Here is a 57671-nt window from a genome sequence, read left to right on the forward strand (position 1 = left end):
ACTCGAGCATGCCTACTGGAAGGAAAAGGCTCAACAACTCTAAAGGACTAACGGGGATTTTCTCTTTTTGCTTCATGACGCAAAATTAAGGTTTTTAACCTAACCCCCCAAATTTTCAAACTGAGCCCAGCCACTTCTGACTTTCTGCGGCGGGTACAAATAAAAAAAAGACATTTAAGAAGATTTCTTAAATGTCTTTTTCAACATGTAGCGGGACCCGGGATTGAACCGGGGACCTCATGATTATGAATCATGCGCTCTAACCAGCTGAGCTATCCCGCCATCTTAAAAAACCGCCAGGCGTGGAAGCCACCTAACGGCCAAATCTTTAAATCAGTAGCGGGACCCGGGATTGAACCGGGGACCTCATGATTATGAATCATGCGCTCTAACCAGCTGAGCTATCCCGCCATCATTCTCGATTGCGGGTGCAAAGGTAAAACATGTTTTTTAATTATGCAAGCATTCGGGCAAAAAATATTTTTATTTTGATGTTTCAAGCGTCAGATTACGGGGTTTTCGCCCATCTGCCACAGAAGGTTCTTATATTCTTTTTATTTTACATCACAACCTTCTCCGGGCTCTTCATCTGTCATAATACACTGTACCACAAGAACTAAAGCCACCCTTTGCATTACCGGACATGCCGCAGCAGAGAAATTCCCGGAAAATCTTGAAAAATTAAGCCATTATTTTTTGCATCTAATTCAAAAAAACTTTCTATCTTGCCGCCCGTTATCTTAATATCAATCAATATGAAAAGAAAAATACGCATAGAATATCCGTTAAATTCGGCTTCAGGCAACGTAGTCTGGAATGCCGTCAGTACCCCTTCCGGTCTGCAGCGATGGTTTGCCGATGACGTCTCCAAAAACGCAAAGACCTACATATTCAAATGGGGAAAAACCGAAACCCGGAATGCTGCCATCATCAACTACCGGTCGGAATACTTCATCCGTTTCCACTGGGAAGACGAAGAACCCAAGACTTATTTCGAGTTCAAAATCAATTATAACGAACTTACCAACGAACACCTGCTGGAAATAACCGATTTTGCCGACCCGGAAGAAGAGACTGACGTCATCAATCTCTGGAATTCACAAATCGAAGTTTTACGAAGAGTCTGCGGAGTATAAAACATTAAAAATATACAAAACATCATGTTTCACTTCATTTTTTATGCTACTTTTGCATATTGAAAATGATTACATGATTTTAAGGAATGCTACGCATAAAAAAACTTGATATATTCGTACTGAAGAGTTTCTTACTGCTCTTTGCCGGAACATTTTTCATCTGCCTGTTTATCTTCATGATGCAGTTTTTGTGGAGATATGTAGATGAGCTGGTTGGAAAAGGTCTGGAAATCAATGTGCTTGCACAGTTTTTCTTTTATTCGGGACTGACCCTGATTCCGCTGTCACTGCCGCTGGCCATCCTGCTGGCAGCCCTGATGACCTTCGGAAACTTCGGAGAGCGGTATGAGCTTCTGTCCATGAAGGCGGCGGGAATTCCCCTGCTGCGTATCATCCGCCCCATTGTACTCTTCTGCATCTTCCTGGGAGGAATGTCCTTCTTCTTCCAGAACGTAATCGGTCCGAAGGCGCAAAAGCAGCTTTGGACCTTGCTGGTTTCCATGAAACAGAAATCGCCGGAAGTGGATATTCCGGAAGGGGTGTTCTACAGTGACATCGACGGATACAACATCTATGTCAAGCAGAAGGACCGGAAGACCGGTATCCTGAAGGATGTACTGATTTACAATTTTTCCGACGGATTTGAAAATGCCCATATCATTTGGGCAGAGGAAGGCAAGCTGGAACTGACGGCCGACAAGCAGCATCTTTACCTGCACCTGTACAACGGAGAGCAGTTTGAGAACCTGAAATCGCAGTCGGTCATTTCAAAAAATGTCCCTTACCGCCGGGAGTCCTTCAAGGAAAAGCATACCCTGATTCAGTTCAGTTCGGAATTCAACATGGTGGACGGAAGTTTCCTCGACCGCCGTTCCGACATCAAGAACATGAACGAGATAGCAGTGGCCATAGACTCACTGGTGCACCATGCCGACAGTGTGGGCCGCGCCATGCACACCGAAATCATGAATACCACTTACAAGTCTCCGATTACCAACCGGGCCGATTCGCTGAAGCTGGTGGAACAGCATCTGACGGTCATCAACACCGACAGTATCTATAATGCCATGGCCTCGGACGAAAGACTGAAAACGGTTTCAACGACCGGGAACCGGGTGTCTTCTCTGGCTTCCGACTGGAGCATGAAGAGCTTCATGACACAGACCACCGACGACGACATCCGCTCGCACCGTTCCGACTGGCACAAGAAAATCACGCTTTCACTGGCCTGCATCTGTTTCTTCTTCATCGGAGCACCGCTGGGAGCCATCATCCGCAAGGGTGGACTGGGTATGCCGGTTGTCCTTTCGGTACTGATTTTCGTGGTATACTATATCATCGACTCGGGAGCGACCCGTGTGGCGAAAAGTGGGGAAATGAACATCGTACTGGGAACCTGGATGAGTACCATCGTACTGGCACCGCTGGGAGCCTTCTTTACCTATAAGTCGAACAAGGACTCGGTAGTATTCAACATCGACGTCTATGTGGCCTTCTTCCGCAAGATACTGGGCATACGCCAGTCGCGCCACATCTTCAAGAAAGAGGTAATTATCCACAGTCCCAACTATGCCAAGAACCGTGAAGTCCTGGCACAGATCAGTCTGGCCTGCCAGAACTACCTCGACACACACCGTCTGAGGAGTGTGCCCAACTATATTCAGATCTTTACCAACAACAAGCACGACGATGCCGTGGCCGACATCAGTCAGCAGCTGGAAACCGCCATCGAAGAGTTGTCCAACTCGAAAGACGCGATTCTGCTCAACGCCATGAACAGCTATCCGTTCCTTTCCACCAAGGCCCACAAGAGCCTGTTCGACAACCGCTGGCTGAACCTGCTTTTCGGAATCATCCTGCCGGTGGGACTGGTGGTGTATTTCAATATCTGGAGATACCGTCTCCGCCTTGAAAAAGACCTGAAGGTAATCATTAAGACCAATGAGACAATTATTGCACAAATAAATAAAGAACAATTATATTTACAATAAATCACGTTATGGACAAGATCAAATTAAACACTATTGAAGAGGCGATTGAGGATTTCCGCAAGGGAGAGTTTGTAGTGGTTGTAGATGATGAAGACCGCGAAAACGAAGGCGACCTGATAATCGCAGCAGAATTGATTACTCCAGAAAAGGTTAACTTCATGCTGAAGCATGCCAGAGGGGTACTTTGTGCTCCGATTACTATATCACGCTGTAAGGAACTCGACCTTCCGCATCAGGTTACAACCAATACTTCTATCCTGGGTACTCCGTTTACCATTACCATCGATAAGCTGGAAGGCTGTACCACAGGTGTTTCGGCTGCCGACCGTGCGGCTACCATCCGTGCCTTGGCCGATCCGAACTCTCGTCCGGAAACTTTCGGACGTCCGGGACACATCAACCCGCTGTATGCCCAGGACAAGGGGGTTCTGCGCCGTGCCGGCCATACTGAAGCAAGTATCGACCTCGCCAGACTGGCAGGACTGTATCCGGCTGCCGCACTGATGGAAATCATGAACGAAGACGGAACCATGGCCCGCCTGCCGGAACTGCGCAGAATGGCCGATGAGTTCGGACTGAAACTGATTTCTATCGCCGACCTGATTGCTTACCGCCTGAAACACGAGACACTGGTAGAGAAAGGTGTGGAAGTGGACATGCCTACCGAACACGGACATTTCCGTCTGATTCCGTTCCGCCAGAAGAGCAACGGTCTGGAACACATCGCACTGATCAAGGGCGAATTCAAGGAAGATGAGCCGGTGCTGGTACGCGTGCACTCATCGTGTGCTACCGGAGATATCTTCGGATCCATGCGTTGCGACTGCGGAGAACAGTTGCATAAGGCAATGGAAATCATTGAAAAAGAAGGAAAGGGAGCCATCATCTACCTGAACCAGGAAGGAAGAGGCATCGGACTGATGGAAAAGATGAAGGCTTACAAGCTTCAGGAAGAAGGTATGGATACGGTAGATGCCAACATCTGCCTGGGTCACGAGGCCGACGAACGGGATTACGGTGTAGGAGCGCAGATTCTGCGTGAAATCGGTATCCACAAAATGCGCCTGCTGACCAACAATCCGGTGAAACGCGTGGGTCTGGAAGCTTACGGACTGGAAATTACGGAGAATGTACCTATTGAAACGACTCCGAATCCGTACAACGAAAGATACCTCCACACGAAGAAAGACCGCATGGGTCATACCTTGCATTTCAATAAATAAAACAGAAACAGCTCTCCTGTCCGTTCCGATATTCTCTGTCCGGACAGGAGATTTTTATAAAATCAACTTATGGAAACGAACAATCTTACAAGAAATCTGGCGGAAAAAACGGCTCAGTCGGTACTTTTCCGCAACGTATACACCTGGATGACACTTGCCCTGGTCATCACCGGAGCAGTAGCCATGTACATGGCCAAGTCGATGACACTGCTTTCCATGATCATGCAGAACTCCCTGCTGTTCTGGGGAATCCTGATTGCCGAACTGGGAGTGGTATGGTACCTGTCGGCACGCATCCACAGAATCTCATTTACTTCGGCGACCCTGCTGTTCATCCTTTACTCCATACTGAACGGAGCTACCCTGTCAATGATCTTCCTGATCTATACCATGAGTTCCATTGCCACTACTTTCTTTGTAACGGCAGGTACTTTCGGAGTCATGGCTCTCTTCGGATATGTCACTAAGAAAGACCTGACACGGCTCGGCAGCCTGTGCTTCATGGGAATCATCGGTATCATCATTGCCTCACTGGTCAACATCTTCCTCCAGAACTCGATGATGGAAATGATTATCTCGTACATCGGTGTCCTGCTCTTCGTGGGCCTCACGGCATACGATTCACAGAAAATCAAACGCCTTCTGATGCAGGACGGAGTGGAAATCAATGAAACCACACAGAAAATCGCCCTGCTGGGTGCCATGACTTTGTACCTGGATTTCATCAATCTCTTCCTTTATCTGCTGAGAATCCTTGGTGACAGAAAGTAAGGAAAACGCTTTTATATCTAAAAGAAAATAACTTATTTTGCAAAAAATTTCAAACTAAAATAAGACAACAACCATGAATCAACTTTCAGATCGTTTGAATAGCCTGTCCCCGTCGGCAACATTGGCTATGTCTCAGAAAAGTAGTGAACTTAAAGCACAAGGTGTGGATGTGATCAACCTGAGTGTAGGAGAACCAGATTTTAATACTCCTGACCACATTAAGGAAGCTGCCAAGAAAGCTATCGATGACAACTTCTCACGCTATTCACCTGTTGCCGGATATCCGGCTTTGCGCAACGCGATTGTAGCAAAACTTAAAAACGAAAACGGTCTGGAATATACCGCCGCACAGATCAGCTGCGCAAACGGTGCGAAGCAGTCTGTATGTAATACCATCATGGCCCTCGTCAACAAAGGCGATGAAGTAATTGTTCCGGCTCCTTACTGGGTGAGCTATCCGGAAATGGTGAAACTGGCCGAAGGTACTCCGGTAATCGTACGTGCAGGTATCGAACAGGATTTCAAGATCACTCCGGCACAGTTGGAAGCTGCCATCACTCCGAACACACGTGCCCTGATTCTCTGCTCTCCGTCTAACCCTACCGGTTCTGTATACAGCAAGGAAGAACTGGCCGGACTGGCTGAGGTACTGGCTAAGCACGAACGTGTGATTGTCATTGCAGACGAAATCTACGAACACATCAACTACATCGGCAAGCACCAAAGCATCGCACAGTTTGCTGAAATCAAAGACCGTGTAGTGATTGTAAACGGTGTGTCAAAGGCATATGCCATGACCGGATGGCGTATCGGTTTCATCGCCGGACCGGAATGGATTGTAAAAGGAGTAAACAAACTGCAGGGACAGTATACTTCTGGTCCATGCTCTGTTTCTCAGAAAGCTGCTGAAGCCGCTTATACCGGCACTCAGGCTCCGGTAGAGGAAATGCGTCAGGCATTCGAACGCCGCCGCAACCTGATTGTCAAGCTGGCAAAGGAAATCCCTGGATTCGAAGTCAACTTCCCTCAGGGTGCTTTCTACCTGTTCCCGAAATGTGATTCTTTCTTCGGCAAGAAAGACGGCGACCGCGTAATCAACAACGCAGACGACCTGGCTATGTACTTGCTGGAAGTCGGACACGTGGCTTGCGTAGGCGGTACTTCATTCGGTGCGCCTGAATGCATCCGTATGAGCTACGCTACTTCTGACGAAAACATCGTAGAAGCAATGCGCCGCATCAAGGAAACACTGGCACGCTTGAAATAATCAAGACTGATATATTACGGAAACCTGTACCGGTACAAGGATGTCCTGCGACAGACTTGCCGGTACAGGTTTTCTGTTTTCATGTACCCGCTTCCGACTGAAAGAGCCGGTCCGCAGACTACAGGAAACGGTCAGCCTTGCGTATTATATCTCCTTTCAGATAACATCTCTCCGGCATTTCTCCCAACTTACAAAAAAGCATTTATCTACGAGAATTCCTGATAAAGTATTCCATTTCTCCCCAAAAACAGCTACACTCTTCTTTAAAAACAGGGAATCATTCAGGTTATTTTCTTATCTTTACACTCGATTAACCAAATCCTGATTTTTCAACAATGAAAAAGATACTATCCTTTATCCTGCTTATCCTTTCTGTCTTTCTGATGGGATGTTCCTCTTCGAAGTCTGAAGATCAAAAACTGCTGGAGGAACTGGACAACGTAATTAAGGAACACAGCAAATACGATCAGGCAATAGAAGAAAAGATCGATAAGCTGAATAAAGTGCTCAGCTATACTCCGAGGTCGGAGGTAAAGACACGCTTTGAGGTACTGGGAGAACTGTTCGACATCTATCGCTCGTATCGGGTGAACAAGGCACGGGAGATTGCCCAGCTCCGGCTGGAACTGTCCCGACAGCTGGATGAGGAATGTCAGGAAGAGGCGCTGATGAACAATGCCGACGCACTGTATAAATCGGGCAATTATCATGCGGCGTTTGAGGAACTGAAAAAAATATCTTTCGACTCTACGGTATACCGGACCAGCTATTTTCATTACCTGAGACAGGCCATTTCGCTGTCCATATCGAACGATGTATACGGCAAGGACAACCATCACATGCTGAAAAACCAACAGCTGGTCTACCAGAAGGATGCAATGGAGGTGAATCCTCCGGGAACCTACGGCTATATTTCCAATTTATATAAACACAATCTTTCACAGGGGGATACGGTGGGCGCCATACAACTGCTGGAGAAGTTTTACAAGGAAACACAACCCGACAGTCTGGAACCCGACAAAGCGAGTCTGGAATTCGACATTGCCAACCTCTATCTGATGCAGAAAGACACGGCCAGCGCCAAGCATTACCTGATTCTTTCGTCGCTGACCGACCTGAAAAATGCCAAGAAAGTATACATGTCCTTGCAGAACCTGGCCATCCTGCTCTTCTATGAGGGAGATGTGGAACGGGCTTACAGTTACATTTTATGTGCCCTCGAAGACATCAACGCAGGACATGCCAAGTACCGGTTCACAGATATTCTGACCTATCTTCCTATTATCAGCACCGCCAATGAAGTCCGGGTGAAAAAGAATGTGCGGCAGTTCCGGGCATTCATCTCCATCTTGTCGGTACTGATCATTCTGCTGGTCACTGCGTTCGTGCTGCTGAAGAAGCGGACCAACAAACTGGAGGAGGCACAAAATGCCTTAAAGAGCCAGAACCAGCACCTGAGGGAACTGTCGGACAATCTGATGGCCATGAATGAGCAGATAAAGGAGAAGGAACACATCCAGGAAGAATATATCGGCCTGCTGTTTAATGTATGCTCGGAATACATCAAGAAACAGAATACGCTGTATAAGGGACTGAACCGGATTGCCAGCAACGGACGCATAGCCGATCTGTCGAAGTTCATCAGCGAGCAGCAGAATTCGTCCGACGACTTCAAGGATTTCATCCATAAGTTTGATACGATTTTCCTGAACATCTTCCCTGATTTCGTGGAAAACTTCAATGCCCTGCTCCGGCCGGAAGAGCGCATCCAGCCCAAGGAAGGTGACTTGCTGACTCCCGAACTCCGTATCTATGCACTGATGCGGCTGGGCATCCAGGACAATGCCAAAATCGCCAGTTTCCTGCATTATTCCCTTCAGACCGTATATAATTATAGAATGAAAATGCGCAACAAGGCGCTTCCGGAAAAAAAGGACCTGATTGCGCAGCTCCAATACTTGTAAAAAGACTTACTCAAATATTACTCTCGTCTTACAATCAGGCGGGTTATTCTATTGAATTTCAATAGAATAACCCGCCTGCCTCATCATTTATACTTACTCTCCCCCTTCTTTACATCAAAAACCGATGTACTCTGTGTAAATTCGCATCAGTTCGATAAGGAACACACAATACCGGTTGCGCCTAAATACTAAAAACAGATATAAAATGAAAACACAAATCATCTTCCATTCACCCCTTCATGCAGGGCATTGCCTTTCTTCGGCATAAATCGGATAATTTGAACAAGTACCGAACACCTTTTATCGGAAACACGCATGAAACCGTAACGGATATTGCCCGTTTGTCTTTATAATACAGTTACTCAAAAACGCAGAAATTTCATATTAAACATTTATTTTTCAATAGGTTACATTTATAATAATTTACTCTGATATTGTAAGGCCGTATTTGTAAAACAAATGAAATATCCCAACTATACCTTTGTATCAACAAACTCAAAAAATCAATTATGAAACAAAAAAAGACACACAGAAGTTTAGTAAGGCTGATGGGAGTCCTGCTGTCTGCCTTATTGTTTTGCGTTCATGTACACGCACAAGACTTGATTGTAAAAGGTCACGTAGCTGACCCGACCGGTGAACCGATTATCGGAGCCAACATTATTGTGATAGGAACCACTACCGGAACCATCACGGATTATGATGGAAACTTCACATTGAAGGTGGCCGACAAAAAAGCCGTGCTCCGCATCGGATACATCGGTTATAAGGAAGTGGAATTACCGGTATCTGCCAACTTGCTCCAGATTGTGTTGAAAGAAGATACCGAACTGCTGGATGAAGTAGTGGTTATCGGATACGGTACCGTAAAAAAATCGGATGCAACCGGTTCGGTAACTGCCATCAAACCCGATGAATTCAACAAAGGAATGCAGACCACTGCTCAGGATGCGCTGGTCGGAAAAATGTCCGGTGTGAACGTAGTGGCCGGTTCGGGAGCTCCCGGTTCCAGCGCTACTATCCGTATCCGTAGCGGTGCCTCACTCTCTGCTTCAAACGACCCGCTGATTGTCATCGACGGAGTACCGGTAGATAACTCAACCATCGAAGGTGGAGGTAATGTCATCGGTGCCATCAACCCTAACGATATCGAAACATTCACCATCCTTAAGGATGCTTCGGCCACTGCCATCTATGGTTCCCGTGCATCCAATGGTGTCATTGTCATCACTACCAAGAAAGGAACCAGCAGCAAACCGCAGGTAAATTACTCGCTCAACCTGGCCATGAGTACGACAGCGAAACGACTGGAAGTACTCGATGCCGAAGAGTTCAAGGAATTTGTACCGACAGTAACAGGAGTTCCTTCCAACCCTTCTTTCGGTACGGCTTCTACCGACTGGCAGGATGAAATCTACCGAAATGCATTCTCACAGGAACACAACCTGTCGGTATCAGGAAAAATCAAGGAAACAACTCCGTTCCGTGCTTCTATCGGATATACCAACCAGGCCGGTATCATCCGCAACAATGATTATCAGCGTGTGACATTCAACGGAGGTATCTCTCCTAAGTTCTTCGACAAGCATTTGAGTATCGACCTGAACCTGAAGATGTCGTACGAAAGCAATGACAAAGTAGACGACAGTGTAGTAGGCAATGCCCTCAGATACGATCCGACCCGTCCGGTAAAGACCGGAAGCAGCACAGCCTCAACCGATCCGGGACTGGGATATTTCATCTGGATGAACGGAAACTCACCGATGGCTATCCAGACCGATAATCCGGTCGCTCAGCTGGAACTGCAGAAAGACAATACAGCCATCCTGCGTTCCATCGGAAATGCGAACATCAATTATCAGGTGCATGGATTCGAAGACCTTCAGTTTACCCTGAACATGGGATATGATATTCTTTCCAGCAAAGAAGACAAGGATGTGCCTAACCTGGCAGGTATGATGTATACGTCTAACATGAAAGACGGTACGGGACTGGCATACGACGGAAAGCAGGAAAAGAAGAATACGCTGCTTGATTTCTACGGTACTTATACTCCCGACTTGGGCGAAAAGCACAGTTTCAATTTCATGGGAGGATACGGATGGCAGCATTTCTGGAGAAAATACAATACGACTACCCTTTCTCCGGAAGGAGAAGAACTGTTCTCTCCGACACACTATGAGACTGAATATTACCTGTTGTCACTGTATGGCCGTCTGAACTATACGTTCAACAACCGGTATATGATTACTGCTACCCTGCGTGCAGATGCTTCTTCCCGTTTTGCGGCCAACAACCGTTGGGGATACTTCCCTTCTGTAGCTCTGGGATGGAAGATCAGTGAAGAGGATTTCTTCAAGGAACAGGATGTAATGACCGACCTCAAACTCCGTCTGAGCTATGGACAGACCGGACAGCAGGATATCCTGAACGACTATCCGTATATGACTACCTTCAATGTGTCTTATCCGGAATCTTCTTATCTTTTCGGAGATACCTGGTACCGTACTTACCGTCCTAACGGATACGACCCGGATATCAAATGGGAAACTACGACAACTTACAATGCCGGTATCGACTTCGGCTTCCTCAATAACCGTATCTATGGTTCGTTCGATTATTACCAGCGTCATACAAAAGACTTGCTGAATACCATCAATGTGATTGCCGGAACCAACTATGCTCCGGTGCTGACAACCAACATCGGTGCGATGGACAACAAAGGTGCTGAATTCTCTATCAACTTTGTTCCTGTAAGTACCAAGGACTGGAACTGGACCGTAGGTTTCAACTACACCTGGAACGACTCGGAAATTACCAAGCTGAACATGATTGATTCTGAAAACAATTTTGTCCAGACTGGTTCCATCTCCAACACCGGAAAGACCGTACAGGTATTCATGGTGGGCAAGCGTCCGTATACATTCTATCTGGCCAAACAGGCCTATGACGAAGCCGGCAAACCGATTGAAGGCAAATACGTTCAGCCCGACGGAAGCGTTTCTTCTACTGAAACCCGATATGCAACCGACAAGAGTGCCCTGCCGACTTCTTACCTCGGATTCAATACGCAGGTAAGCTACAAGAACTGGGATTTTGCAATCAGCGGACACGGTTCTTTCGGCAACTATATCTATAACTATGTGGCCGCCGACCAGTATCTGCAGTCGGTATACAGCGACCAGGGAAGCTACTCCAACATTCTGAAGGTGACACGTGATACCGGTTTCCAGACACAGCAGCTTTATTCAGACTACTACCTGGAAAATGCTTCTTTCTTCCGTATCGACAATATCTCACTGGGATATACCTTCGAAAAACTCTGGAAGACAAGCAGTTCATTGCGGTTGACCTTCGGTGTGCAGAACGTGGCTGTCATTACTGGATATTCCGGACTTGACCCTGAAATCTACAGCGGTATCGACCGGGAAGTATATCCGCGACCCAGAACTTATTCATTTAGTGCAAACCTGACTTTCTAACTCAAAAACGATTAAGATCATGAAAAAATTACTATACAGTTTATCGTTATTTTTAGGATTGACATTATCCTCTTGTTTCGGTGATCTGAATACAATGCCGCTGGATGAAAATCAGCTGGTGACCGAAAAAGTATACAGTACCCCAGAAGGCTATACCGGTGTATTGGCCAAGTGTTATGCCTCACTGATCCAGACCGGACAGCAGGGTGGAGACGGAGGTGACGGTGACCTTGAAGGTGCCAATGAAGGATATTCCGGATACGTACGTCTGCTGTTCTATCTGGAAGAACAGAATACCGACAACTTCCTGATGCCTTCTACTTCCAACGGATTGAGACAATGTCTGAACCTGCAATGGGATGCGGCAAACGCTTCTGTCATTACCTGGACCTACCAGCGTCTGTACATGACCATTGCCTATACCAACGAAATCCTGCGTGAATGCACCGAAAGCAAACTGCAGGAAAGAGGTGTCTGGGATGCTCTGAAAGACGATTACCTGCATTACCGTGCAGAAGCCCGCTTCATCCGTGCTTACTGTTATTCCATGCTGTGCGACCTGTTCGGCTCGGTTCCTTACATCGATGAATATACCGGTGTAAAGGATATTCCGGCACAGTGGAGCAGAAAAGACATCTTCAATTTCGCACTTACTGAACTCCAGGAGATTGAAAACGACATGGTGGCTCCGGGAGAAAATGAATACGGAAGAGTAGACCGTGTAGCCAACTGGTTCCTCCGGGCACGTATGTACCTGAACGCAGAGGTTTGGACCGGTGAAAGCAAGTATCAGGAAGCTTATGAGTATGCCAAGAAGGTCATCGACGACGGACATTATCCGCTTGCTCGCGACTACCGCCAGATTTTCCTTGCCGACAACGAAACCTGCAGCGAAATCATATGGCCGCTGGTACAGGACGGACAGTATGCACAGAGTTCAGCAGGTACCAACTTCTTCGTAAAAGCCTTTGTCAACGGTCCGATGGATGAACTTTACCAGACCGGTGTCGGTTCAAGAGGATGGGGCAACGTCCGTGCAAAGACCACTCTGGTAGATGCCTTCGATGCCGACGATGTCATGTTTGACACAGAAGATACATGGGGCAACCAGAAAAAAGACAAACGGGCACAGTTCATGACAGCACTTCCGGGACAGGTAAAAGAAACCTGGGATGAAAACATGGCAATGACCAGTACCTTTACCCGCGGATACGGATACATCAAATGGAGAAACGTCACCAAGGACGACCAGCTCTGTGCAGCCGGAGATACCTATACTTCCATCGATTTCCCGCTGTTCCGTACCGGAGACGCTTACCTGATGGCTGCTGAAGCCATTCTCCGCGGAGCCAATGCCCCACAGGGTGCAGCCCTGGGTTATGTCAACGAAATCCGTGAACGTGCCTATATGTCGGACAACTATGCACAGGCAGGCATACGCTCGGATGTATCCGGAAGAATTCAGGAATCTGAACTCAACCTGGACTTCATCCTTGCTGAACGCCAGCGCGAACTGGCCAGTGAGCTTGTCAGAAGAACCGACCTGATCCGCTTTGGAAAATATACCAAGAACCACAACTGGGACTGGAAGGACGGAATACGTACCGGAGGAGATGTAGACGATAAATACGTCCTTTTCCCGATTCCGGAAAGTGAAATGGTCAACAATCCTACCCTCATCCAAAATAAAGGATATTAACTGCTATGAAATCTAGAAATTATTTTATCACAGCCCTCATGCTGCTGGCCGGTCTGCCCCTCTCCGGACAGACTACCCGGCAGGAAATGTTTGATGATATCCGTAAGACTGCGGGAGTATATTATGCGTATCCTGTATCCGAGATACAGGCTCAGACAAAGGCCCCTAAAGGGTATAAGCCTTTTTACATCAGTCATTACGGACGTCACGGTTCGAGATACCTGATTGCGGATGCCGACTACAAATGGATCATCGATTTGTTTGAGAAAGGAAAGGAACAACAGGCACTGACTGCTTTGGGCGAAGACGTACTGAAGAGACTGCAGCTGTTGTGGAAAGAAGTGGAAGGACGCGGAAGCGACCTGACTCCGTTAGGCGTACGCCAGCATCAAGGCATTGCCGAAAGAATGTTCCTCTCTTATCCGGAAGTATTTACCGATAACCGGAAGATTTCGGCACGGTCTACCATTGTATTGCGCTGTGCAATGAGCATGGCGGCATTTGGCGACAAGCTGAAAGAGCTGAATCCCAAACTGTCCATCTCGTACGAGGCAAGTCCCAAATACATGGACTACCTGAACTTCCATACCGATGAATCGAACAGATTTACTTCCGACCAGACCGGTCCCTGGGCCGAAGAATACCGGAAGTTTGAAAAAGAACATACCAAGCCCGAACGTCTGACTCACAGCCTGTTCAGCAGTGCCGAGTTCATCCGCAAGCAGGTCAACCCGCACAACCTGATGTGGGGCCTGTACTGGATTACCAGCGGTATGCAGGACGTGGAGACACAGGTATCCTTCTATGATTTGTTCGAAAAGGAAGAACTGTTCGACCTGTGGCAGTGCATCAACTACCGTTTTTACGTGGGTAATGCCAACCATGCAGACGGCAAAGGCATCGTGGTAGCCAATGCAAAATCCTTGTTGAAAAACATCCTCGACAGTGCAGACGAAGCCATCAAGGATCCGTCCATCGCTTCTACGCTCCGTTTCGGACACGACGGCAACGTGATTCCACTGGCAGCCATACTCCGCCTGAACGACTGCAACGTAGCGGTCAGCCAGCCGGAAGAAGTCTACAAAGTCTGGTCCGACTATAAGATTGTTCCCATGGCAGGAAACATCCAGATAATCTTCTACAAAAAGAAAGATTCCGACAAAGACATTCTGGTGAAATTCCTGCTGAACGAAAAAGAAGCCCGCATTCCGGTCGAAACGGATACCTATCCGTATTATTCCTGGGAAAAGGTCAGAAAATACTACGAACAAATCTTAACCGAATAGACCTCTCTATCTATCATGAGATTTCCCGGATGGTCTCCATCCGGAGGAATCTCGTTCATGTCTTATATACATATTATCAACAAACAGACAGCCTGCCGCTGAAGCGTATCGCTCCAATGACAGGCTGTCGCCATTATTGACAAGAATGAAACGGAAGCTTTTCCCCTTCCGTTTCTCTTATATCCCATATTTGTCAGTATTCTGCTTAATAATTCAGCAGATACTCCTTGAAGTCTGCAAACTCCTTCGACATCGGTACACTCTGCTTCTCCCCTCTCATGAAGGCCTGAAGTTTCTCCGGTATCTTCACCTCCTTACCGATGATGCTTTCCACGGTCTGCAGGAATTTCGCCGGATGAGCCGTTTCCAGGAATACACCCGTTTCTCCCGGCTGCAGGTTCTCTGCCAATGCCCGATATCCGCACGCACCATGAGGATCCAGCAGATATCCCGTTTCCTCATACGTCTGCTGCACCGTCTGGCGGATTTCCTCATCCGTATAGGTTTCCCCACTGATTTCCGCCGCAATCGCCTCATGACTGCCGGCATACAGGTCAAGAATGCGTGCAAAATTACTCGGATCGCCTACATCCATCGCATTCGCAATGGTAGCCACCGAAGGACGCGGACTGTATTTGCCGGTCTTCAGGTACTGATAGAAAATATCATTCCGGTTGTTGGCAGCAATGAAGCGCTCCACGGGCAATCCCATCCGTTTGCCGAACAAGCCAGCCGTGATATTTCCGAAATTGCCGCTGGGCACACAGATGACCAGACGGTCAGCCTTACCCAGTTTTTTCATCTGCGCATAGGCATAAAAATAATAAAACGCCTGCGGCAGGAAACGGGCTACATTAATGGAATTGGCCGAAGTCAGCAACATGTGTTCGTTCAGTTCCTTATCCATAAAAGCACTCTTCACCAGCGCCTGGCAGTCATCAAAGGTGCCGTCCACCTCGATGGCCGTGATATTCTTGCCCAGGGTAGTAAACTGCTTTTCCTGGATCTCACTCACCTTTCCCTTTGGATAAAGCACAAATACATGAATGCCCTCTACCCCGAGAAAACCGTTGGCTACGGCACTTCCCGTATCTCCGGAAGTAGCCACCAGCACATTCACCTGTTTCTTTCCTTCCTTACGGATAAAGTATCCGAGCAGGCGGGCCATGAACCGTCCTCCCACATCCTTAAAGGCAAGCGTCGGTCCGTGGAACAGTTCCAGGGAATAAATGTGATCTTTCACCTGCACCGCAGGCACATCAAAACTCAATGTATCATACACAATCTGCTTCAGGGTCTCGGCCGGTACATCCTCACCGAAGAAAGCCTCAGCTACCTGATAAGCAATTTCCTGAAAAGACAGTTGCTCTATATGCTCGTAAAAAGAAGCAGGAAGCGGCTTGATTGACCGGGGCATATAAAGTCCCTTGTCACCCGCCAGTCCGCGCACCACTGCCTCTTCCAGCGTGGCATCGGGTGCTTGTCGATTGGTACTGTAATATTTCATAATCCCTCTTGCTTGATACAGGCCGGAACCGGCCTGCGGTTATTTCATAAACTCATTCATAAACTCATCCCGTTCCATCAGTCCGTAACTGCCTTGGCAGCAGGCCACTTCATCGTAGGTCTGTACACTGTCGGGCTCAATTCCCGGATAATAAATCAGGAACGGTACCGGCTCGGCAGTATGCGTACGCAGTTCACACGGAGTAGGATGGTCGGGCAATACAGCAATTGCCACCGGTTCCTCCCAGTCTTTCACCGCCTCGTAAACCGGCTTGACAATGCGGCTGTCCAGATATTCGATGGTCTTCAGTTTCAGTTCCACATCTCCCTCATGACCGGCCTCATCGCTGGCCTCCACGTGCAGATACACAAAATCATTGGTGCGGAGCGCCTCAATCGCCGCCTCTGCCTTACCTTCGTAATTGGTATTGTACAGTCCGGTAGCCCCTTCCACATCAATACACTCCAGTCCCGCATATTTTCCGATTCCACGGATCAGGTCGACAGCCGTAATGACCGCCCCCTTCCGGATGGCCGGATATTTCTGCGAGAGCCACTCCATATGCGGACGATAGCCGGGACTCCACGGCCAGATACTGTTGGCCATATCCTTACCCTTCGCCTTACGCTCCAGGTTCAGCGGATGCGTCGACAGTAACTCCTGCGATTTCAGGATCAGTGCATTCAGCAGGTCGGCCGTACACTGAGCTTCCGCACATTCCGCCTTCACCAGATGAGGGGCAAAAGGCTGCAAGGGCACATCATGCGGAGGCACACAGGCCACCCGTTTGTCTCCCCCCTTGATGACCAGCAGATGCCGGTACTGCACTCCGGTATAGAAACGGATGCGGTCCGTAGCCAGTTTTTCATTCAGAAAACGAATCAGCACATCTGCTTCCCCGGTCGAGATATGTCCGGCAGAGTGATTCTTCAGCAAATTCCCCTCTACACAAATCAGGTTACAACGCATTGCCATATCCCCCGGTTCCAGGTCTACGCCGATACTGGCAGCCTCCAGCACGCCGCGCCCCTCATACACCTTCGGCAAATCGTATCCCATGACCGACATATTGGCCACCTCACTTCCCGGATGGAACCCGTCGGCTACCGTACACAATCTTCCCGTCCGTCCTTTCCGGGCCAGCAAGTCCATATACGGAGTATCTGCCTGCTGCAACAAAGTCTTGTTGCCCAGTGCCGGAACAGCCCAGTCCGCCATTCCGTCACCCAAAATGATGATGTGCTTCATAAGCTTAAATATTGGCGATGCTCATAATGTCCGCAAAGACACCGGCAGCCGTTACCCCGGCACCGGCACCATAGCCCTGTATGAGCATCGGGTATTCATTATATCGTTCAGTTGTCAGCAAAATAATGTTGTTGCTACCCTCCAGGTTATAGAACGGATGACGGCTGTCCACCTCTTCCAGTGACACCGTACCCTTTCCGTTTTCCAGTCGGGCCACAAATCTCCAGCGCATATGATGCTGTTCGAGCACCTTCCGTCTGGATTCAAATCCGGCATCCAGCATCGGCACTTTCTTCCAGAAGTCCTCCAGCGTCCCCTCAAACAGCTCTTCCGGGATAAACAGATGCTTTTCCACCTCTTCCTGCTCCAGGCGATAACCGGCCTCACGTGCCAGAATCACCAGTTTGCGGATGACATCCTTTCCACTCAGGTCGATACGCGGATCCGGTTCCGAATATCCTTCCTCCTTCGCCTTCCGGATAGTCTCGCTCAAAGGCACTTCCGCACTCAGCGTATTGAATATATAATTCAGTGTACCGCTCACCACAGCCTCTATCTTCAGGATATGGTCACCACTGTTAATCAAGTCATTAATGGTATTGATGACCGGCAGTCCGGCTCCCACATTCGTTTCGAACAGGAATTTCACTCCCCGGTGACGGGCAATCCGCTTCAGTTCCGCATATTTCTCATATTCCGAAGAAGCTGCAATCTTATTGGCAGCCACCACCGAAGTGTTGTGCGCCAGGAACTCCTTGTAGAGTCCGGCAATATCCGCACTGGCCGTACAGTCCACAAACACCGAGTTGAAGATATTCATACCGATGATCTCATCGTGCAGCACCTGTGGCGAAGAAGGAATTCCCTTTTCATCCAGTTCCCGGCGATAATTATCCAGGCAGATGCCCTTTCTGTCGAACAGTGCCTGATGTCCGTTGGCGATACCCACCACTCTCAGCATCAGACCCCTTTCCTGCTTCAGACGTTCCTGCTGTCCGCTCAACTGCTCTATCAGACTGTGACCTACCGTACCGATACCGCAAATAAACAGGTTCAATACCTGATATTCCGAAAGGAAGAACGAGTCATGGATGACATTCAGCGTCTTGCGCAGCGAACCCCTTTCCACCACGAAAGAAATATTGGTTTCCGAAGCCCCCTGGGCACAGGCAATCACATTGATCCCATTCCGTCCCAGCGTACCGAACAACTTCCCTGCAATCCCGGGAGTATGCTTCATGTTCTCCCCTACGATTGCCACGGTAGCCAGTCCGCACTCAGCCATCATCGGACTGATTTCTCCCATTTCAATCTCCTTGGCAAATTCCTGGTTCAACACCTCGCATGCCAGCGCCGCATCCTCGTTGCGCACCCCGATGGAAGTCGAATTCTCCGAAGAAGCCTGAGACACCAGGAACACACTGATGCCGTTCTCTGCCAGGGTCTTGAATATCCGGTGGTTCACCCCGATTACTCCTACCATTCCCAGTCCCGTCATGGTAATCAGGCTGGTGTCATTGATTGAAGAAATTCCCTTGATGGCCTTCGAAGAATGATCCGCATCCTGCTTGATGATGGTTCCCGGAGCCTCCGGATTGAACGTATTCTTGATCAGAATCGGAATGTTCTTGTGGCAAACCGGATAAATGGTAGGCGGATACACCACCTTTGCACCGAAGTTGCACAGTTCCATTGCCTCCACATAACTCAGTTCCTTGATCGGATAAGCCGTACTGATGACTTTCGGGTCGGCCGTCATGAAACCATCGACATCCGTCCATATCTCCAGCACATCCGCATCCAGAGCGGCCGCAATGACAGAAGCCGTATAATCCGATCCGCCCCGTCCCAGGTTCGTCACCTCTCCGGTATTCTTGTCGGTAGAAATGAATCCCGGCACCAGAGCCACCTTAGGCAAGTCACGGAAGGTCTCCAACACCAGTCGTGTGGTCAGTTCCGAGTCCAGAATATGTTTGTTATGCTTTTTCTCCGTCTTGATAAACGTACGCGAATCGTACCACTGTGCTCCCTCTATCAGTGTCGCCACGATAATGGATGAAAGTCTCTCCCCATAGCTGACAATGGCGGCAGACGTCTTGGGCGAAAGATCACGTATCAGGAAAATACCCTGAAAGATATCCCTCAGTTCACTGAGGAGCTCATTGACGCAATCCAGCAGCAATTCACGTTTCTGCCCGGCCGGAATCACAGTATACACCATTTCTATATGACGATTCACAATCGATTTCATTTCCTTTTCATATTCCGAATCGCCTGCAGCAGCCATGCACGAAGTTCTGATCAACTTATCCGTGATTCCCCCCAAAGCTGACACCACTACAATGACATTATCGTCAACAGACTCGATAATTTTTTTCACACTCAACATACTGTTGACAGATCCTACTGATGTTCCACCGAATTTTAAGACTTTCATGTAATAAATATAGGATATACTGACCTCTACCGGGAATACCCTTCCACCGGCAAAAGCCCAGATTAATTGAAAAAAATAGATTATTCTCAGAAGAAAAAAAATACTTGCATACGCAAGCGTGTATCACATAGAAACACCGATATATATCATGCCCACCCCAGAGGGGTCATCCCGGCCAACAGGAAACACGCCATCATGCGCCCCAATCCCGTCATAATGATATGGATATACAATCGGTTCATTTAATATTGATTTAGTGATGGCAAATATAATAACATTTTTCTATAAAACAACCGACTTTCCTGTTTTTTTTAGAGGTTGAATTCGATTTTTACCGCCCGCAGATTGTCAGCATGCTGTAGAAATAATCCACACAGCAAGAGGAATAATTCCACACCCTTCTCACCGATTTCCGGCCGAAACAGTACTATTTCACATTGAATCACTGTTTTTTACAGCCGAACCGGACAAAAATCCCTTCTGGCTTACTTTTTGAGTATCAGAGTGCGTTGATTATAGCGTTTATTAGATTTTTTAAAAGTAATGAAAAAGATTGGTTTTGTAGTTTTATTAGTCTCACTCATCCTCTCCACCCCCGCCTTCGCACAACAGCGGACTATCAGTGGAGTCATCCTTTCGTCCGAGAATCAGGAACCGCTCATCGGAGCCACCGTCTCGGTCAAGGGAAATGAAGCACACGGAGTAGTCACCGACATCGACGGAAAATACACCCTCGAAGTAGGTCCCGACGACCGCATTCTGGTAATTGCCTATCTGGGCATGAAAACCCAGTTTATCAAAGTCCCCCACAAAAGCCAGCTGAACATCGTACTGGAACCGGAAAGCCTGAACCTCGACGAAGTAGTGGTCACCGGATACGGAAACTTTACCAAGTCATCGTTTACCGGTTCGGCCAACACGCTGAAGGGCGACATGATGAAAAACATCCCGGTAGTCAGCGTAGAACAGAAATTGCAGGGACTCACCACCGGTGTCAACATTACCAGCAGTTCCGGACAGCCCGGAGCCAACCAGAATATCCGTATCCGCGGTATGGGATCTTTCAATGCCTCACAGGAGCCATTGTTTGTCATCGACGACGTACCGGTCAGTTCGGGAAGCCTGGGTTCGGGAAGCAACACGGACGCTGCCTACATGAACAACTCGAAGACCAACATCATGAGTACCCTCAACCCTTCTGATATCGAAAACATTACAGTCATAAAAGATGCGGCAGCCGCTTCCCTCTACGGTTCGCGTGCCGCCAACGGCGTCATCCTGATTACCACCAAGAAAGGTAAGGCCGGCAAAGCAAGGGTGACCGTAGATGTATCGGGAGGTTTCTCCGATGCCGCTGTCAACTTCCGTCCTACTCTGAACGGCGACCAGCGGTACGAACTTCTGTACGAAGGACTCGTCAACGGGGCCATCGACGAGGGAGAGGCCAATCCGACAGCCTATGCCGACACCCACATCGGAAAATATGCCTACATGCCCGAAATGGGATATACCGACTGGCGTAAGGAACTGCTCCGTACGGCCCGTCAGCAGAACTACGAGGCATCTGTCTCCGGAGGAAGCGAAAAAACGACATTCTATGCCTCACTGGGTTACAACCGCCAGGAAGGTCTGGCCCTCAACTCCTCCCTCGACCGTTATTCTGCCCGTCTGAACATGACACAGAAAATCGGCAAGATGGGTGAAGTAGGTGCCAACATGATGTTTACCCAGATGAATCAGGAAATGAACGAAGAGCGTGGTTCGGCCATCAACCCTTATTTGTGTATCGCGTCTACCATGAATCCGTCGATGACGGTGAGAGACCAGGACGGAAATTATGTCGGAGCCTACGCAGGCAGTTCGCTGAATCCGCTCCGTGACATGCTGACCGACTATAACCGTACCCGGATGACCCGCATGTTCTCTACCGGTTATGCATCGGTTGAACCGCTGAAGGGGCTGATTCTGAAAGAAACGCTGAGTTACGATTATACTATCCAGAAAGATTCCCGTTACCTGAATCCCCTCAGTGCTTCGGGAATCAAGACTGGAACCAATGCCCAGACGTCAAAAGGTTTTATTGAATACGGGAAACTGATTTCATCGACCTCCTTGAACTGGGTACATACGTTTGCGCAGAAACATCATCTAGACGTGCTGGGGGCTTATGAAGCCGAGAGTTACCAGACCGACAAGGCGGTAGGTGAAAAGTCGAAATTGCCTTCCGGACAACTGACGGAACCGGACAATGCCGCCATCCTGAATTCGTTTGTCTCTTCTCCTCAGGCTTACCGGATGCTGTCGTATATCTCGCGACTGAACTATAATTACGACGACCGGTATTACCTTGCCGGCAGTTTCCGCCGTGACGGCAGTTCACGCCTGTCTCCCGACAACCGCTGGGGCAACTTCTGGTCGGTATCGGGTATGTGGCACATCACCAACGAAGCGTTCATGCAACCCGCCAAGCATGTCCTGAGCGATTTGAAAGTGCGGGCATCGTACGGTGTCAACGGTAACCAGCCGGGATCTCTGTACGGATATATGGGACTGTACAGCTTCGGACAGAACTATATGGGAAATTCCGGTTCCTATGAGTCATCCCAGCCTAATCCGAACCTGGGATGGGAGAAGAACTACAACCTGAACATCGGGGTTGACCTGTCTTTCATCAACCGGATTTTCCTGACCGTAGAGTATTACAACCGGGATACGAAGGATTTGCTGTATAACCTGCCCATCAGTGCCACTACCGGATTTACGAATTACCTGGCCAATGTGGGACAGCTGAACAACAAGGGAGTGGAAGTGGAACTGCGCACCCTGAATTTTGCTTCCAATGACTTCAACTGGACAACGGTGTTCAATTTAAGCCACAATGCCAACAAAATCGTCTCGCTGAACGGTCAGCTGGAACAAAGCATTGAAGGTACCTGGTTCATTCATAAGGTGGGACTGCCTTATCATACGTTCTATGTGAAAGAGTTTGCAGGTGTCAATCCGCAGACCGGACTGGCTGAGTATTACATGAATACTCCACAGGAAGACGGATCGACCGACCGTTCACTGACCACCGACCCCGACAAGGCTACCAGTGTGGCTTATAAATCGGCTACTCCGACGGTTTCGGGAGGACTTACCAACCTGTTGAGTTACAAGTGGATTGACCTGAGTTTTACCCTGACTTACTCACTTGGAGGATATTCCTTCGACAAACTGGGTACGACGCTGGAAAATGGCGGAGAAAATATTTATACCAACCGGCTGAACCTGCCGATTTACATGATAGACCGATGGCAGGAGCCTGGCGACCAGACCGATATTCCCCGTTTCAGCTATGCCGACAAGGCAAAGGCGGTGAACAGTTCGCGCTACGTACACAGTACCGACCACCTTCGTCTGAAAAACCTGACGCTCGGATTTACCCTGCCGCAGCAGTGGGTCAACAAGGCGATGATTGAGAATGCCCGGATTTATTTTTCGGGAAGCAACCTGCTCACCTGGGCCAAATGGAAACAGTACGATCCGGAGACTCCGGTCAATGGCGAAGTATGGTGTGAATCTCCTGCCATGCGGACATTCAGTTTTGGTGTACAACTTACCTTTTAACTAAAAAAAACGAATCAAATGAAACTCAGATATTTACTTATATCCTTATTTTCAGGGGCCTGCATCACTTTCGGCTCCTGTTCGGCCGACTGGCTGAATCTCTCCCCTGCTACCTCTGTACCCAGTGACGAAATCAAGACCCTGGAAGATGCCCAGTTCGCCTTGAACGGCATTTACCGGGAAACCTCACAGCACAGTTATTACGGAGACAATTACTGGTATTATGGCGACTGCCGCGGAACGGACGTACAGGCCCGTATTACGGGAAAAACCCGGGTGGTACCTTATTATATGTTTTATGTGCAGGCTACCGACAATTTCAATGTCACCCTTCCCTGGAACCGCCCGTATCTGGTTATCCGTCAGGCCAACAACCTGATTCAGCGGATTGACAACCACGAGATTGAGTCGGGAGATACGCAGGCACTCAACCAGATGAAAGCGGAGGCCCTGTCACTGAGGGCACTGGCCTTGTTCAGCCTGACCCGCATGTTCGGCATGCCTTATACCAACGACAACGGAACCTCACTCGGGGTACCCATCGTACTGAAGCCGGAACAGCCCGACTATCAGCCCGAAAGAAATACAGTGGCCGAATGCTACGACCAGGTCATCTCTGATTTGACAACTGCCCTCTCGCTGGGTATCGGGAAAGAGAAAAAAGACGGCCATTTCAACTATTGGGGCGTGCAGGCATTGCTGTCACGAATCTACCTGAACAAAGGTGATTACAAGAATGCCTACCTGTGTGCCACCGATGTGATAGAAAACAACGGAGGACTGTACCACCTGTATACCCGGGAGGAATATCCGGAGGTATGGGGAAAGGATTTTCAGGCTGAATCGATTTTCGAGTTGTACATTGATACCAGTGAACCTTCGGAATGGGGAGGAGGTACCGGTGGCGAAGGAGCTCCTTCAGTCTATGAAAACCGGACGGATAAGGACGGATGGAACAACCTGATACTGACCCAGGATTACGTGCAGCTGATGAACGAAGACAGCGAGGATGTCCGGCGCTGTCTGCTGGAGAAATCCAAGACCAACCCCGACGAAGGACTACCCGAAAGTGCCCAGAACCAGCCGGTCTTCCTGACCAAGTTCCCCGGCAAGAACGGAGATGTAAAGAACAATGACATCTGCATCATCCGCCTGGCAGAAGTCTACCTGAATGCCGCTGAAGCCGGACTGAAGGAAGGAGGAGCCGCCAAGGACAAAGGACTGCAATACCTGAACCAGCTGATTGCCTTGCGTACGACCAATGCCGGACAACAAGTAACCCCAGGAGATTTCAGCGTAGCACGCATCCTGAAGGAGAGACGCAAGGAACTGGTCGGGGAGGGACTGATCTATTTCGATTATTTAAGGACACAGACACCTATCGAACGCAAGGGCGGATGGCATCATGACCTCAGCCAGCACAAATCCAATGTCATTGTACATACCGATCCGCGTGTGGCACTGCCCATTCCGCAATCGGAAATCGATGCCAACCCCGGTATCCAGTAAAACACCGACAATTCTCTGCCAACTATTGCAGAAAAGTAAAAAATAATATATTTTTGTTCGCATAAACATTTGTCAGCACATTGATAAACTTAAAAACAATAAAAATATATGGCAGATTCAAAGACTATTCTCAGCGAAGCTGAAGAAAAAATGGATATGGCAATCATGTACCTGGATGATGCACTGGCACACATCCGTGCCGGAAAGGCTGACGTACGCTTGCTGGATGGTATTCGTGTAGACTCTTACGGAAGCATGGTACCCATCAACAACGTAGCGGCTGTCACTACTCCCGACGCGCGCAGCATCGCCATCAAGCCTTGGGACAAAAGCATGTTCCGCCCTATCGAAAAGGCAATCATCGACTCTGAACTGGGTATCATGCCCGAAAACAACGGCGAAATCATCCGCATCGGTATTCCACCGTTGACAGAGGAACGCCGTAAGCAGCTGGCCAAGCAGTGCAAGAGCGAAGGTGAAACCGCAAAGGTCAGCGTACGTAACGCACGCCGCGACGCCATCGATGCCCTGAAAAAGGCAGTGAAGGACGGTATGCCGGAAGACGAACAGAAGAACTCGGAAGCCAAGTTGCAGAAAGTGCATGACAAGTATATCAAGCAGATTGACGATATGCTGGCTGCCAAGGACAAGGAAATCATGACTGTGTAATTTCAATAAACAGACGAATGAGGAGCAAGCAAGGAGTCTGTCCTTGCTTTACTCCTCATTTTTTATTATTATCAACTTTATCGTTTATATCAGATCTTGGAAAAAGGGCTAGTAATTAAGAATACAGGAAGTTGGTATCTGGTAAAGACCAACGACGGCAAGCAGATAGAATGCAAAATCAAGGGCAATTTCCGCCTGAAGGGAATACGGAGTACCAATCCCATTGCGGTGGGAGACTGGGTTCAGATTGCAGTCAACACAGAGGGTACTGCGTTTATCACAGAGATTGAAGACCGCAAGAACTACATCATCCGGCGTTCTTCGAACCTGTCGAAACAGTCGCACATCATTGCGGCAAACCTGGACCAGTGCATGCTGGTGGTCACGGTAAATTATCCGGAAACTTCTACCACTTTCATCGACCGTTTTCTGGCTTCGGCCGAGGCTTACCGGGTACCGGTACGACTGATTTTCAACAAGACCGACCTTTATTCCGAAGAGGAACAGCGTTACTTGGATGCGCTGGTGAACCTCTATACGCACATCGGTTATCCCTGCTACCGGATTTCGGCTTTGAATGAAACGGGAGTAGAGGAAATCAAAAGAGACCTGCAGGGAAAGGTGACACTTTTCTCCGGCCATTCGGGCGTGGGCAAATCGACCCTGATCAATGCGATTCTTCCGGATTTGAATGTCAAGACGGGAGCTATCTCGGCGGCTCACAACAAAGGGATGCACACCACTACCTTCTCGGAAATGTTTCCAGTAGAGGGTGAGGGTTATATCATTGATACTCCGGGCATCAAGGGTTTCGGGACCTTCGACATGGAAGACGAGGAGGTAGGCCATTATTTCAAGGAAATCTTCGAGTTCTCGGCCAACTGCAAGTATGGCAACTGTACGCACCGGCATGAACCGGGATGTGCGGTACGTGAGGCGGTGGAGAATCACTACATCAGCGAATCGCGCTATGCTTCTTACCTGAATATCCTGGAGGATAAGGAAGAAGGGAAATACCGTTCCGGATATTGATGCGGAATACACACTAAAAAACTGACTGATGAAAAAACTATGTATCGTATTGTGCCTGCTGGCGCTGCAAACCTCCCTGGGAGTGTTTGCCAAAAGTCCCAGACAGGCAGTTCCTTCTCCATTGGAAAAAGGATTGGGAAGCATCAACCGCGAAAGCGCACAGGCTTTTGTGGAATTTCTTGCCAGTGACGAACTGCAGGGCAGAGAGGCTGGAACAGAAGGGGGACGGATAGCGGGCAACTACCTTGCTTCGCTGCTGAAGTTATGGAAGGTGCAACCTCTGTACAAGGATTATTTCCAGCCGTTCGAGGCCTACCGGGTGGAACGGCAGCGAAAAGGAAGGCTGCAGGTGCATCCGGATTCCATCCGGCAGATCAAGGAACAGGGAGTATATCAGAAATACGCCATGCGGAACATCCTGTGCCAGATAGAAGGGAAAAAGAAAGAGGAGTATGTCGTGATCGGGGCACATTATGACCACCTGGGCATTGACCCGATGCTGGCAGGCGACCGTATCTACAACGGAGCCGACGACAATGCTTCCGGAGTTTCGGCCGTACTGCAGATTCTGAGAGGTTTTCTTACTTCCGGTACCCAGCCTGAACGGACCATCATCTTTGCCTTCTGGGACGGTGAGGAGAAAGGACTGCTGGGGTCGAAGTATTTCGCCCAGACCTTCGCGGACATGAAAAAGATTAAGGGCTATCTGAATTTTGACATGATTGGAAGGAACAACGACGAAAACCGTCCGCTGCACGTGGTCTATTTCTATACGGCCGGTCAGCCGGTATTCGGAGAATGGCTGAAAAAGGACATTCAGGAGTACCGCCTGCAACTGGAACCGGATTACAGGGCGTGGGACCGTCCGACGGGAGGAAGTGACAATGCCACCTTCGCGCTTCATGACATTCCCATCATGTGGTATCATACCGACGGGCACCGCGATTATCACCTGCCGGGAGATGAATCCGACAAACTCAACTGGAACAAACTGGTAGAGATTACCCGGGCGGCCTTTCTGGGTATGTGGAAAATGGCCAACGAAAACTGGTAACCACACATACATGGCTTTATCCGCACATCAGCGAATAAAGTCTGAATGTCCGATACAGCTGCATAAACCCGCGGAGGAAGGTCATACAACTTCCGTACGGAGGTTGTCCGACCCGCGCAGGGAGGTTATACGACCTCGCTACGCGGGTCGGACTTTATATAAGCCTCCACAGGAAAGTCCCTTTCTTTGTGTCAGAGAATTCATCAGTAGTGTACCCAGTCTCCATACTTGATACAGAAAAATCTCAGAATAAAACATTTCAGAAGTAATGAAATAACTAACCGAAATGAATCTACAAAAAAACTCCCGCAAATCCATTGGAAAACCTGGATTTACGGGAGTTTTTTTAATTTTTGCTTCCTTTTAACGGTTCACAATTGTTACATCGTCAATCAACAGTTTGCTACCTACGGCTGCATTGTAGGCTGCACCGTCGGCACTGGCAGAGAAGATAACTGCCAACTTGTACTTCTTCGAAGGATCGTATTCTTTCACGTAATTCAGCTTCAACTCAAACGGAGTGAATTCTGTAACCTCATTGCCGTTTTTCAATACAGCCTGAGCTACAATCTTTTCAGAAGTATAGATGTTTGAACCATCCAAGGTTTCCTCTTCACTTTCTACCTCATACAATACAGCAGAAAGAGCGCATTCGTCAGTCTTGCCTTCCTGCAATTCACCTGCTGCATTATAGAATTCCTTTCCCGGAGTGTATTTATAGTAACCGGTCACTCTGTCCGGCTGCTGAGTATACATCACACCGAAACTGGTTGTTTTCATCGGATCTTTCATTCCAGCAAAAGCATTAAAACTACCCAGGAAAACAGTAGCAGCTGTTACTTTAGGAACCTTAGCCCCCATCATTGTTCCTCCCTTGGTATCTACGCTTTCCAGTAAGGCAGAAAAATTTCCTGTATATGCATCTGATGAAGGACGTACCGGATATTCTCCATCGTATTGAATGCCTCCCAAAGCTCCCATCTTTTTAATCAGTGCCACTGCATTGTTACAGGATGCCCAGCCCTCTACCATATGAATCTTGTCTTCCTCCGGATACAATGAAGTATCATATGACCAATTCTCAAAATCATAATTCAGCATAGTCTGTGCAGAGGCACTGTATACGACCGCCGTACCGTCTTCAGCTATTACCGTATATTTTACCACCTTGCCATTGGAGAAATCCTGAGCCACACCGTTACCCGGTTCTACGGTTGCCTTTTCTGAGATTTTAATGGTCGGAACCATGGCGCTCAACTGTTCAGGAGTTACATCTTCAGCTACTACAAACTTAATTGTATGGCTTTCCTCATCAATTACAGGCTGTTCAACAACTACTCCATCGGCTGCGTCAAAAGTAAAACTCAGGATCTTGGCCTCACTGCTCTCTGTTCCGGAAAGACGAGTACCTTCGTACACCACATTCACTTTCTGGTCCGTAGAACCCAGTTTTGCATTGATATCCATAACAATTTTTATCGCACCGCCAACCAAGGCACCTGAAGCATTTACATCGGCAGTCAGCATTCCTGTTACATCAATAGCTGTAGTTCCAGTAAAGGTATATCCATTGGCAGCCTCAACCAACTGACAATTATTCAAATTCACGTCTCCTACAGGAATATTCATGAAACTGAAATCTTTCATGGAAAGATTAATGGAGTTGTCACTTGCCTTTTCAATCTGTATCTGCTGTGCCACAGGACCCCCCAGCTGAGTTCCATCTACCTGTACCACCAGAGTACCTTTATACTTTCCGGCAATTTCCTGGTCAATAGGAAAAACGACAGCGGCATTGTCGTCATCGCTGCTACATGCAGTAAACACCGATCCGGTGCAGCAGGCAGCAAATAAATACACTAATAAATTCTTTTTCATCTTAAAATAAAACGTTTAGTTAATAAAAACCGGTGCGACAATCACTGTCCCTCCGGCATTTCATAATTATTTCGCTGCAAAGTAACGACGATTTTTAAGCCTCCACAAGGTCTATTTGTCTTATTTTTGTCCTATTTTTAAAGTATCCTACTGTTTTTCTTTTAGAAAATCATGTAGAACCAGGTTTTTTCTGATTAATTTACATACAATAATAGTTCTTTTTTTAAAATCACATTAAGCAATCATGGGCGAAACTAAAGAAAAAAACTATATTTGTACTCTTGAAACAATCATCAATACACGTTAATATAATAGTATGGAAAAAGAACTTCCCAAGATAGAATTACCCGAGGAATGGCTCATCGGTACAGGTATCAACAAAGAATTACTTAGCCTGTACACCAATTTCCCCTGTCGACTCAAGTCTGAAATCTTCGTGCTCTGCATGGACGGAGAAATAGAAGCCTCAGTCAACCTGAACCATATATCGGTGCGTGCGAATGATTTCGTTACCCTCATGCCCGGAAGCATTTTCCAGATACACAGTGTAGAGGGAAACCTGAAGATTTATTTCGGAGGGTTCTCTTCCAGCTACATTGAGCAGGCCAATCTGGACCTGTCTGTCTTAAAGACCCTGTTCATTACCCTGGGAAGACCCGTATTCAGTCTGAAACCGGAAGGAGCCAAACTGATGGAGGAATATTTCTGCTTCCTGATCAAGCTGTATGAGTTCTTCAACGAAGACGCACGGAAAATGATTACCCCGTACCTGTACAATAATATTCATGCCGGTATCTCTGCCATCTACAAGACCCGTCAGGATACCAAGTGTGTACTCTCAAAGAGTGAACAGATCTGCAAGAACTTTGCCCAGCTCGTCATGCAAAAATACAACGAGACCCGGAACGTAGCCTGGTATGCCCAGAAACTGGGCATCACCCATGCCCATCTGTGCACTACCGTAAAGCAAGTTACGGGAAACACATGCATTGAAATCATTTCGCGTATGGTCATCATGGATGCCAAATCCCAGTTGAAGTCGACCTCCCTGTCCATCCAGGAAATTTCAGACTCACTGAACTTTGCCAACATGTCTTTCTTCGGAAAATACTTCAAACGGTATGTGGGAATGAGTCCGCTGGAATACCGCAACAATGGTTGACACCCATTTTCCTCCTCCCCTTCTGAAACAGACAAGTCCCTCCTTCTGCAGCATTCCTTTACTGAAATACTGCGGAAGGAGGGACCGTCGATATAGTCAATAAACGTCGGAAGAAAGCTATGGCACCACTACTCCCAACTTTTTCTTTCCATCCATTTTAACCGTGAGCGGACGATCAAAATGTACCCAGCGCAAGAAACGGGTTTCCTCCACTGCCGGCATGGCATTCAGCAGTTCCTGATTGTAAATGCCGTCGTTCATATACGCATTGATCGTAAAATATCCAACTCCGAAAGAAGTCAGGTTCTGGAAAAAGTGCGTTCCCTGACTCGGGTCAACCCGATAATTGGTCAGTCCGGCCTCAACGATTACCCTTGCAGCCGAAATGTTCGGCCACTTGACAGGAATGCCCAGCCAGGTATCACTGCTGCCCCATCGGCCCGGTCCTACCAATACATAATGCTTTCCTTCATCCAGGAACTGCCTGTTCAGTTTTTCTATTTCATAGGCAATCAGCTGATTGTTGGAAGCGGAATATCCCTCGGTCTTCACATAAATCACATCCTGGATATCCTCCATCACCCCATGTCCCAGAGCATTCACACTCTTCAGCAATACCTGGTCTTCGGGAATCTCATTCAAGTCTTCCTGCAGATCGGCCTTCATATCCACCATCGGACGGATCTGAAGCAGATAGAAGGTACCCTTTTTCTCCTTCGCATTCAGATTGACCGCAAATTCAATTTCCACCGGACGGCGCATCTCTCCCTGCCCGTACTTCTGTGCCAGCCGCAGGATTTCGGCCAGCGGAAAGACATCGTGCTGCAGAATGTTCGCAAAGGTAATGACCTTACGGCCTCCCGGATAGATACCGTCACGGATCACCATGTCATACGGATCGTAAGTGGAAGCGATGTAATTCAGCGATCCATCCGCCTCGGCCTCCTTTACCGGAAGCTTCAACAGGTTGAAACCGTCATCCAACGAGAAGTTCTGTCCCGTATTCTTCAAGTCCAGCGCATAGAAACGGGTCTGCGTCTCACGCAAAGCCATCTCCATCTCACTGGTCTGAAGCACCTTGTCCGGATGATAAGGACAAACCCGCAGCGTAAGACCTCCGTCCACAATGTACTTACCCAGTCCCAGTGCCAGACTCACCGTACCTTCTTCGGCCAGTTCATCATTGATGGGATAATAATTAATGGAGCGGGCCACTCCGGATATGGACGGATAAAAACGGTCTCCATACTGCGTTCCTACCACCTCCTGCAGGATTACCGCCATTTTCTCCTGATCGATGACATTGCTGGTAGCCTGCATGTAAGCCTTACTGTCCTTGTAATACACCGAAGCATATACACCTTTGATGGCATCACTCAACATGCGCAGCATCTCATACTTATCATCGAGATAAGGAATCATATAAGTAGAATAGATTCCGGCGAAAGGCTGGTAATGAGAATCCTCCAGCAGACTGGACGAACGGATGGCAATCGGTGTCTTCACCACATCGAAGAAGGCAAAGAAATCTTCCACCAGGCGGTCAGGCAACTTTGCCTTGAGGAAGGCCCGGAGAATCGTCTCGTCATCGGCATCGCTCAGTGCCAGCTGATACAGCTGGTTGGTATCCATAAACTCATCGAAAATATCCGTACAGAGCACCACTGTTTTCGGAATGACTACCGAGGCATTCTCGAACTCTTCGAATTCGGCATGGCGCTTCACCATATTATCAATAAAGGCCAGTCCCCTGCCCTTTCCTCCCAGAGAGCCGTCGCCGATGCGGGCAAAATGCGAGTAACGGTCGAATCGGTCGCGCTGGAAGACAGCCACGACACCCTGGTTCTTCATCTTACGGTATTTTACGATAGCCTCGAAGATAATTTTCCGGTGCGCGTCAATGTCCTGCAAAGACTCCCAGGTAATCTGCTTCAGGAACTCAGCCACCGGGAAGATGGCACGCGAATACAACCAGCGGGATACGTGATTGCGGCTGATGTGATACAGGAAGGAATCGGCAGGAATGGAGAAAATCACATTCTGCAGTTCCTTCAGGTTGTGCACCCGAAGTACCTCTTCCTTAGTGGTCGGATTACGGAAAATAAAATCCCCGAAACCGAATTTCTCCGATACAGCCTCCCGCAGGTCAATATTCATTTTCTTCGAGTTCTTGTCGATGAACTCCGCATTACACTTCAAGGCATAGGCCCGGTTCGATTCTTCAGCCGACTGCAGGATAAGCGGAATGAAAGGATCACGGCGGCGCACTTCGTTCAGGAACTTGACACCTGCCAGCGGATCGATCACTCCTTCGTGCGGATAACGGGCATCGGAAATAATACCCAGGGTATTGTTCTGGTACTTGTCATACAGTTCCATCGCCTCTTCGTACGAGCGTGTCAGTACTATCTTCGGACGTCCGCGCATACGGAGCGTACGCTGGTGTTCGTTCAAGGCTTCGGTGGCAAACTCCTGACTTTGCTGCAGCACGAACTTATACAGATTGGGCAAGACGGACGAATAGAAACGGATGGAATCCTCTACCAGCAGGATCATCTGTACACCCACCTCTTTAATATCGTGTTCCAGGTTCATCTTGTCCTCAATCAGTTTGATGATGGAAACCAGCAGATCGGTATTTCCCAGCCAGCAGAATACATATTCAAAAATACTCAGGTCTTCGTTTTCCATTCTCTCCCGGATACCGTGTGAGAACGGAGTCAATACTACCAGCGGAATGTGAGGGTACTTCTCCTTGATCTGACGGGCAATGTCAAACGTATCGCTGTTATCCGATCCGGGCATACAGATTACCAGGTCGAACATGGTATTGCCCAACTGCTTCCAGGCATCTTCCTCAGTGGAAACCTGAGTGAAACGGGGAGGATAACGCAGACTCAAATTCATGTATTCGATAAAAATCTTCTCATCGATACGCCCATCGTCCTCCAGCATGAAAGCATCATAAGGATTGGCAACCAAAAGCACATTGAAAATACGCTTTGTCATCAGGTTCACAAACTGCGTATCCTTGAAATAAAGCTGATTTAATTTTAACTTACTGAGCATTGCTTTCTGATTTAAGCTTTTATTTTTCTAACAAATTACGGAAATTCTGATGATTTTTCCAATAAAACTCCTCATGTTTTTAACACAAGGTACAATTGTACCGCAACCGGCGGCCTACATTTTATTACAATCTCAGAGAAAAAATACCCCAAACATTTTGCAGTCTCCGATAAAAGAATAACTTTGCAGTAACAAAAGAAACATTTTGTCAGACCTTAAATTAACGTGTCATGAATATCAACCAAATTATGTCATCCCTGGAAGCCAAGCATCCGGGTGAGTCAGAGTATTTACAAGCCGTAAGAGAAGTATTGCTTTGTATCGAAGACGTATATAACCAGCATCCTGAATTTGAAAAAGTATCACTGATTGAACGTCTGGTAGAGCCCGACAGAATCATCACGTTCCGTGTTCCATGGGTAGATGACAAGGGTAAGGTACAGGTTAATCTGGGATATCGTGTACAGTTCAACAATGCGATAGGTCCTTACAAGGGAGGTATTCGTTTCCATGCATCAGTCAATTTGTCCATTCTGAAATTCCTGGGATTTGAACAGACTTTCAAGAACGCACTGACTACCCTTCCTATGGGTGGCGGAAAAGGCGGTTCGGATTTCTCTCCCAGAGGAAAGAGCGATGCCGAAATCATGCGCTTCTGCCAGGCATTCATGCTGGAACTGTGGCGTCATGTAGGACCGGATATGGACGTTCCGGCAGGTGATATCGGTGTAGGCGGCCGCGAAGTGGGATACATGTTTGGTATGTATAAAAAGCTGACGCACGAATTTACAGGTACCTTCACAGGTAAGGGACTGGAATTCGGAGGTTCACTGATCCGCCCGGAAGCTACGGGATTCGGAGGTCTTTATTTCGTAAAACACATGCTCGACAAGAAGGGCATTGACATAAAGGGAAAGACAGTAGCCATTTCAGGCTTCGGTAATGTGGCTTGGGGTGCTGCTACAAAGGCTACCCAACTGGGTGCCAAGGTAGTCACCATCTCCGGACCGGACGGATACGTATATGACCCGAACGGTATCAGCGGAGAAAAGATCGACTACATGCTGGAACTGAGAGCTTCCGGTAACGATATCGTAGCACCTTATGCAGAAAAATATCCTGAAGCAACTTTCGTAGAAGGACGCCGTCCATGGGAAGTAAAAGTAGACATCGCATTGCCATGTGCTACCCAGAACGAATTGAACGGAGAGGATGCCAAACATCTGATTGAAAACCAGGTAACCTGCGTAGGCGAGATTTCCAACATGGGATGTACGCCGGAAGCCATCGACGCTTTCCTTGAACATAAGATCATGTATGCTCCGGGCAAGGCAGTCAACGCTGGTGGAGTAGCTACCTCAGGTCTTGAAATGAGCCAGAATGCCATGCATCTGAGCTGGAGTGCCCAGGAAGTCGATGAAAAACTGCATCAGATTATGAACAACATTCATGAACAGTGCGTCAAATACGGAACCGAACCGGACGGATACATCAACTACGTCAAGGGAGCCAACATCGCCGGATTCATGAAGGTAGCTCATGCCATGATGGCACAAGGAATTGTTTAATCATAATAAATTAAAATATCTCGTTTAGTTGTATTTGTATTTTGTATTGTAGTTTTCGCTGTCTACCTGTGAAGGTGGGCAGCGCTTTTTTTATCCGGTAAGTAAAAAAATACATCGGATAAGGTATACACTGAGAGAAACGTGCGTTATTCCAATAAAAGACCTTATGCATATGAAAAAAATTATTGGATTGATAGCCATTATCTGCAGTTTTGGATGTACTGCAGAACACCTCTACGAACCCCAGTCGTCACTGACCGTTACCGGAAATACCTACTACGGTTTTCAGGAAGAACATTCGCGCAGCCTCTCGCTGCAAATGCTCCCGGAAGAAAGCCGGATCTCCCTGTTTGCCACCGGAGGCATCGAAGCCCACAATGCCATACTGACCTTCCGCCAGGGAAGGTGGCAGCACACACTGGAATGGAAACACACGCCGGAACCGGTGCATCTCTCATCCTATTACCCCGTTTTTCCGGAAAATCAGAACGGTTTTTATGAATCCGACGGTCTCCTGAAAGATTTTCTGTACTGCAGACAGCAGGTGGCCTATAAAGAAAATATCGCACTGGAATTCAAGCACCTGTTCTCCCTGCTGACCATAGAGGTAAAAGAGGGGCTCAAAAGCAACCTCAGACAACTTGCAATTACTCCATCCCAACAGATTTCCTCCATCGATCCTTACTCCGGAAAGATGGAATTTGCCACCGGAGAGCCCAGGACCTATGTGCTCGAAGGCAACAAAGAGGGCAGCTATTCTTTCCTGATTCCTCCCGCTCCACAGATGAGCATCCGCATCCGGCTGACTTATTCCGACAACCAGACCAAGGAAGCGGACCTGTCTCCAAGGGACTATCAGCAGAACCGTCAATATATCTGCCGGCTGACTCCCTCCGAAAAAGAACCGGGCATCTATACGGGTGAGGACCTGGTGGCCTTCACCCATCTGATCAACGGGAATCCTTATAAAGACCGCAGACTGGAAGAATTCGGACATAGCCAGGGAAGCCGGACGGTCTACACCCTGCAGAATGATATCCGGCTGACACCCGCCGAAAGCAAGCAGATACAGCCCATCGGTTATGTTCCGGTAAAAGGGGACAAGAAAGGGTTGAAAGACTGTTTCGACGGAAAAGGAAATACCATATACGGATTAAGTTTATATCCGTTCCATGATTCAAATTATTTAGGACTTTTTTCCTATATTTCCCCCGAGGGTGAAGTGAAAAACCTGACTCTTTCCCATGCTGAGATAGCCCCGAGTACATGGAGATACCGGAATATAGGACTACTTTGCGGATTGAATGGAGGAACCATCAACAACTGCCGGATTACGGACAGTCGCATTAAACCCCAGTACCAATTGTACCTGGGTGCGATAGCCTGCTACAACAAAGGAATCATCCTCAACTGTTCGGTAGAAAATACCTCTTTCTACAATATCAATCCTAATGGAAATACCGGAGGTATCGTAAGCGAGACAGATGGAAGTGTGTTAAACAGTTATATTGCGCACTGCGATTTGAAGAACATTCTGATAGGTGCTGGCATATGCCATAGAGTTACCTCTGGCGGAGTAATCCAGAACTGTTATTCACACCAGAATACCCACAAGCCCAAAGTGGCGGAATATGCGCACATCGTCTACGAAACCAGCGGATATATCAGCAACTGTTATTACATGAAGGAAAGCTCATTTACACGGCCGGTTTACAAGAAAAGCAGAAGCAGCAAGAACTTTAATACCTATCCTTATGAAGCGGAAAGTTTTCTCATTATCAGGAATGACAACAGCAGGCAACCGGTGGTCAATGCACTGAACAACTGGATCCAGACCACCGGAAAGAAACAGTACCCTAAGCGTCAGTTTCATGAATGGCGCAGCCGGCAGGAACTGCCGGCCTATCTGCAGCGCACGGTAAGATGATTAGATTTTTTAGCATCCGGAATCTGTTTTATACATAAAATGTTGTATTTTTGCACCAAATACATTTTTTTCATGGATAAGAACAAAAAACTGCTGATAATTATCGCGACACTGGTAGTCCTGATTGCCGGTGTCTCTTTTCTGGCTTTTAACGAGTTCCGGAAGAACAAGAACATGACCGAACTTTTTGCCATCGAAAAGGAAGAGATGGAAAATGAATACAGTACATTCGCCACTCAGTACGATGAACTGCAAATTCAGATAAACAATGACTCGCTCCGGGAAAAGCTGGAAAGCGAAAAGCTGAAGACACAGCGCCTGCTGGAAGAACTGCGTCAGGTAAAAAGCAGCAATGCCAGTGAAATCATGCGACTGAAAAAAGAACTTAAGACAGTCAGGGCCGTGTTGAGAAGCTATGTGATGCAGATCGACTCACTGAACCGCATCAACGCTGCACTGGTGGCCGAAAATCAGGAGGTGAAGAATAAATACTCGGCTGCAACCCGGGAAATCAATACGCTCTCGGCCGAAAAGAAAAACCTGAATGAGAAGGTGACACTGGCTGCCCAACTGGATGCAACCAATATTACTGCCCTGCCGATGAACAAGCGGGGTAAGAAAGCGCGGAAAGTGAAGGATGTGAAAAAAATTGCCATCTCGTTCACCATCGTGAAGAATATTACTGCAGAGACCGGAAACAAGACATTGTACATCCGGATTGCCAAGCCGAACAATGAGATTTTGTCCAAAGGCGACACTACCTTCCCGTACGAAAACCGCAAGCTGACTTATTCCATCAAGAAATATATTGAATATACCGGAGAAGAACAGCAGGTTACCGTATATTGGGATGTGGAAGAATTCCTGCCGGCAGGAGAATACAACATCTATATCTTTGCCGATGGAAACATGATTGGACAGAATGCATTTGAAATGAACTAATTAGCCACTCATGAAGAAAATTCTGACTTATTTCATATTGCCGTTTATTCTGGCCCCGGTCTTGCTGGCGTCCTGCGGAGAAGACCGGTCGGGGGAATATTATGCCCTTATCAGCACCAAGACATGGATGTATGAGACCATGCAGCAAAATTACTTGTTCTACAACGATATTCCTGCCGAGAGTGAGTTGGATTTTTTCAGGAAACCGAGTGAGTTCTTAAAATCGGCCGCATCTTCCCGCGACCAGAAAAACGGTGTCCTGTTCTCACACATTGATTCGGTATTCAACGAAACAAGAACAATAACCAGCCAGTATCCCAGCTACGGAATTGAGGGAGCTTTGGTAAGAAATGCTGCAGGTGACAATGTGGTGCACGTGTTGTATACCTACCCCAACTCACCGGCTTCGGAAGCGGGACTGAAACGGGGAGACTGGATCATTGAGGCAGACAGTCAGAAGATTAACAGCAGCAATTACGAACAGTACATAGAACGGCCCATGCAGGCGTACAACTATAAAATTGCCCGAAAAAACACCGAGGAAAAGAACGATACAATCATGGTTGAAATGCCGGCTCCAAGAGTGATTGAGGAACCGAGTGTACTTATGACCAAGTCGATTCAGGCAGGAAACCAGCATGCATATTACATTCTATACAACAGTTTCGAGGCAGAAAATGAACTGAGAGAGGCATTCGCCAACATTCCTTCCAATACCACCGACATTATCCTGGACCTGAGGTATAATCCGGGAGGAAGCGTATCGACTGCCATCCTTTTAGGCACCTACCTGGCACCGTCGAATGCCATGAACCAGAAATGTGTAGACCTGATTCCGAATGACAAGATCAATAAGGTACAGACGTACAACTTCGACCCGCAGCTTCTGGCAGGAGGAAACCGCTTCGATTACAGAAATCTGTATATCCTTACCACTTCCAATACCGCTTCGGCATCCGAACTGGTCATCAACTGCCTGCGCCCGTACATGACCGGGAAACTCTTCCAGGTAGGAGAAGCAACTTTCGGTAAGAACGTGGCTCAAAGTCTTTTTAAAGACCCTCTGGCACCCAAATTGGAATTCTGGCTGACAACAGCCTATATCAGCAACTCGAAAGGCGAATACGAGTATTACGAGGAAGGACTTAAACCCGATTTCCTGCTGGAAGAAAATCTGGCGGGTGAGCTCGGAGAGTTCGGAACCCCGCAAGACAGTCTCTTGCGGCCGGTGCTCTATCACATTGAGAACGGAAGTTTCCCTCAGACAACAGCCCCCAAAACGCGTGTTGCATCGACAAGTATTCTCTATAATTCCATTACAAAAAGAGAGAAAAAGGCACAGTTGCCATCCCATTTCTCCCAAGAGTAACCATTTACTAAAAAATGGTAAAATAATAAGTTAGCGAAATATCTTTTCAACCTTTTCTTTTCGCATTTGTTTATAATGTATATATTTGCAATGTTGCATAAACAACCAATAACAAATGCGAATCAGGCAATGAAAAGATTTTTAAGCTTATTTTTACTCTCGGGAATCGCTCTAGGAGGATACAGCCAACGTGTTCTCAACATAGACAGTTGCCGGGCTTTGGCTCTGGAAAACAACAAAGAGCTACGTATTGCTCAGGAAAAAATAAATGCAGCCCACTATCAGAACAAAGCGGCATTTACTAATTTTCTGCCCAAAATCGATGTAATGGGTACTTATATGCATACGCAAAAGGAGATATCCTTACTCAATGACCAACAAAAAACGGCAATCAGCACCATCGGTACGGAACTGCAGCAGGCCATTCAGGGAATGGCTGGAAGTGTGCCCGGCCTGGGTACTATCCTGCAACCGATATTACCGATGCTCCCCGGCATCGCCAACAGTCTGAACCAGAAAGGAGAAGAACTGGTCAATGCTTTTCGCACCGATACCAGAAATCTGTACGCAGGAACCGCTACCTTAACCCAGCCGATCTTCATGGGCGGAAAAATCATCGCTTACAATAAAATCACAAAGTATGCCGAACAGCTGGCTGAGTCACAGCATGCCACCGGTATGCAGGACCTGATTTTGAATACCGACCAGGCATACTGGCAGGTAATCTCACTGGTCAATAAAAGAAAACTGGCCGAAAGTTTCCTGAAACTGGTCAGACAGCTCGACCAGGATGTGAGCCAGATGGTCAAGGAAGGAGTAGCGACAAAAGCCGATGAACTGAGCGTCAAAGTAAAAGTCAACGAAGCCGAAATCACACTGACACAGGTGGAGAACGGACTCAGTCTGTCAAAAATGGTATTATGCCAACTGTGCGGCATTCCGCTGAACTCCGACATCCGGCTGGCCGACGAGGACATGCAGAACCTACCAATTCCCGACAACCGCACCGAATTCAATGTAAATACGGCCCTGTCAAACCGGGAAGAAATCAAGAGTCTGGAACTTGCAGAAAAGATTTATCGTCAAAAAGTAAACGTGACCCGTTCGGAATTCCTGCCCTCGGTAGGTCTTACCGCCAACTACACCTTTACCAATCCTTCACTGGTCAACGGATTTGAAAACAAATTCAGAGGATTCTGGGGAGTGGGAGTCGTAGTCAAGATTCCGGTATTCCACTGGGGAGAAGGAATATATAAGGTCAAAGCCGCAAGAGCAGAGGCCAACATTGCCCGCTACCAGTTGGACGATGCCAAGGAAAAAATCGAATTGCAGGTTTCTCAAAGTTCCTATAAAGTCAACGAAGCCGTAAAGAAACTGGCAATGGCAGAACAGAACATGTCGAAAGCAGAAGAAAACCTCCGATATGCCGACTTAGGTTTCAAGGAAGGAGTCATCCCTACCAGCAACGTACTGGAGGCACAAACCGCATGGCTGTCAGCACAGTCCAGCAAAATCGACGCGCAGATAGACATGAAAATGAGTGAGTTATATCTTAATAAATCAATGGGAATTTTAAAATAAAATACTGATATGTCAGAAAAAAATCAACGCAGCAATGTTATGCTGGCCTTCTTTACACTAGTAGCGGTTATTATTCTGGTCAGCGTGATCGGTTTCTTTACACTGGGTAAAGGACCGGAAATTATACAGGGACAAGCCGAAGCCACAGAATATAGAGTATCCAGCAAGGTGCCTGGAAGAATTTTAAAATACTGGGTATACGAAGGAGATAAAGTCAGAGCCGGAGACACACTGGCCATTCTGGAAGCCCCGGAAGTCATGGCGAAACTGTCACAGGCACAGGCCGCAGAACAGGCCGCTTTAGCGCTCAGTCAGAAAGCGGAAAAAGGAGTACGTGCCGAACAGCTGCAGGCTGCTTATGAAATGTGGCAGAAAGCCAAAGCCGGACTGGAGATTGCTGAAAAATCTTATCAGCGGGTAAACCGTCTTTTTGAAAGCGGAGTGATGTCGGCCCAGAAACGCGACGAGGCCAAGGCACAATATGATGCAATGGCTGCTACGGAAAAAGCGGCCAAGGCACAATATACCATGGCAAAGAACGGAGCTCAGAAAGAGGATAAGGAAATGGCAGCTGCCCAGGTAGAACGTGCGAAAGGTGCCGTAGCAGAAGTCAACTCATACATCAAAGAAACCTACCTGATTGCCTCTGCCGACGGAGAAGTGACCGAAATTTTCCCTAAAGTCGGAGAACTGGTAGGTACTGGCGCCCCGATCATGAACATCGCCCAGATGGAAGACATGTGGGTAACGTTCAATGTCCGTGAAGACTACCTGAAGGATTTCAGCGTAGGCGGAGAAATAAAGGCATATGTTCCGGCCTTGGACAAAGACGTGACCTTCAAAGTCACTTACATGAAAGACCTGGGTACTTATGCCGCCTGGAAAGCCACCAAGACTACCGGACAGTTCGACCTGAAGACGTTTGAGGTAAAAGCCAAACCGGTGCAGCCCGTCGAGTCCCTGCGTCCGGGAATGTCGGCCATCATTGAAAAATAAATTATTGTTTATCCATCTGTTTATATGTCAATTACAATCCATAAATGCCTGTCAGAGGTTGTTGTCCGGGAAATCAAACGCATTGCAACCAAACCCATGTATTTGTTTTGCATGGTAATAGCTCCGGTACTTAGTTTCATCTTCTTTTCTACGCTGATGGACGAAGGACTGCCTACTAACCTGCCATCGGGAGTTGTGGATTTGGACAATACCTCCGTCACGCGTAACATCATCCGCAACCTGGATGCCTTTCAGCAGACACAGGTAGTCAAGCATTACAGCAGCTTTGACGATGCGAGACAGGCTATGCAAAGAGGAGAAATCTATTCATTTTACTATATTCCGGAAGGAACTACCGAAAAGGCCATTTCCAGCAAGCAGCCCCGGGTATCGTTCTACACCAACAACGCCTACCTGGTAGCAGCCTCACTGCTCTACAAAGACCAGCGAATGATGTCTGAACTGGCCTCAGCTGCCATCGGCCAAAGTACGCTGCTAGCCAAGGGAGCTACTGAGCGGCAGGCACTCGCATTTCTGCAGCCCATCGTAATCGATACTCATGCCATCAGTAATCCCTGGCTGAATTATTCGATCTATCTCTGCAATACGATTTTTCCCGGTATACTGATGCTGCTGATATTCCTCACCACCAGCTATACACTGGGGACAGAGATCAAAGACAATACGGCTCATGACTTGATGGAGAAAGCAGACCAGTCGATTATCACGGCCATCGTAGGAAAATTACTGCCACAGAGTATGTTCTTTTTTATCATGGCGATTTTCTACAACGTATACCTGTACGGCTATCTGCACTATCCGTGTCACAGTGGCATATTACCGATGATTCTGATCAGTATGGCACTGGTACTGGCTTCACAGGCTATCGGGGTGCTCTTCTTCGGAATATTCGGAAGCCTGCGACTGGCTCTGAGTGCCGGGTCTCTGTGGGGAGTCATTTCATTCTCCATTTCCGGATTTACCTTTCCGGTGATGGCCATGCATCCCACCCTGCAGGCACTCAGCAACCTCTTCCCTCTGCGGCATTATTTCCTGCTATATGTAAATCTTGCCCTAAACGGATATCCCATTATTTATGCCTGGCATTCGGTGGTGGCATTGCTGATATTCATGCTTTTGCCATTTTTCGTACTGAAACGCATCCGCACTGTCATGACTCAATATGTGTATATCCCTTAAAATTTTAAACCATGAACAATTATTCATTCAAACATATCGTTAGGCAAGGATTAAGCGGCTTGTTTCACATCTGCTGCCAAGAACTGCGGGCCACGTTCAAGGATCAGGGGGTACTGATTTTCTTCCTGCTTGTTCCGCTGGCATATCCGCTTGTCTATGCGTTCATCTATACCTCCGAGGTGGTACGTGAAGTACCGGTAGCCGCGGTAGATCAAAGCCATTCCAGTTCAAGCCGGGAATTCCTGCGGCTGGCAGACGGAAGTCCGGATATCAAGATCCAGTCCTACTGCGCCGACATGGAAGAAGCCAAAGAACTGGTCAAAAGACAGGACGTATACGGTATTATCTACATTCCGGAAAACTTCAGTAAAGATATTGCACAGGGGGAGCAGACACACGTCAGCATCTTCTGTGATATGAGCGGAATGCTTTATTACAAGGCCATCCTGACTGCCAGTACAGAAGCCTCACTGACAATGAACAAAAGCATTAAAATCCAACGGGCTGGCAACACCACCGACCGGCAGGATGAAATCACCACTGCCCCGATTGAGTACGAAGCTGTCTCCCTGTTCAATCCGCAAAACGGATTTGCCAGTTTTCTGATTCCGGCCGTACTAATGCTGATTATCCAGCAGACACTCTTGCTGGGCATAGGACTGTCAGCCGGTACCGCCCGTGAGAACAACCGTTTTCACGACCTCGTACCTATCGCCAGACAGTATCAGGGAACCCTGCGCATCGTATTGGGCAAATCATTTGCTTACCTGCTCATTTACACACTGGTAGCTGCTTATGTACTCTGCGTCGTCCCCAAACTGTTCAGCCTGGTACAGATTGCACAGCCTGGTACATTGATTGCTTTTGTGCTGCCCTATCTGCTGGCATGTATCTTTTTTGCCATTACATGCTCCATCTTCATACATCACAGAGAAGCCTGTATGATGATTTACGTCTTCACTTCCGTACCGCTGTTGTTCATCTCCGGAATTTCCTGGCCGGGAGCCGCCATACCCAAATTTTGGGAAGTGGTGTCATGGATATTCCCATCGACCTTCGGTATCAACGGTTTTGTCCGGATAAACAGCATGGGGGCCACACTGCACGAAGTCATACCCGAATTCCGTGCCTTATGGATCCAGGCTGGAGTATATTTCCTGACCGCATGCCTGGCCTACCGGTATCAGATCCGTCTGAGCCGCTACCATGCCATCAGACGTATCTATCAGTACAAAAAGAAAAAACGTTTTAAATAAGCAGAATGAACACAAGCAAGAAAAAATGAGGAAGAAACTTTGCAGAACGCAGGAATACTTGTAGTTTTGCACATCTATTATTAGCAATTATGAATCAAGATAAAAGATTTCAGTTACTTCCATTTCTTGCCTTGTGTCTCATTTTCATCGGCACGCCCTGGCTGTATGCACAAAACGCCAAAACTAATTTTCAGTTTACGATATTAAAATCAACCTGCGAACCTCAGACTGAAGTACTCCTGAAAATCAACGGGAGAAGCAATGAATACAGAACAGATAAGGAAGGAGTAATCGTTTTCGATTTCGATGCAAGCTCCAGTTATACCTACACGGCTTCCCTGTATTTCCTGTCCGATTTACAGAAGTCTGTTCTGTCTTTTCCACTGGAAAAAGAAAAAAACATCCGTACTTTCTATCTGGACAGCCCCGAAGACATTGCGGTATTCAAACAGCAGAACCAGACCTTCAGCATTGAAGGCTTCGTAAAAGACGAGAAAGACAATCCCATCACCGGAGCCATCATCAGCATTCAGGGAACGGGAAGGAAAACGGTTTCGGATGAAATCGGATCATTCCAGATTGAAGCCGATTACAACCACCCCATCGCCATACGTGCGGAAGGCATGGAAAACCGCCTGCTGAACATCACCCCCTTTCTTAAAGAAACCAACGACCCTTATACCGTCTACATGAAAGAAAAAAGTGCCGGAAGGGTATATTCGGTCGTCTCACAGATGCCCGAATTTCCACGAGGAGGCATGAAAGCCTTCGTCAACTACCTGAAAAGGAATCTTGTATACCCTCCTCAGGCCCTCCGCGATTCAATTGAAGGAGTGGTTGCCGTGCAGTTCGTGGTAGAAACCAATGGAGAAATCACCTCTCCGGTCATTGTCAGACACCTGGAAGCCAGTATGGATACGGCAGCCCTGACAGCCATCAGAAACATGCCACGCTGGATTCCGGGAAAGGAAAACGGCCGGGCAGTCCGCTGCAAATACTCCGTACCGGTACAATTCAAAATACCTCGCAAAGCACCGGAGCCCAAAGAGACTCCCCGCCCGCAAAAAGATACTTTGAACCATACGGTATTACCGCAACCTCCGGTACTTCTCCAGGATTCGCTGAAGAAAGATTCGCTGCTCCATCTCCAGACAGACAGCATCCTTCCGCCTGCCCTTCTTCAGAAAACGGCCAATGACAGTCTGATTGTCGCACCGGCAGATACCTTGCAGAAGGATTCCACTCAGATTCAGGCTCCTGTGGAACAACCAGCCACACAGGCACCGAAAAAACGCAACTTCCTGGTTCGTTTCTTCCGCTGGCTGTTTGGCATCAAAGACAAAGAACCGGTGGCTCCAGCTGAAAATGCCGCAACGGTACCTGCAGAAAATTAATTGGCAAATCAGGTAATAAAAAAACAATTCGTCCATGAAGCATTTCTTTTCGTGCAGGAATGCTTCATGGACGAATTAGTTTTTATCATATCAGGTTTTATAATAAGAGCAACACTTATAAGAGCATCACTTACGGCGCAGTTCTTCTATCATCGCTTTTGCAGCCCGCTGTGAAGCCCCTGCCTCGCCGAGAATTCCGATAACCCTCTCATAATCGGCCAGCATGCGGTTCCGGGCATTTCCCCCGGGAATGATCTTGCACAGTTCATCGTGCACGTTCAAGACCGTCATGCCATCGGCAACCAGTTCTTTCACCACTTCCCTGTCTGCAATCAGGTTGACCAAAGAAATGTACTTCACCTTCAAAATCATCCGGCGCAGGAAAGAAACCAGTTTGCCGCACGAAATGTAATAACAGACCACTTGCGGCACACGGAACAAAGCCGTTTCCAAGGTAGCGGTTCCCGATGTCACCAAAGCAGCCTCTGCATGGTGCAACAGACGGTAAGTCTGTCCGAAAATCACTTTGACCTCCTGCCCCACATATTTCCGGTAAAAGGCTTCATCGAGTCCCGGAGCTCCTGCTACCACAAGCTGGTACTGAGAGAATTTGCCTGCCGCCTCCACCATACGGACCAGATTGTCTTTGATTTCCTGCTTCCGGCTTCCTGCCAGGAGAGCCAGTACCGGTTTGTCTTCCAGTGCATTATCGGCAACAAACTGCTGAAAATTCCTTTCGTTCTTCTGCAGGTAATCATGCACGGCATCCACACAAGGATTTCCCACATAGCACACCGGATAATGGTGCTTGCGAAAAAAATCGATTTCAAAAGGAAGGATGGAAAAGAGGCGGTCCACATCGCGCTTGATATTTTTGATGCGATATTCCTTCCAGGCCCATATTTTGGGGGAGATATAATAATAAACCGGTATCTGCGTATGCTTTTTTATATATTCGGCAATCTTCAGATTGAAGCCCGGATAGTCTATCAGAATCAGCACATCCGGTTTCCAGTTTACAATATCCATCTTACACACGTGCATGTTCCGGAAAATGGTACGCAAATGCAGCAGCACCGGAATAAAGCCCATGTAAGCCAGATCCCGGTAATGTTTTACCAGAGTCCCTCCCACCTGCTTCATCAGATCTCCGCCAAAGAAGCGGAACTCAGCCAGCGGGTCCTCCTTTTTCAAAGCTGCCATCAAATTGGAGGCATGCAAATCGCCCGAAGCCTCACCGGCAATCAAATAGTATTTCATAACTTCAAGTCCCAGTTTTTCATTTCAGCCAATAACGCATAAGCCGTCATATCGACCTGTACAGGAGTAATGGCCACATAATCATGATCCAGTGCCCAGTGGTCTGTATCTTCCTGATCAGGCTCCAGATTGACGTACTCTCCCGTCAGCCAGTAATAGTTTCCGCCACGCGGATGGTCTGCCTTGACAAATTCATTCGTCCATACCCCTTGAGTCTGCCGGCAGATACGGACCCCGTTCAGTTGCTCCGTATTCGGGAAATTCACATTCAGACAAGTCCACTGAGGCAATCCCTTTTCCAATACTCTCTTGACAATCAGTTCTATATAAGGAAGGCACGGAGAGAAATCAGCATCTGCCGAATGGTTGCAGAGCGAAAAACCGATAGAAGGAATTGCCTTCAAACAACCCTCAATCACCACTCCCATCGTGCCAGAGTAATGTATGTTCACCGAAGAATTATCACCATGATTGATACCGCCGATCACCAGGTCGGGAACCCGGGGAACCAGGGAATCCAGTGCCAGTTTCACACAGTCAACCGGAGTACCTGAACACTTATAGACCGTCAGTTCGGGAGCCTGCTCCACCTTCACGCACCGCAGAGGATGCTCTGAAGTAATTGCTCCGGAAGAACCGGAACGGGGACCATCGGGGGCCACCACAATCAAATCGGCCAGCGGGCGCAACACTTTTATTAACTCATGTATTCCTTTGGCATTTACACCATCATCATTCGATACCAACAAAAGAGGTCTTTTTTCCATATACACAATTTCTATTGACGGTGTAAAGTTACAATAAATCTCCATCCCATACAATTCCTGACTCCTCTTTAAAAGCCCCTGGGAATCTGCAGCAAGCACATTTACGGAATGATTCTTTCGGAAGCGTAAAAATCAGTACGGATATTTGCAAATTTTAGATACCCGAGGCCGCTTTCATTGCACAGAATTATATATCTTTGCTCTCTCGAAGTTATTAACAGAAGATGTGAGTTATCAACATTTTTCGGAATTGCATCGGAAAGCAGATACTGACTCTCATCATTTATTTGTTATTTCGCAATCAGATAAACTGATTAATATGGGAAAAATAATTGCTTTAGCCAATCAAAAAGGCGGAGTAGGTAAAACGACTACTACTATTAATTTGGCCGCATCATTGGCTACTTTAGAAAAAAAAGTACTTGTTGTTGATGCTGACCCACAAGCAAACGCATCTTCAGGATTAGGAGTAGACCTGAAAGAAATTGACTGTTCCATTTATGAATGTATCATCAACCAGGCCGATGTCAGGGAAGCTATATATACTACCGATATTGACGGATTGGACATCATCCCCTCTCACATAGACTTAGTGGGTGCGGAGATTGAGATGCTTAACTTGGAGAATAGAGAGAAAATCATGAAGAAAACACTGGAGCCCATGAAGAATGAATACGACTATATTCTGATAGACTGCTCTCCTTCATTGGGACTGATTACCATCAATGCACTGACTGCAGCCGATTCCGTAATCATTCCGGTACAATGTGAATATTTCGCTCTTGAAGGTATCAGCAAATTGCTGAACACCATCAAGATCATCAAATCGAAGCTGAATCCGAACCTGGAAATAGAAGGATTCCTGCTGACCATGTTTGACTCACGTCTTCGTCTGGCCAATCAGATTTACGATGAAGTCAAAAGACATTTTCAGGAACTGGTTTTCAAGACCATCATCCAGCGAAATGTCAAACTGAGCGAAGCGCCAAGCCATGGAATCCCAGCCATCCTGTACGATGCGGATTCTACAGGGGCCAAGAACCACCTGGCATTGGCCAACGAGATCATTAACAAGAACAAATAACATAATTATATAGATAGTAGGAAGAAAGAGAGCGGTCAAAGCCGGTTCGATTCTCTTTCTTCATATTTTATAGAACTATGGCAGTACAGAAAAAATTTACATTAGGCAGAGGACTTGACGCACTTATTTCGACCAACGAAGAAGTAAGGACATCAGGCTCGTCGTCCATCAATGAGGTGGAACTGAGCAAGATTACAGTCAATCCGAACCAGCCTCGGCGTGAATTTGATCCGATCGCCTTACAGGAATTGGCAGATTCAATTGCCGAAATTGGCATCATACAGCCTATCACACTGCGGCAGATCAGTGACGACTCCTATCAGATCATTGCCGGAGAACGGAGATTCAGGGCTTCCAAACTGGCAGGACTGACCACCATTCCGGCTTATATCCGTACAGCTGACGACGAGAATGTGCTGGAGATGGCACTGATTGAAAACATTCAGCGTGAAGACCTCAACTCACTGGAAATCGCACTGGCTTATCAGCATCTGATTGAGCAGTACGAACTGACCCAGGAACGGCTGAGTGAACGCGTCGGCAAGAAAAGAACGACAATCGCCAATTACCTCCGGTTGCTGAAGCTGCCTGCTCCGATACAGATGGCTTTGAAAAACAGAGAAATAGACATGGGACATGCCCGGGCACTGCTGGCTTTGGAAGATCCTCAGCTGCAGCTCAAGATTTTCAAGGAAATCATTGCCCAGGAATATTCTGTACGCAAGGTAGAAGAGATGGTCAAAAACCTCTCGTTAGGTGAGACAATCGAAGCCAACGGGAAAAAGATTACTCCCAAAGGTGCAAAACTCTCGGAAGAATACACTACCCTGCAGAATCATCTTTGCAATTTTTTCGGAACAAAGGTACAGCTGTCATGCAGCAATAAGGGAAAAGGAAAAATCAGTATCCCGTTTAACAGTGAAAGCGATTTGGAACGAATCATGGATATACTGGATTCGCTAAAACCTACAACCGAATAAAAAAACAGTTTGCTTTGAGAAAAATATCAATTACATATACGTTGTTCATGATGGTGTGGTTTCTCTGCTTCTTGCCGGGAAATGACATAAAGGCACAGGTATTGCCTGCAGGGGATAATAATGAAGTATTCCCGGCAGACACAATCGGGGCCAGTGCGGACTTTCCTGCCTTGCAGCCGGACTCACTGACCGCACAGGAGCAGAAGATTCTTCAGTTGGAAGCGCCTGTCGATACCACCCGGCTGATGCAGCAGGCTGATTCTGCCCAGAAATTTAAAGAACCGGAAATCACTGCCGACTCACATCCCAAAAAGCAATGGCTTCCCATTCCGAACAATTCGATCTGGCTTTCCCTGGCCATTCCGGGAGCCGGACAGATTTACAACCGGAAATACTGGAAACTCCCCATCATCTACGGAGGATTCGTAGGATGTACATATGCCCTGACCTGGAATAACCGCATGTACAAGGATTATTCACAGGCTTATCAGGACATCATGAGCGATAACCCCAACAACAACAGTTATATGGATTTCATGGGACCTGGAATCACACAGGCCGACGTACAGGCCAGACTGAGTTATTACCAGGAACTGTTCCGGAAAAGAAAAGATTTATACCGCAGACAACGGGATTTGAGTATTTTCGTCTTTATCGGCGTATACCTGCTTTCTGTGATTGATGCATACGTTGATGCCGAGTTGTCCAACTTCGACATCTCCAAGGATCTGGGTATGACACTGGAACCTGCTATTTTTAATGATGCATACCGGCAGATGCCTCAGGGCATTGGCCTGCAGTGCAGTATCAAATTTTAGAACATGAAGAAAATTTTAATTGGGTTTATAACCTTTCTAAGTACCACGACAACTTTAAGCGCACAAACCACCGGAGGAAGCCTTTCCGGACAAAGTGCTGAGAAGCTGGAAGACACGATGACACTTCCGGAAGGAATGCTTTCCGAAACGGACAGTCTTTACCTGGACTGGATTTCAAAGAATTATATCAACCTGGGAGAGAACTGTGTCGCTACCGACAACAGTCCGGAAATCAGTGATTCGATCTATATTGAACGCCTGCAGAGAATACCGGCCATTATCGAAATGCCTTATAATGAGATTGTAAGGAAATTCATTGACATGTATGCAACTCGCTTGCGACAGAAAGTTGCATTTATGTTAAGCGCCAACAATTTTTACATGCCGATATTCGAGGAAGCGCTCGACTTATACGATCTTCCACTGGAACTGAAGTACCTTCCTGTCATCGAATCGGCATTGAATCCGATGGCTACTTCCCGGCAAGGAGCTGTGGGACTGTGGCAATTCATGCTGGCTACAGGTAAGATCTATGGTCTGAAGAGTACCAGTCTGGTTGACGAACGCCGTGATCCGATAAAGTCTACCCGGGCAGCCGCACGCTACCTGAAGGATTTATACGATATTTACCACGACTGGAACCTGGTACTGGCTGCCTACAACTGCGGTCCGGGAACCATCAACAAGGCCATCCGCCGTGCCGACGGGGAAAAGGATTTCTGGAAGCTCTATAATTACCTGCCTAAAGAGACCCGAAGCTATGTGCCTGCGTTCATTGCAGCCAACTACATCATGACTTACTATTGCGAACACAATATCAGTCCGCTCGAAATGCGTATGCCCGAGGGAACGGATACCATCCACATCTCTCGCCCGCTCCATTTCCAGCAAATCTCCGACGTATGTAAGATCAGCGTGGATGAGCTGAGAGCTTTGAATCCGGAATTCAAGAAAGACATCATCCCCGGCAACGAAGAGACCTATGCCCTGCGTTTGCCCAACAACATGGTCAGCTGTTTCCTGGAACATGAAGACAGTATCTATAACTATAAGCCGGAGGTTTATCAGACCCGCCGCAAGACTGTATCCATGCCGCAACAGACAGCCGGAAGTTCCGGAAAAGCCGTTTATCACAGAATCAGAAACGGTGAGACACTGGGAGGAATTGCCGCACGTTACGGAGTCAGCGTCAGCCAGTTGAGACGATTGAACGGCATAAAGGGAAGCAACATACGTGCCGGAAAATCCATCCGCATCAGGTGATAAAATAATATGACGAAATCATACAAGCCCCCTGCCTGCTGAATTTACATGAAGCAGACAGGGGGCTTTTCATTTCCCTTCAACAAAAAAATATATATTACACTTGGTTAATTCTTTATTTTCCTTATTTTTGCAATATAGATTATGGAGGGACAAACAATGACGGATGAGAAACAGGTGCAAGAACAAGCAGATGAAAAACAAATCAATGAGGCTTTTCAAGAATTATTGAGCCGATATCTGGAAAGTAAACACCGTAAAAAAGTAGAAATCATTACCAAAGCCTTCAATTTTGCAAGACAAGCTCATAAAGGAGTCAGAAGGCGCTCGGGAGAACCTTATATACTGCATCCTATCGCGGTAGCCCGCATCGCATGCGTAGAAATCGGGCTGGGTTCGACCTCCATCTGTTCTGCCTTGCTCCACGATGTGGTAGAAGATACGGACTATACCGTGGAAGACATTGAAAACCTGTTCGGTCCTAAGATTGCACAGATTGTAGACGGACTGACCAAGATTTCGGGAGGAATTTTCGGCGACCGGGCCTCAGCCCAGGCAGAAAACTTCAAGAAGCTGCTGCTTACGATGAATGACGACATCCGTGTGATTCTGATCAAGATTGCCGACCGCCTTCATAACATGCGTACATTGGGCTCCATGCTTCCGAGCAAGCAGTATAAAATTGCCGGAGAGACCTTATATATTTATGCCCCGTTGGCCAACCGTCTGGGGTTGAACCGTATCAAGACAGAGCTGGAAGACCTGAGTTTCAAGTATGAGCATCCGGAAACCTACCAGGAGATACAGCATAAATTGCAGGAAACGCAAAAGGAGCGTGACAGCATCTTTACCGAATTTACGGCTCCTATCCGTGAGCAACTGGACAAGATGGGTATTCCCTATCAGATTCTTGCCCGCATCAAATCTCCTTATTCCATCTGGAATAAGATGCAGACCAAGCACATTACTTTCGAAGAGATTTATGACATTCTGGCAGTCCGGATCATCTTTACTCCACGCAACGAAGAGGAGGAACTGAACGACTGCTTTGACATATATGTAGCGATATCCAAAATCTACAAGCCGCATCCCGACAGGTTGCGGGACTGGGTCAGTCACCCGAAAGCCAATGGGTATCAGGCACTTCATGTAACCCTGATGAGCAATAAGGGGCAGTGGATTGAGGTGCAGATACGAAGTGAGCGGATGAACGATGTGGCAGAACAGGGTTTTGCCGCACACTGGAAATACAAGGAAGGTGGAGGCAGCGAAGACGAAGGCGAACTGAGCAAGTGGCTGAAAACCATTAAGGAGATTCTGGACGATCCGCAGCCGGATGCCCTCGATTTCCTGGATACCATTAAGCTGAACCTGTTTGCTTCGGAGATTTTTGTCTTTACCCCGAAGGGGGAAATCAAGACCATGCCGCAGAACTGTACGGCGCTGGACTTTGCATTTTCCATCCATACTTTCTTGGGCAGCCACTGTATCGGCGCGAAAGTCAACCATAAGCTCGTACCGCTGAGCCACAAGCTGCAGAGTGGAGACCAGGTGGAAATCCTGACTTCCAAATCCCAGAAGGTACAGCCTTCATGGATTAATTTTGCAACCACCGCAAAGGCCAAGACAAAGATTCTGGCCATCCTGAAACGCGAGAAAAAAGAATACCAGCAGAAAGGTGAAGACCTGCTGACGGATTTCTTCCATAAAGAGGGGGTAGAGTTTAACGATGAGAATACCAAAAAACTCTGTACGCTGCATCATGTGAAGAATTTCGAAGAGCTGACTTTAAGTATCGGACAGGGAGTATTCACACTGGGCGATGTCGACAGGGATGAACTGAAGGGAAAACCGACTCCTACCAACTGGAAGAAGTACATTTCGTTTGCATTCGGAGGAAACAAGTCCAAGCCTGAAGAAAAGAAAGAAGCGGCTCCGCTGGAGATTGACAAGAAGAAAATCATCAAGATTACTCCCGATGCCATCCAGAAAAACTATATCCTGGCAGATTGCTGCAAGCCTATTCCGGGAGATGACGTACTGGGATACATTGATGACAACAACCGTATTGTGATTCACAAACGGCAGTGTCCTATTGCCACGCAACTGAAGACCAGTTTCGGCAACCGTCTGCTGGCTGTCAAGTGGGAGATTGGAAAAGCCCTGAACTTCCCGGTCAATGTATACCTGAAAGGAATAGACGGTATAGGTGTGTTGAACCAGGTGACTCAGATTATTTCGCAGCAACTGAATGTAAACATCCACAAATTGCACATCGAATCGAACGACGGTATTTTCGAAGGAAGAATCCAGTTGTATGTACACGACGTAGATGATGTGAATACGATTTGTACGAACCTGAAGAAGATTGACCACATCAAGAAAGTGACGCGTATAGAAAACTTTGATGACATCATTACTGAATAAAACAATTCGTCCTGAACAGCTGGAAGGTTGTTCAGGACGAATTGTTTTATCAGAACGGCTGTTAAGCAGGGCCGTTTCCCAGCAGTGATAATCTGCCCTCTTTACGTTTTCCGTCAAAAGCCTTTTTCACCTTACGGAAACCTCCTCCGTCAGGTAATATAATCCAGTTCCTTGCGCATGCTCAGCAGTTCCTCGCGCACCCGTTTCAGGCGGGCAACGATTTCCGCCGTATCCCGTACCGCTTCCTTATTCTGCTCCAGCCTCTGCTTGGCTCCGGCCAGCGTCATTCCTTTCTCCTTGACCAGGTGATAGACCAGGCGCACATTGGCGATGTCCTCCTCCCGGTACTGACGGATATTTCCGGCAGCCTTCTTGGGAGAAATGATCGGGAATTCCTTTTCCCAATAGCGCAGCAGAGATTCCTTGACGTCAAACATCTCTGCCACCTCCTTGATGGAATAATACAGTTTCAAGGGCTTTTTTTTCAGTACCATATGCAATCAGAAATAAGTCAGATTAGTCGAATACTTTTCCATGGTTCTCGGCCAACTGGATCATCTTGTCGTAATCGTCCGCATTCAAATCCATAAAATAATAATTGACCGGATTCATGATTTTTCCTTTCAGGTGTACCTCATAATGCAAATGAGGGCCGGTACTTTTCCCGGTACTTCCCACCTTGCCGATGGTCTCTCCACGTACCACCTTCTGCCCTACCTTCACATCTATCTTGCTCAGGTGAGCATATCGGGTCACATAACCGAAGCCGTGGTCCAGCAGAATACAGTTTCCATAAAGTCCTTCCCACCCGGCTTTCACCACCTTGGCATTTCCGGTCGCATATACCGGCGTACCGACATTCGCCGAGAAGTCCATTCCCGCATGAAATTTGATGGTCTTGTAAATCGGGTCGATACGGTTACCGTAACCGGAGGCTGTCTGCTTGAGGTTCTTGTTCGCCACAGGCTGAATGGCCGGAATACAAGCCAGCATCTCATCGTGCCGCTTGCACAGGTCGACAATCTCATCGTACGATTTCGACTGGATATACAACTGTCTGGAAAGCAGGTCCATCTTCTGAGTGGTATTCACCACCAGCTTGGAACTGGCCATATCCATAAGTTCCTCGTAACGGTTGGTTTTGCTGTAACTGGCCGTACGCAGCCCGTCGGCCACCGGATCGGCCTGCATGATGACCCTGTAGAGATTGTCATCGCGCTGCTGAAGCTGCTGCATCACCCCCAGCGCCTCATCCAGCCGCGAAGAAAGAATGTGATACTGTGACTGTAAGCGAGAGTTTTCCATCCTCAGATCTTTTTCAGAAGGAGACCCGAATATCAGCAAAAGTACGATAAAGCTGCCGGCTCCCAGTCCCATTCCAATAAACAGATTACGCAAGTAATTCATTACGCGCTGACGTACGGTAGGATAAATCCGATCATAAGTACGCGTCTTCGGATTGTATATATAGTAAACTTTACGCATTCAATTCAAATTTTGAAATTTTTTAAGGTAGCAAAACTCAAGTTTTCCCCAAAACATACGGACAAAAATAATAAAACCGATTATCTTTGCAAATCAATTTTCAGAATATTAACTACAAGATAATATAAACATTATGTTGACAGCAAATGAAATCCGCGACTCTTTTGTAAAATTCTTCGAGTCGAAAGGGCATCAGATTGTACCGTCTGCACCGATGGTAATCAAGGACGATCCTACTCTGATGTTTACCAATGCAGGTATGAACCAGTTCAAAGACATTATCCTGGGTAACCACCCTGCAAAATACAAACGTGTGACAGACTCTCAAAAATGTCTTCGCGTAAGCGGTAAGCACAATGACCTGGAAGAAGTAGGTCATGATACCTATCACCATACAATGTTTGAGATGCTGGGCAACTGGTCTTTCGGCGATTACTTCAAGAAAGAAGCCATCAGCTGGGCCTGGGAATTTTTGGTGGACGTACTGAAAATCGATCCCGCTCACTTATATGCCACTGTATTCGAAGGAAGCCCGGAGGAAGGTCTGGAACGTGATAACGAAGCCGCTTCTTACTGGGAACAGTACATGCCGGCCGACCACATCATCAACGGTAACAAGCACGATAACTTCTGGGAAATGGGTGATACAGGTCCTTGCGGTCCTTGCTCTGAAATCCACATCGACCTGCGTCCGGAAGAAGAACGCAAGCTCATTCCGGGACGTGAACTGGTAAACAAAGACCACCCGCAGGTAATTGAAATCTGGAACCTGGTGTTCATGCAGTACAACCGTAAGGCAGACGGCAGCCTGGAAGGTCTTCCAGCCAAGGTAATCGATACCGGTATGGGATTCGAACGTCTGTGTATGGCCATGCAGGGCAAACGCTCCAACTACGATACCGATGTATTCCAGCCGATCATCAAGGTAATCGGTGACCTGGCAGGAGTCACTTATGGAAAAGACGAAAAGATTGACGTGGCCATGCGCGTAATCGCCGACCACATCCGTACCATCGCCTTCTCTATCACAGACGGCCAGTTGCCTTCAAATGCCAAAGCCGGTTACGTGATCCGCCGTATCCTGCGCCGTGCCGTACGTTATGCATACACCTTCCTCGGACAGAAACAGGCATTCATGTTCAAGCTGGTTCCGGTACTGATTGAAAACATGGGAGGAGCTTATCCGGAACTGAAAGCCCAGCAGTCACTGATTGAAAAAGTAATCAAGGAAGAAGAAGAATCTTTCTTGCGTACACTGGAAACCGGTATCCGTCTGCTCGACAAGACCATGGCCGAAACCAAGGCTGCAGGAAAGACCGAAATCAGCGGAGTAGATGCATTTACCCTGTATGATACCTTCG

The 57671-nt window shown here is 47.6% G+C and carries 39 protein-coding genes and 2 tRNA genes (1 of these 41 running past the window's edge); 30 read left to right on the top strand and 11 right to left on the bottom strand.

The features are described from left to right. Nucleotides 1–208: 208 nt before the first annotated feature. Nucleotides 209–282 (bottom strand) — tRNA-Met (locus H3001_RS07490). A 55-nt stretch (nt 283–337) separates the two neighbouring features. Then, a tRNA-Met gene (locus H3001_RS07495) sits at nt 338–411 on the bottom strand. Between the two features lie 344 nt (nt 412–755). Here H3001_RS07495 and H3001_RS07500 point away from each other — a divergent pair. The 9 genes from H3001_RS07500 (at nt 756) to H3001_RS07540 (ending at nt 14819) form a co-directional block, all read left to right on the top strand. Next, nucleotides 756–1136: an START-like domain-containing protein gene (locus H3001_RS07500; protein ID WP_181214566.1), complete on the top strand. Its 381-nt coding sequence runs from the start codon at nt 756–758 to the stop codon at nt 1134–1136. Nucleotides 1137–1222: 86 nt separating this feature from the next. Further along, nucleotides 1223–3127 carry an LptF/LptG family permease gene (locus H3001_RS07505; protein ID WP_181214567.1) on the top strand — a complete coding sequence of 635 codons (1905 nt, stop codon included), beginning with the start codon at nt 1223–1225 and terminating at the stop codon, nt 3125–3127. Nucleotides 3128–3135: 8 nt separating this feature from the next. Further along, a complete protein-coding gene (locus tag H3001_RS07510) occupies nt 3136–4350 on the top strand; it encodes a bifunctional 3,4-dihydroxy-2-butanone-4-phosphate synthase/GTP cyclohydrolase II (RefSeq protein WP_181214568.1) in 1215 nt (404 codons plus the stop codon). Between the two features lie 69 nt (nt 4351–4419). Further along, nucleotides 4420–5121: a Bax inhibitor-1/YccA family protein gene (locus tag H3001_RS07515; RefSeq protein WP_181214569.1), complete on the top strand. Its 702-nt coding sequence runs from the start codon at nt 4420–4422 to the stop codon at nt 5119–5121. Nucleotides 5122–5194: 73 nt separating this feature from the next. Then, nucleotides 5195–6388 carry a pyridoxal phosphate-dependent aminotransferase gene (locus H3001_RS07520; protein WP_181214570.1) on the top strand — a complete coding sequence of 398 codons (1194 nt, stop codon included), beginning with the start codon at nt 5195–5197 and terminating at the stop codon, nt 6386–6388. 335 nt (nt 6389–6723) lie between these two features. Next, nucleotides 6724–8352 carry a DUF6377 domain-containing protein gene (locus tag H3001_RS07525; protein WP_181214571.1) on the top strand — a complete coding sequence of 543 codons (1629 nt, stop codon included), beginning with the start codon at nt 6724–6726 and terminating at the stop codon, nt 8350–8352. A gap of 509 nt (nt 8353–8861) precedes the next feature. After that, a complete protein-coding gene (locus H3001_RS07530) occupies nt 8862–11834 on the top strand; it encodes a SusC/RagA family TonB-linked outer membrane protein (protein WP_181214572.1) in 2973 nt (990 codons plus the stop codon). Nucleotides 11835–11853: 19 nt separating this feature from the next. Next, entirely contained in the window at nt 11854–13533 is a 1680-nt protein-coding gene (locus tag H3001_RS07535) for a RagB/SusD family nutrient uptake outer membrane protein (RefSeq protein ID WP_181214573.1), read from the top strand. Nucleotides 13534–13538: 5 nt separating this feature from the next. After that, on the top strand, nt 13539–14819 hold the full coding sequence (locus H3001_RS07540) for a histidine-type phosphatase (RefSeq protein WP_181214574.1): 1281 nt from the start codon (nt 13539–13541) through the stop codon (nt 14817–14819). 205 nt (nt 14820–15024) lie between these two features. Here the strand turns inward: H3001_RS07540 and thrC are convergent, their stop codons facing one another. The 3 genes from thrC to thrA are packed head-to-tail and all read right to left on the bottom strand — an operon-like array spanning nt 15025 to nt 20011. Beyond that, nucleotides 15025–16326 (bottom strand): threonine synthase, encoded by a 1302-nt coding sequence (gene thrC / locus H3001_RS07545; protein ID WP_181214575.1) that lies wholly within the window; start codon nt 16324–16326, stop codon nt 15025–15027. A gap of 39 nt (nt 16327–16365) precedes the next feature. Continuing rightward, on the bottom strand, nt 16366–17574 hold the full coding sequence (locus tag H3001_RS07550) for a cofactor-independent phosphoglycerate mutase (protein WP_181214576.1): 1209 nt from the start codon (nt 17572–17574) through the stop codon (nt 16366–16368). Nucleotides 17575–17578: 4 nt separating this feature from the next. Further along, complete coding sequence (gene thrA / locus H3001_RS07555) at nt 17579–20011, bottom strand: bifunctional aspartate kinase/homoserine dehydrogenase I (protein ID WP_181214577.1); 2433 nt, start codon at nt 20009–20011, stop codon at nt 17579–17581. A gap of 543 nt (nt 20012–20554) precedes the next feature. On the opposite strand from thrA, the gene H3001_RS07560 reads away from it, so the two are divergent. The 5 genes from H3001_RS07560 to H3001_RS07580 all read left to right on the top strand — a co-directional run bounded on the left by H3001_RS07560 (nt 20555) and on the right by H3001_RS07580 (nt 27884). Then, entirely contained in the window at nt 20555–23620 is a 3066-nt protein-coding gene (locus H3001_RS07560) for a SusC/RagA family TonB-linked outer membrane protein (protein WP_181214578.1), read from the top strand. 18 nt (nt 23621–23638) lie between these two features. Next, nucleotides 23639–25129 (top strand): RagB/SusD family nutrient uptake outer membrane protein, encoded by a 1491-nt coding sequence (locus tag H3001_RS07565; RefSeq protein ID WP_181214579.1) that lies wholly within the window; start codon nt 23639–23641, stop codon nt 25127–25129. Nucleotides 25130–25237: 108 nt separating this feature from the next. Next, nucleotides 25238–25798 (top strand): ribosome recycling factor, encoded by a 561-nt coding sequence (frr, locus tag H3001_RS07570; RefSeq protein WP_181214580.1) that lies wholly within the window; start codon nt 25238–25240, stop codon nt 25796–25798. A 96-nt stretch (nt 25799–25894) separates the two neighbouring features. After that, nucleotides 25895–26830, top strand: a complete 936-nt coding sequence (gene rsgA / locus H3001_RS07575) for a ribosome small subunit-dependent GTPase A (RefSeq protein ID WP_181214581.1) — start codon at nt 25895–25897, stop codon at nt 26828–26830. A gap of 28 nt (nt 26831–26858) precedes the next feature. Continuing rightward, nucleotides 26859–27884 (top strand): M28 family metallopeptidase, encoded by a 1026-nt coding sequence (locus H3001_RS07580; RefSeq protein WP_181214582.1) that lies wholly within the window; start codon nt 26859–26861, stop codon nt 27882–27884. A gap of 363 nt (nt 27885–28247) precedes the next feature. Here the strand turns inward: H3001_RS07580 and H3001_RS07585 are convergent, their stop codons facing one another. Beyond that, nucleotides 28248–29762, bottom strand: coding sequence for a PCMD domain-containing protein (locus H3001_RS07585; protein WP_181214583.1), 1515 nt, complete (start codon nt 29760–29762; stop codon nt 28248–28250). Between the two features lie 316 nt (nt 29763–30078). Here H3001_RS07585 and H3001_RS07590 point away from each other — a divergent pair, with 316 nt between their 5' ends. Then, a complete protein-coding gene (locus H3001_RS07590; RefSeq protein WP_181214584.1) occupies nt 30079–30924 on the top strand; it encodes a helix-turn-helix domain-containing protein in 846 nt (281 codons plus the stop codon). A 117-nt stretch (nt 30925–31041) separates the two neighbouring features. Here H3001_RS07590 and H3001_RS07595 read toward each other — a convergent pair whose 3' ends face one another. Continuing rightward, complete coding sequence (locus tag H3001_RS07595; RefSeq protein WP_181214585.1) at nt 31042–33993, bottom strand: PEP/pyruvate-binding domain-containing protein; 2952 nt, start codon at nt 33991–33993, stop codon at nt 31042–31044. Nucleotides 33994–34223: 230 nt separating this feature from the next. Here H3001_RS07595 and gdhA point away from each other — a divergent pair, with 230 nt between their 5' ends. The 9 genes from gdhA (at nt 34224) to H3001_RS07640 (ending at nt 46226) form a co-directional block, all read left to right on the top strand. Beyond that, nucleotides 34224–35561 (top strand): NADP-specific glutamate dehydrogenase, encoded by a 1338-nt coding sequence (gene gdhA / locus H3001_RS07600; RefSeq protein WP_181214586.1) that lies wholly within the window; start codon nt 34224–34226, stop codon nt 35559–35561. A 172-nt stretch (nt 35562–35733) separates the two neighbouring features. Beyond that, the gene (locus H3001_RS07605; RefSeq protein WP_181214587.1) at nt 35734–37488 is read left to right on the top strand and encodes a fimbrillin family protein; all 1755 of its coding nucleotides are present in this window, start codon (nt 35734–35736) and stop codon (nt 37486–37488) included. 72 nt (nt 37489–37560) lie between these two features. Next, nucleotides 37561–38430 carry a hypothetical protein gene (locus tag H3001_RS07610; RefSeq protein WP_181214588.1) on the top strand — a complete coding sequence of 290 codons (870 nt, stop codon included), beginning with the start codon at nt 37561–37563 and terminating at the stop codon, nt 38428–38430. Nucleotides 38431–38440: 10 nt separating this feature from the next. Next, entirely contained in the window at nt 38441–39799 is a 1359-nt protein-coding gene (locus H3001_RS07615) for a S41 family peptidase (protein ID WP_246368521.1), read from the top strand. 129 nt (nt 39800–39928) lie between these two features. Then, nucleotides 39929–41380, top strand: coding sequence for a TolC family protein (locus H3001_RS07620; protein WP_181214589.1), 1452 nt, complete (start codon nt 39929–39931; stop codon nt 41378–41380). 9 nt (nt 41381–41389) lie between these two features. Continuing rightward, nucleotides 41390–42376: an HlyD family secretion protein gene (locus tag H3001_RS07625; protein WP_181214590.1), complete on the top strand. Its 987-nt coding sequence runs from the start codon at nt 41390–41392 to the stop codon at nt 42374–42376. 24 nt (nt 42377–42400) lie between these two features. After that, complete coding sequence (locus tag H3001_RS07630) at nt 42401–43576, top strand: ABC transporter permease (protein WP_181214591.1); 1176 nt, start codon at nt 42401–42403, stop codon at nt 43574–43576. Between the two features lie 11 nt (nt 43577–43587). After that, on the top strand, nt 43588–44832 hold the full coding sequence (locus H3001_RS07635; protein ID WP_181214592.1) for an ABC transporter permease: 1245 nt from the start codon (nt 43588–43590) through the stop codon (nt 44830–44832). 89 nt (nt 44833–44921) lie between these two features. Further along, complete coding sequence (locus tag H3001_RS07640; protein WP_181214593.1) at nt 44922–46226, top strand: TonB family protein; 1305 nt, start codon at nt 44922–44924, stop codon at nt 46224–46226. Between the two features lie 126 nt (nt 46227–46352). On the opposite strand, the gene lpxB is transcribed toward H3001_RS07640, so the two are convergent. After that, nucleotides 46353–47486: a lipid-A-disaccharide synthase gene (gene lpxB / locus H3001_RS07645; RefSeq protein ID WP_181214594.1), complete on the bottom strand. Its 1134-nt coding sequence runs from the start codon at nt 47484–47486 to the stop codon at nt 46353–46355. Further along, on the bottom strand, nt 47483–48253 hold the full coding sequence (surE, locus tag H3001_RS07650) for a 5'/3'-nucleotidase SurE (protein WP_181214595.1): 771 nt from the start codon (nt 48251–48253) through the stop codon (nt 47483–47485). Before surE ends, lpxB begins: the two co-directional genes overlap by 4 nt. A 319-nt stretch (nt 48254–48572) precedes the next feature. Here surE and H3001_RS07655 point away from each other — a divergent pair, with 319 nt between their 5' ends. From H3001_RS07655 to H3001_RS07675, 5 genes are all read left to right on the top strand, one after another. Then, entirely contained in the window at nt 48573–49337 is a 765-nt protein-coding gene (locus H3001_RS07655; protein ID WP_181214596.1) for a ParA family protein, read from the top strand. 77 nt (nt 49338–49414) lie between these two features. Then, the gene (locus H3001_RS07660) at nt 49415–50317 is read left to right on the top strand and encodes a ParB/RepB/Spo0J family partition protein (protein WP_181214597.1); all 903 of its coding nucleotides are present in this window, start codon (nt 49415–49417) and stop codon (nt 50315–50317) included. Between the two features lie 14 nt (nt 50318–50331). Further along, nucleotides 50332–51135 (top strand): DUF5683 domain-containing protein, encoded by an 804-nt coding sequence (locus H3001_RS07665; protein WP_181214598.1) that lies wholly within the window; start codon nt 50332–50334, stop codon nt 51133–51135. Nucleotides 51136–51138: 3 nt separating this feature from the next. Then, nucleotides 51139–52398, top strand: a complete 1260-nt coding sequence (locus H3001_RS07670) for a lytic transglycosylase domain-containing protein (RefSeq protein WP_181214599.1) — start codon at nt 51139–51141, stop codon at nt 52396–52398. Between the two features lie 159 nt (nt 52399–52557). Continuing rightward, on the top strand, nt 52558–54825 hold the full coding sequence (locus H3001_RS07675) for a RelA/SpoT family protein (protein WP_181214609.1): 2268 nt from the start codon (nt 52558–52560) through the stop codon (nt 54823–54825). 149 nt (nt 54826–54974) lie between these two features. On the opposite strand, the gene H3001_RS07680 is transcribed toward H3001_RS07675, so the two are convergent. Together H3001_RS07680 and H3001_RS07685 are read right to left on the bottom strand one after the other, a co-directional pair. Further along, nucleotides 54975–55319: a MerR family transcriptional regulator gene (locus H3001_RS07680; RefSeq protein ID WP_181214600.1), complete on the bottom strand. Its 345-nt coding sequence runs from the start codon at nt 55317–55319 to the stop codon at nt 54975–54977. Nucleotides 55320–55341: 22 nt separating this feature from the next. Further along, nucleotides 55342–56310 (bottom strand): M23 family metallopeptidase, encoded by a 969-nt coding sequence (locus H3001_RS07685; protein ID WP_181214601.1) that lies wholly within the window; start codon nt 56308–56310, stop codon nt 55342–55344. Between the two features lie 133 nt (nt 56311–56443). On the opposite strand from H3001_RS07685, the gene alaS reads away from it, so the two are divergent. Next, on the top strand, nt 56444–57671 hold the beginning of the coding sequence (alaS, locus tag H3001_RS07690) for an alanine--tRNA ligase (RefSeq protein ID WP_181214602.1). The gene runs 1391 nt beyond the window's last position; only the first 1228 of its 2619 coding nucleotides appear in the window; it begins with the start codon at nt 56444–56446; its stop codon lies off the right edge, out of view.

Origin of the sequence: Phocaeicola faecicola (assembly GCF_013618865.1) — a bacterium.
Lineage (GTDB): Bacteria > Bacteroidota > Bacteroidia > Bacteroidales > Bacteroidaceae > Phocaeicola > Phocaeicola faecicola.

Excerpts from the sequence above, each read along its gene's own strand:
- H3001_RS07525 (WP_181214571.1), top strand. The coding sequence starts at position 6,724 with ATGAAAAAGATACTATCCTTTATCCTGCTTATCCTTTCTGTCTTTCTG.
- surE (WP_181214595.1), bottom strand. The coding sequence starts at position 48,253 with ATGGAAAAAAGACCTCTTTTGTTGGTATCGAATGATGATGGTGTAAAT.
- H3001_RS07675 (WP_181214609.1), top strand. The coding sequence starts at position 52,558 with ATGACGGATGAGAAACAGGTGCAAGAACAAGCAGATGAAAAACAAATC.
- H3001_RS07590 (WP_181214584.1), top strand. The coding sequence starts at position 30,079 with ATGGAAAAAGAACTTCCCAAGATAGAATTACCCGAGGAATGGCTCATC.
- H3001_RS07515 (WP_181214569.1), top strand. The coding sequence starts at position 4,420 with ATGGAAACGAACAATCTTACAAGAAATCTGGCGGAAAAAACGGCTCAG.
- H3001_RS07535 (WP_181214573.1), top strand. The coding sequence starts at position 11,854 with ATGAAAAAATTACTATACAGTTTATCGTTATTTTTAGGATTGACATTA.
- H3001_RS07500 (WP_181214566.1), top strand. The coding sequence starts at position 756 with ATGAAAAGAAAAATACGCATAGAATATCCGTTAAATTCGGCTTCAGGC.
- thrA (WP_181214577.1), bottom strand. The coding sequence starts at position 20,011 with ATGAAAGTCTTAAAATTCGGTGGAACATCAGTAGGATCTGTCAACAGT.
- H3001_RS07580 (WP_181214582.1), top strand. The coding sequence starts at position 26,859 with ATGAAAAAACTATGTATCGTATTGTGCCTGCTGGCGCTGCAAACCTCC.
- H3001_RS07635 (WP_181214592.1), top strand. The coding sequence starts at position 43,588 with ATGAACAATTATTCATTCAAACATATCGTTAGGCAAGGATTAAGCGGC.
- H3001_RS07530 (WP_181214572.1), top strand. The coding sequence starts at position 8,862 with ATGAAACAAAAAAAGACACACAGAAGTTTAGTAAGGCTGATGGGAGTC.
- lpxB (WP_181214594.1), bottom strand. The coding sequence starts at position 47,486 with ATGAAATACTATTTGATTGCCGGTGAGGCTTCGGGCGATTTGCATGCC.
- H3001_RS07595 (WP_181214585.1), bottom strand. The coding sequence starts at position 33,993 with ATGCTCAGTAAGTTAAAATTAAATCAGCTTTATTTCAAGGATACGCAG.
- H3001_RS07625 (WP_181214590.1), top strand. The coding sequence starts at position 41,390 with ATGTCAGAAAAAAATCAACGCAGCAATGTTATGCTGGCCTTCTTTACA.
- H3001_RS07620 (WP_181214589.1), top strand. The coding sequence starts at position 39,929 with ATGAAAAGATTTTTAAGCTTATTTTTACTCTCGGGAATCGCTCTAGGA.
- frr (WP_181214580.1), top strand. The coding sequence starts at position 25,238 with ATGGCAGATTCAAAGACTATTCTCAGCGAAGCTGAAGAAAAAATGGAT.
- H3001_RS07510 (WP_181214568.1), top strand. The coding sequence starts at position 3,136 with ATGGACAAGATCAAATTAAACACTATTGAAGAGGCGATTGAGGATTTC.
- H3001_RS07520 (WP_181214570.1), top strand. The coding sequence starts at position 5,195 with ATGAATCAACTTTCAGATCGTTTGAATAGCCTGTCCCCGTCGGCAACA.
- H3001_RS07560 (WP_181214578.1), top strand. The coding sequence starts at position 20,555 with ATGAAAAAGATTGGTTTTGTAGTTTTATTAGTCTCACTCATCCTCTCC.
- H3001_RS07630 (WP_181214591.1), top strand. The coding sequence starts at position 42,401 with ATGTCAATTACAATCCATAAATGCCTGTCAGAGGTTGTTGTCCGGGAA.
- H3001_RS07685 (WP_181214601.1), bottom strand. The coding sequence starts at position 56,310 with ATGCGTAAAGTTTACTATATATACAATCCGAAGACGCGTACTTATGAT.
- H3001_RS07660 (WP_181214597.1), top strand. The coding sequence starts at position 49,415 with ATGGCAGTACAGAAAAAATTTACATTAGGCAGAGGACTTGACGCACTT.
- H3001_RS07550 (WP_181214576.1), bottom strand. The coding sequence starts at position 17,574 with ATGAAGCACATCATCATTTTGGGTGACGGAATGGCGGACTGGGCTGTT.
- H3001_RS07540 (WP_181214574.1), top strand. The coding sequence starts at position 13,539 with ATGAAATCTAGAAATTATTTTATCACAGCCCTCATGCTGCTGGCCGGT.
- H3001_RS07610 (WP_181214588.1), top strand. The coding sequence starts at position 37,561 with ATGGATAAGAACAAAAAACTGCTGATAATTATCGCGACACTGGTAGTC.
- H3001_RS07670 (WP_181214599.1), top strand. The coding sequence starts at position 51,139 with ATGAAGAAAATTTTAATTGGGTTTATAACCTTTCTAAGTACCACGACA.
- H3001_RS07605 (WP_181214587.1), top strand. The coding sequence starts at position 35,734 with ATGAAAAAAATTATTGGATTGATAGCCATTATCTGCAGTTTTGGATGT.
- H3001_RS07615 (WP_246368521.1), top strand. The coding sequence starts at position 38,441 with ATGAAGAAAATTCTGACTTATTTCATATTGCCGTTTATTCTGGCCCCG.
- H3001_RS07655 (WP_181214596.1), top strand. The coding sequence starts at position 48,573 with ATGGGAAAAATAATTGCTTTAGCCAATCAAAAAGGCGGAGTAGGTAAA.
- H3001_RS07565 (WP_181214579.1), top strand. The coding sequence starts at position 23,639 with ATGAAACTCAGATATTTACTTATATCCTTATTTTCAGGGGCCTGCATC.
- thrC (WP_181214575.1), bottom strand. The coding sequence starts at position 16,326 with ATGAAATATTACAGTACCAATCGACAAGCACCCGATGCCACGCTGGAA.
- H3001_RS07640 (WP_181214593.1), top strand. The coding sequence starts at position 44,922 with ATGAATCAAGATAAAAGATTTCAGTTACTTCCATTTCTTGCCTTGTGT.
- H3001_RS07505 (WP_181214567.1), top strand. The coding sequence starts at position 1,223 with ATGCTACGCATAAAAAAACTTGATATATTCGTACTGAAGAGTTTCTTA.
- gdhA (WP_181214586.1), top strand. The coding sequence starts at position 34,224 with ATGAATATCAACCAAATTATGTCATCCCTGGAAGCCAAGCATCCGGGT.
- H3001_RS07585 (WP_181214583.1), bottom strand. The coding sequence starts at position 29,762 with ATGAAAAAGAATTTATTAGTGTATTTATTTGCTGCCTGCTGCACCGGA.
- H3001_RS07680 (WP_181214600.1), bottom strand. The coding sequence starts at position 55,319 with ATGGTACTGAAAAAAAAGCCCTTGAAACTGTATTATTCCATCAAGGAG.